The sequence below is a fragment of the Mesorhizobium amorphae genome, from assembly GCF_014843845.1.
Classification (GTDB): domain Bacteria; phylum Pseudomonadota; class Alphaproteobacteria; order Rhizobiales; family Rhizobiaceae; genus Mesorhizobium; species Mesorhizobium amorphae_A.
Map to the genome: position 1 here is coordinate 1 of NZ_JHQS01000037.1, position 47,122 is coordinate 47,122.

Genomic DNA, 47,122 nt, shown 5'->3' on the forward strand with positions numbered 1-47,122 from the left:
CTCAGTTGGTAGAGCAGCGGACTGAAAATCCGCGTGTCGGTGGTTCGAATCCGCCTCTGGGCACCATCCCCTCTTCTCCCGGCATTCCCTTTCGCCGAAGCTTCTACGCTTCAGTCTCCACAAATTGCTGAATTTGCTTATTTTTTCGCCACGAAAGATGCGCTCGGGCGAATTTCATCGCGGTTCGGCCAATTTCGTCCAGCGGGGCGAGGTGTTGGTATTTTTGTTGGTATCGGAGACCCTGTTGGTATCGAAGCGCCAAACAGGAGGTCCCACAATGGCTCTCTCCGACGTGAAATGCCGCAACACCCGGCCCGCGCCCAAGCTCCAGAAACTATCCGACGGCGGCGGGCTGCAGCTATGGGTCCAGCCATCCGGAACAAGGCTATGGCGCCTCGCCTATCGGTTTGACGGGAAGCAGAAGCTGCTGTCTCTGGGCAGCTATCCTGTAATTTCTCTCGCAGATGCCCGCCAAGCGCGCGATGAAGCCAAACGCCTCCTCAAGGCTGGTGCCGACCCAGCGCGGGAGCGCAAGCTCCACAAAGCCAATTCGCAAAAAGACACTTTTCGTTCAATCGCGGACGAATATGTTGACAAGCTGAAGAAGGAGGGACGTGCCGACCGGACGATCAACAAGGTCAAATGGCTGCTCGACTTTGCCTATCCGACAATCGGCGACAAGTGCATTTGGGAGATCGATACGGCCGCCGTCCTTACCGCCCTCCGTCGCGTGGAGGTTCGCGGCCGATACGAGTCTGCCAGGCGACTGCGCTCGACGATCGGCAGCGTGTTTCGATACGCAATCGCAACCGCACGCGCCGAGGCAGATCCGACGATTGCGCTAAGGGGCGCACTCATCAGTCCGACAGTCACGCCGCGTGCCGCGATTACCGATCCTAGGGCTTTAGGCGGCTTGCTGAGGGCGATCGATGCATTTGACGGACAGCCTACAACCCGAGCCGCCCTGAAGCTCATGGCGCTGCTGTTTCCCCGCCCCGGCGAGCTGCGCGCGGCCGAATGGGACGAGTTCGATTTCGAAAGCTCGGTGTGGATCATCCCTGAAGCACGCATGAAAATGCGACGGCCGCACCGCGTACCACTTTCAAGGCAGGCCGTCAGCGTCCTGACGTCACTTAGAGAAATATCTGGTGGGGGATCGCTGCTGTTTCCTAGTGTTCGATCGGGTTCGCGTCCGATTTCCGACAACACACTTAACGCCGCGCTGCGCCGTATGGGTTATGGCAAGGAAGAAGCTACCGCGCACGGTTTTCGAGCAACGGCATCAACTCTCTTAAACGAGTGCGGAAAGTGGCATCCGGACGCCATAGAGCGGCAGCTGGCCCACATTGAGAACAACGACGTTCGTCGCGCCTACGCCCGGGCAGCGCACTGGGAAGAGCGCGTCAAGATGATGCAATGGTGGGCCGATTATCTGGGAGAACTGGAGAGCAAAAATGCGGCCTTATGTAGCAAAAGCACCAACATTCCCACTGCCGCTACCTAGTGGGTTCCCATAAAATCCGGGGATGCCAAGAGTTGCCCCCATCGTCCGCTCCACCCGATACGAACACGCGATAAACACGCTGGTCGCGAAGCGCGCGGAGATATCCGGCGCGATCCTGTTCATTGGTGCGGACCTGGCTCACCAGCTAGAGCACATAGACGCGGTACTATTGATCCTTGGCTACAAGGGCGACCCGGCGCAGATCATTCCGTTGCGGCGGACGCCCAACCGCTTCCGCAAGGACGAGCTTTACAGGCTCATCGTCAAGTTTGAGGCGGAAGGCAGCAAGGCCAACAAAGAGACGGCCCAGCGGATCGTACAGGGCGAAGGGCTGGGAACCGTCGCTTGTCGAGCGGATCAGACAGTGCGTCAACACCGCGAAGGTCCGGCGGCGGCGGAAGGCAAGACTGCTGTAGCGTCGAGAGCCAGAAGCATTGGCAGAGACGAAAGGTTAGATATCAACCATCTCTTTCGATCGACCCCGCACGATAGCGGAAAAGTAAGCAGAGCTCATCGCTATATGAACGTAGTGCTCTGGTATCCGGTAACGCAGTGCAAGTTCGTGATGGGTGATTTCGTTGTTATCCAAAGCGTCACAATGGGTGCGGCGAAGTTCAATAGGGAACAGTGTCTCTATTGCGAACAATTCCGCCAGCTGCTCCGTCTCAAACGGGTAAAAGGTATCGTTTTCCCCGGCCAGAGCATCGAGGAGGTTTGACGTTAGTCTTTCGGCGAGTTCCAAGAGCCCTTCGGTCGACGTGACCCGATTCCGAATTTCCGCGTCGAGGATACAGTGATACATCTCTTTGCATAGAACAAATCTTGTCCAGCAATAATTCAAACCACTTGAATATTGGATGCGAGCGTAGCTACCGAGTTCTTTGTATACTCCCATTCTGGCTTTGTATGTTTTTATTTGGGCCAAAATATACGCTGTTTCAAAGTAAAATTTTTCCCATACTATATTATCGACGTAACCTCTTTGTTCAAAGAGTGGGCGAAGTCGGTTTACGCTTATTGGCACATTTTGTATGCCGTGCTGTTGATTATAGGCGACAAGCACTTCACGAACTGGTTCAAAAATTCCCATAAAAAAAGGAGGGCTGCTAGCCCTCCTCTCCCAGCGTTCGAATCAAGTCAATTAAAGGGTTCATCGAACCTACGGGTTTCTGCATTTTGGTCAATGTCTTCTACCCGTTTGAAATCTTGGGCCGCAATAGTATCCTGAATCGTATTCAGTTCCGCTAAGAAATCAAGATTGGTCATGCCCTTCGTGGGCCTGACGAAAAACTTAATATTGGTCAGCCCTTCGTTAGCGAAGAGGTTGTCGAAACGGGTCTTGATACGGTCTATTTCTACAGACATTATGCCTCTCCTTTCTGTGTCGGGTCTAAAGAATCATGCAGGCAGCAACGCTGCTCGCCCTTCATGGTTCCAATGTTTCGTCAAGGGAAATCTAATATCGCAGTGCGGCCATATCAAGGCGCGGCGCATATACGATCACCCCATCGCTGTCAAGGATTCTCCCCTCCCAGCAGTTAAGTTCACCTTAACGAAATTAAACTTTTTGGGAAGGGGTCAGACGTGCGATTTATGGGCGTTTGTCAAGAGAGTTAAGTTTGTGTGGCATCTCAGACAGAAGATCAAGCAGCGGTTCGCTGCCAGTAGCCCGCCCAAACCCGCGACACCGAATGATTGAGCGCGGCACCAAGCAGGGCATAGGCGTTGCCGCCGTTTGACCGGCGACGGTGATCTTCAAGCCATGCGGCGTGATTGGCGTACTGATAGAGGTAGCGGTGCGAAACGTGGTGGTGCTGGCCAGTGACCATGCGGCGCAGACGGCTGAAATAGCTCTCCACCATGTTGGTATGCTTGCCGTGGCCGTCGCTGTAGCTTTCCGAGTGGTTGATGCGGGTCGAAGCGTAGTCGGCCTCCAGCGCGTCCCAATGGCTCGCCTCGTCGGCAAACAGCTTGGAACCGGCCAGCATGCGAGCGCGGGCGATATCGACGCCTTCCGCTTCGCGGTGACGGATGAACGTCAAGGTGCGGCCAGTGCGCTCGCGCAGGGCAATCGCATCGCGGCGACGGTCTGACTGGTGTTCCTTCATGCGGCGGTCCTTGCGGTCCTCTACGCGGTTCTCAGGACGCACCACGCCTCCGAAAAATGCACCGTCGATTTCCACCTCACCTTCAAGGATTTCTTCCTTGGTTTCAGCCGACAGGGCTTCGCGCAGCTTGTGAGCCAGCACGAAGGCGGTCTTGTACTGAACGTCCAGATCGCGGGAGAATTGGACCGCCGACATGCCCTTCGCGCCGTTGACGAACAGGCAGATCGCGGCAAGCAGATCGACAAATGCCAGCTTGCGCGAGGCGAAGATCGTACGGGGCGTAACTGCGCACGCAAGCGGCGCACTTGAACTTGCGACGGGTCGGAATGTCGTAGTGGTCCAGGCAACCGCATTTCGGGCAAACGGGCTCGCCTTCGTCGAAGCCCAGCGAAGGCGCTTGAACGTGTCGTAAGCCTTTTCCTCGCCACCCTTGTAAATCTCTTTGAGGGAGAGGGTGCGGCTCTCGGCGGAAAGGAGGAAGTGTTGGGCCATTGTCATCATATCCGGTGATATTGTTCACTATATATGCGGGCTTGTATCACCAGATACAAGGTCTATATCATCGAATATGATGATATTTTTGAGGCGAGGCAATGGCACGTAAGGACGACCCGCAGACCGTCGAATACGAGACGAAAGCCAAGAACCTTTTGAAGTCAGAGTTGAAGCGGAAGGGCGTAACATATGCGCAGCTCGCGGAAAAGCTAGCCTCTATGGACATTCACGAAACGGAGCGGAATCTCAATAACAAGATCAGCCGTGGCGGATTCACCGCAGCCTTTTTACTGCAATGTTTGACGGCAATTGGAACGGCTAGCCTTCAGATTTCTTAGCGGCTCGCCAATCGATCATTTTCTGTACGGAGGCGTCGAGGTTACAGTCGAAGGTAGGCCAGCGCATCACTCTCGCAAGCATCGGGAAGCCCACTCAGCAGAAGACCGACGAGAACATCGCCGTTAACTTCGCGGAAAGATCCGAAATCTTCCTGGTGAACCCCGGTGTCAACGACGACACGGACTTCGCAGGCTTCGAGGTGGAAGCGGCGACCGACCTCGCAGCAACCCGTAACATCTGGTGGTTCAAGGCCAAACCTCGCCTGAAACTCGCAGGGCAGGCCATCGGCTCGGAAGTGATAGCGGATGATCAGCGCAGCCGATATCGGCAGGGCGACGAGAAAGTCATCGCCTGCCTCGCGTCTCCGAAGGTCACGAACTCCCTGCAGATCGGCCCTATACGATTGAACGGCAATCTCCGTCTTCTGGACATGGACGTCGGTTTGGCGATGAGGAACCGACGCGATCCGTCAAGGACGAGCGTACGGGCCGCGGCGATTTCCGCGACGGAAATTCTCGTGCAACGGGCTGCATTCGATCTCGATATCGCTCCCGAAGAGTTCGATGCACTGGCACCAAACATCATGACGTCTCCGGGAAGGCCGTCTCTTCCTTATATCCAGATATCAGATGCGCTCCCGAACGGTTCCGGCTTCTGCCGCCATCTCCTCGGAGATAGCAGGATCCCTGTGTCGGATCTGCTGGCAAGCGTTCTTGATGATGCTGCGCAATGGCCCCGTAACACCGTATCAGATGAACATCACATGAACGTATGCGGCAGTTCCTGCTATAAGTGCCTCCAACGCTACAACAACAGGAATTTTCACGGCCTTCTTGATTGGAGGCTGGGACTGTCCTACCTCCGCGCATTCGTTGATCCAAACTACGAGTGCGGCTTCGATGGAAAGTACGAAGACTTCGAGATCAGCGATTGGTCATCGAACGCCCATCGACTTGCAAAAGAAACTAGGACCTTTATACCCGGCAACCGGATATCATGCGTCGACGGCAGAGCGGATATCCCCACTTTCTCCCTGGATGACCGGCATAGCCGATGGGGTGCGGTAGTTCATCCGCTTTGGGATCAGAAACGGCTATTCGCGAAGCTCGGTCTCGACAATACGTTCGTTGCAGTCGACAGCTTCGAACTTTCCCGACGGCCCTTGCACGTTCTCCAGAGGGCGCGACATGCCGCCCGATGAAGCACCGGCGTCCCTGCCCTGCTTGACTGCGGAGAGAATTGCATCGGCGATATTCTCAGCAGCCTCGTGCTCCCAGTAGCGGAGCACTGTCCACCCAATGTCGATCAGATGCGCCGTCGCTCGCAAATCTCGTGCACGGTTGCGTTCGATCTTCCCGAGCCAGAAATCCGTGTTCTTCTTCACGACGGGAGGGTGCTGGTCGCACCCGTGCCAGAAGCATCCATCCAGAAAAACGGCAATCCGCAGGCTGGGAAAGGCGATATCACAGCTTGTCCGCTTCAGGCCGGGCAGCGGGAAATGGATTCGGTAACGAACCCCTTGAGCATGTAGAAGTGACCTCACCGATCTCTCGAACGGATTGTCCTTTCGAGCCGTGTGCTGCATGCGCCGACGCACGGCGGCCGTGACTTCGCTAAAGTCAGACACTGACCTTACAGACGTGGCCCGGCCGAAGATACGCGCTGGTACTTTTGTCGCCGACATCACCGCAGCCTTTTTTCGCTGTTGATGAACTGGTCGAGGCGCGATTAATCCCGCATCATCGCGTGCAAGATGGCCTGGATGTGATCTTCCAGGTCGAGCTCGCCGCGTGCCTCGACAGTCAACAGGTACCCAGCCTTGGCCCGGCAATCGCTTCGGCTAGTCGCAGGAAAGGAGCAGATGGCCAGCAATGCTTGCTCTTCAATCCGGTCTGCCCTGTGGCGGTCGTGCCAGCTGCTGCCCGGTCGATGAACAGCCCGATGAAGTGCGTCATAAGCGGTTTCATGGGTTAAGATCAGCGCCTTCAATTCGCTTGAAATACCTTCCTCTTCTGCAAACGTCGGCTCAACAACAGACGCAACGGCGGTGAGCGCAAGAAGCGTACGGCGGGTGACTCCGGGCATGTCTCACATCCTTGCCGTCTAATGAGTTCCGGCACACCATAGCATCGGCGCAGCGGTTCGCAGAGATGCACTACAACGCGATCACATTATCTGCTGACAAAGCGTACCCGCCGGCAGCTGCTCTTCGCGCCTGTGGCTGGCCGGTTGAGCTCCGCGGAGACTAAAGTCGCCGATGGTGGAACTCGCACCCCCCCGCCACCGACAAACCCCGGCCGGTCGGTGATCTGCCGTCGCGGTGGCGGCGATCTCACACACTGGCGTATTAGGTTCAAACTCTTCCAACTAGCTGCCCACCAATTGCCGAGATGGATGGATGGGAAGTTGCCGTTCGGCTCAACAGCCAGAACGAGCACTTTGCGCCAACTACGAGCCTCGCCAAGCCACTACTCGGACGTCGCGTTTTTGGTCGGGAGCGGACTGGCGGCTTTAGGCTGGCAACACTGAGAGCGGACATTCAGGTCGTCGCGAACATCGTCGTGACCCCAGACGTTAAGTCCGAGGCGCCTCGCTGGCCCGGATACGTCGAAGCTAGGAACTCGATGCAGACACGAGATTCTAACTAGGCCGTAGACTCATAAGCGCGCAGCCACAGGCGCATTGACGCGAGCTGGACCATGGCGAGGAAGTTGTCGGCGAGCTTGTCATAGCGGGTTGAGACGCGACGGAAGTGCTTCAACTTGGAGAAGAAGCGTTCGATCAGGTTGCGCTCGCGGTAGAGCCGCTTGCTGAAGCAGGGCTTCCATTTCCGGTTACTCTTGGCCGGGATGTTGGGCGTGGCACCCTGCTCCTGGATCAGTTCCCGGATGCGGTCGGCGTCGTAGGCTTTGTCGGCCAGCACGATGGTGCGTGGGCCAAGATGATCGAGAAGCCGATCAGCGATCTGACCGTCATGTGCCTGTCCTGCTGTCAGGCTGAGCCGGATTGGGAGCCCTTGCGCGTCGACGACGACGTGGATCTTGGTCGTGAGCCCACCGCGCGATCGACCGAGACAATGATCTGGACCCCCTTTTTTGCCGTCGCAGCCTGCTGGTGCGCCCGGATGGAAGTGCTGTCGATCATCTGTATGGCGCCGTCGTGGGCGGCGCTGATGGCGTCCCTCAGGCGGTCCCATACGCCTGCCTTCCGCCATCGCACAAACCGGTTGTAGCAGGTGGTCCGCGGCCCATAGCGCTCGGGCAGATCCCGCCACGGCGCGCCGGATCGCAGCACCCAGAAGATACCGTTCAGCACGCGGCGGTCGTCGACGCGCGGAACGCCTCGCGATTTGTTGGGTAGCAGCGGCTCGATCACGCGCCATTCGAAGTCGGTCAGATCATATCGGCTCATCCCGACGCTGAATCAGCTTCTCTCGGCTCAGGCAAGCCGTTCAATCGACAACGCTGATCGAAACCGGGGTGCCGTCCGGCAGGTCCTTGGTCTGCGCGTGGATCGAGGCCGTATAGCTGATCCACTCACTCCACGAGCACATCCAGATGTTCGAGCATGGTCCATCACGCAACCATGAACGGTAAGCCGACCGGCGACAAGCTGGGACGCCTCAGTCTGTATCGTTTATGAGTTTACGACCTAGGAGGTAAGCGTGACACCTAGATCGGTGGTCGCTCGCTGTCGGGCCGGCGAACTTAACCGACGTGTTTCCATAGCCCGCGTCAAATGTAAACGCTGGCTATGTTTGACCGAGCATCTGGATTTCGATCGCTATGGGCAACGGGGGATCGAATTTGGAATGTCGGCCTCCAGTCCAATGCTCTCTCTATCAGGGAATATTGAGCGAGAGATAGTCACTGCCGCAGCCACCGTGGCGCCGGCCATATCTTCGGCTTATCCTCTCTCACAGAGCTAGGAGTGGGACATGGAGAGGGTCAAAGCGATCGCGAAGCACATGGTCGTTTTTTTCGGCGTTCTGGTGGCGTTTGATCTTGCAGTTTACGCCTATATTTGGGGACAGCGCGGCACCCCCTCTCTACACACTCTCTGGCTGGCAATCGCGGCTGTTGTTATCGCAATTTTCTATGCTACCGCGAAGAACTCGTTCGCGGGCAATGAAAGAATAGGCTGGTTCGCTCGTTTGTATTTGCCACCCTGGAGCGCCTTCGAGCCTTTCTTCAAAGGATCGCGACTGCTGCTGCCGATTGTGGTACTATCGTATGTTTTATTCTATATCACCGAGGCTCTGAACCAAGGTTCTCTCTGGGCTGGCTGGGTCAACAACCACGTCCTGAATTTCTACCTATCCTGCCACAAATTCACGGCCGTCGACGTCATCCGTATCGAGATTGGTGGGTTTACGCTCTACCTCGCACTCTACGGTCTATATCTCTTCTACTGTCCGCAGATCCTGACACACGCGGTGCGCAAGGGAAGCGGCCTTGCCCGCGAAGACGCGGCTCTTGTCCTCGTCGATACGATCGAAGACCACGGGACGGCCGTCCCACCTAATGACCTCGCAGCGACAATCGAAGCTTTCGCTGGCGAGAACCGGGGCCTGTTTGATAAAGACCGCCAGACGCTGCTGAACCACAGGCTGGAATCCCTGCAACTGACCAGCCAAAGCGATCCTCCGTCTCCTCTTGCCACTGCCGCCGATGCAGCCGGAGTCGCCCGCCTTTTTCCAACAAGCCTCGCCACGGAAAGCTACTATCTCGGCCGCGACCTGTTCGATATTCTTTATCCCGCGGTCCGTAGTATTCTCTGTCTGGGGCTGGCGGTTGCCTTGCTGGCGACAAGCTTGCCCGTGGCTGCCAAGCTGCTATGGGTTGCGTTACCGAGACTGGGGGAAGAGTGCATGGTTGATATAGTGCAAGTGCCGCCAAGCTTCCGCGACTCGGAGTGGATCGAGTTCGAGGGACGGGAAGAGTCGCGCAATGCCCAAGAAGTGGTCCTGATTCCCGAGGACGACGCAGGCGAGCGATGGCATTTGGTGCCGGAAGATGTCACACAAATCGACGTCCACGGAATTAAACGCACTTTGGTCCGTAAAGGCGGAGAGATACGCGCGTTCAAACGCGTGTTCGGGAGTGTCGCCAGCCCGCTGGCTCCTGGGTTTCCTTCGCGCATGAGCCAGCAATGCTCTACTGCCGGAAGCCGTTGTTCAAACCACATCGAGATCTGTTGTGGCAGCAACTCTATTGTCGGCAATTGCTACGGCCGCTGGTCGTGTCCAGCGCCTTGACCGTCATACGACGTGGAAAAGGATGGCCGACAGATAGCGGTCTGTTCCGTCGAAAAAGCACACCATTGTCGATGCGGAGCAGGTCCGGTAGCCGGTTGGATCTCGCCATTGCAGCGGCTCGTGGACGACGCGCCAGGGCGAGTCCCGCGTAACGATCAGATTGTCCAGGTCGAAGAAATGTCAGGGACGTGCCCTCCGCCGTCATGCCTGAAAGCGCGCTGGCGGCACCATGATCCCTTGTTTCGCGGCCTGCCAGTTCTCGAATCTGCTGATGAGCCAGAGAAGCTCGCCGCGGCTCTCAGCCGATGCAGATGAGGTTGAAGATCGAATGGACTCCAAAATACGCGATGCGAAGCCCTGCTCCTGCGCCACTGTCTTCTTAAGGATGGCGAGGCACGGCCCCAAGGCGCCTGCCTCGTCAAGAATCCGCAGAGCGTCCGTGGGATCGCGCAGGCTCCGCCGAGGCGACAGCAACGAGGCGTCCACCTGAAGCCGTTTCTCCTCGACGAGTTGCGCGATCGAGGCTCGGAGCGCCTGTGCATGTCCGTCAGCAATGGCATAGCCGAGCGGCTCGATCCAATCCGGATTGCGAAGCGCGAGGAACGATCGGAAGAAGGCCCATCGCGCTTCCTGATCCGACCAGCCATGGCGAAGATCCCAGAGGGAGGTGACGACGGTCCGGATGACTGCGCTCTCTGTCCAGGCCCGCGCCGGCATCTCACTGTCGGAGGGTGACGAATTGTCGGCGGGCCAGACCTTCTCGAGCTCGTCCGCTGCTCTCGGAAGCGCCAAACGACAGGTTTCCCGAAGCAGAAGGAGCTGGCGGGTGGAAACGGCCTGCAAAAGCTTCGCTTGATAGACCACCTCGATTGCCCAATCGGACGACCGGTCGCCGAACGAGCCTATCACGATCGCGCTAGCGGCGAGATTTTCGGACTGCAGACGCAGGGCATGCAGGTCGGCGATGATGGGATCGACGCTCTCAAAAAGCTCGTCGTCTTCCCAAATCCGCGCGGCGACGAGCGCGCCGACCAGGCCTTCGCCATCCTTCCTCCGAGGGCTTCCCCGCCGACGCGGTCCAGTTGCGGCCTCGCCGGCGAGAGCGCGACCGAGTTCCAACATCTCGTCCCCGACCTTCCGGTCACCGACCGGACCGGCTCGGACCATCCAGTTCAACAGGTCGACGCGGTCTACCGACCCATCCATGATAGGCCGGCTCAATCTTGCTTGCGCCTCCTGCCAGCGCCCGGTTTTGGCCAGCAGTGCAAAGAGCCGCGGTTCGAAGTCCGGCTCGCCCGATTGAAGGCTCCGCGCAATGTCCAGAAGCTTAAGCGTCTCGGGCTTGATGCCGGTTGAGGCGGGGGTGGCAAGCGTCGGGCTCGCGTCCCATGACAGCCGCCAGCCGATCCAGTCCGGCAGCAGGTCGAGATCCTCTGCGGAAGGACGCCGGCGGGCAGCGACGAGCCTGACATAGCAAGCCTCCACGCTTTCCGGAAGAAAATCGGCCGACGCATCGACCAGACCCCGCCTGAAAGCGCGACCAGGCCGCCAGAAGCGATCGGCGGCCTCGATCCCCCGACCGGACAGAAGGGTGTAATATAACAGCGCGGCCGCTGTCTCGTCGTCCTCCGGCAAAGGCCGGAACGTCTCCAGCGCGATCATAGCGACACGTCGCAGCCAGCTGCCCGTTTCAGGATCGTCCTCTCGGATACAGCCCAAGAGCAGGGCCCGCAGGTCCGGTCGCCAGCGCAGCCCGCCTGGCCCGCGCTCCGCCCAGAGCGTGACGTCCTTGTCCAGCTTGGCGATCGCGGCCTGGATCTCTTGAGCGGTGAGTTCGGTTCCCAGCCCCCGCAGCACGGCCTCCAGGAGAGGCAAGGTGACGATACGCAGGCACAAGGCGGCCTTGAACGTCGGGGCGCCACCCGGAAGCAGAATGCGATCGGCGAACCGCGCATAGAACACTGTCGCCACTCGCGACGCTCGCCCGTGGGTCGACTTCAGGTCCCGGATAAAGTCCGCATCCGAATCCAGTCCGGCGGCGCTGACATAACCTGCGAGAGAACGGACGAACAGCGGATAGCCATCCGCGGCGTCGGCCATTGCCGCGATCAGCGCGGGCGGGAAACGACGGCCCGGGTGCTGTTCGCGCAGTATCGCGGCGGCGAGCTCCCTGGCTTGTGCATCGGTCAGTTTCGGCAGATCAATCGGCTTGGGCGTATCCTGGAACGCGCGAAGCTCCGGAACGTCCGTCCGGCTGCACCCGACCACCCGCAGGCGGTCCCAGCTGCCGTCGAACAGGCCGAGCCGCCTGAGCAGTTCCTGCGAAGACTTGATGGCGTCGGGATCCAGAGCTTGCACGCGCTCGACGGTATCGAACACAAGCAGGAGCCGAGGCTGGCCCGGCAACGAATTGACAATCGCCTTGAGCATGTCCGCGTGGCTGGCCGAGGTCAGTTGCGCGCCCTCGTAGAGATCGCCCCGGAGGCTCGCCCGAAGATCCGCGAGCTGCGCGCGGGCGGCCTCCTCTCCGGCTTTCCGCCCGTCGAGTTGCAGACCGATCTGGCGGGCGACCTCGACCAAGAGCGCGCTCGTTCCCCCCCGCGTCAGCGTCGAGCGGTCGAAATCGAGATAGGCAAAGAGAAGCTGGTCATTTCCGACATGGTCCAGCACGAACTTCGAGATCAGGGCGCTTTTTCCCATGCCGCCCATGCCGTGGACAACCAGGGCTCCCTTCGGCGCGCCCGTGACCGCCTCGACCAGCCGGCGCACGGTCCGCCTCGCCCTATCGAGTAGAGAACGGGGCGGCGTAACGCCAACGTGTTCGTACAGGCGCAGCAACGCCTCTTCGCGCCCGATGAACGAGTCCGGCCCTTGCCCCGTCCCGATGGGGCCAACCCTCCCGATCAGCACGCGCAGCGGCTCGATGACCTCCTCCAGGTCGAGGCGCCGCCGCATCTCTTCGCGAAGCGGCTTGAGTTCCGGCCAAAGCTCGACGACGAGGCTCGCGGCCTGGACCGCAGCCTCCATGTCCGGGCCTGACATCGCCTTGAGGTCTGCGCTTGCCCAGGGCAAGCCCCCATCCCCGTTCCAGCGAATAAGCAGGATGGTCAGGAAATGTGTGACGCGATCCGAGGTTATGGAGGCAGCGGCCAGGACGCCCGCGAGGTCTTCTTCTCCGCGTCGGTCACGCAGTACCGCGTGCCTGGCCGTGTCTGTAAGGATGTAGCGCGCCGGCTCGCCGCGTGGCAGACCGGCGACCGCGAGGCTTTCATCGAGAACGAGAGAGAGCTCTTCGGACGACGGCTCCGGGAGCGACCCCGCCGCCGTGTCGCGCAAATCTTTAAGCGTGAAGGAGGCACGCGTCGCGGCAGCCAGGAAAGGCAGCGTCCAACGACGCTCCGGCGCACTCTCAAGCGCTGTGGGGACCAGCATGGCTTCGAGCGCAGCGACGGTGTCCTCATGTCCTGGCCGACCACGGAACCGTTCGATGACCTTTTCGATTTCGAGCTGCGCCGCCGCGCTGTTCTGTCCCGCCATCATGGTCGCGGCTCCTTCGCGAAATGGCGGTCGATCTTTGTTTTCAGCGCTACACGCACCATGCCCCAGAATAATTCTTCGGAGCTGCCCTTCATCGCATCAATGTAGTCGAACGATTCTTCGATCTCCGCATCTTCTGGAATTCTCTTGCCCAAAGCGGTGAACATCTTTCCAAGAAAATCCTTCAGATCATCAATTTTTATATCGTCCTTCGGCGTCAATTTCTCAACCGGCACGGCAGACCCCAGAAAAACGGGAGTGTAGTTGATATATATCCAACGGAAGATGTCGAACTGATGATCGCCATCGGCGGCAGGCACCATCGATTTCAGGAAGCTTTGCATCCCGGGACCGAAGGGCGTGCCGGGCGGCACGTCGAGCACGATCCAGAGCCGGCGCTTCAAATCGGTCTTCTCGGTTTGCATAGTCTCGGCAAGCCATTTTGTCAGGGAGGTCGATGCCCAATCATTGAGCTTGCGGTCCTCGGCGTCGCCCGGGCCGAGCTCCGTGCTCCGCTTCTGAACCTCCGGCGGAGGTCGTGGAATAGTTTCGGTGGGAAGTGACAGGGCGTTGGCGATTTCGGCCAGCAGCGCATCGGGCCGCTCCGGAAGAAGCAGGGTCGACCGGTCGGCAGAGCCCTGTCCCTCCGGTGTCAGGCTTGTCGGTGCGAAGGCAAGGACGATGTCGGGCAAGGTCTCCAGTCGGGTGCGCAGGACGTCGATGGAAAAGGATTTGCCTGTCCTGGGGCCACCGGTGATCACATGTATTGGCAAGGTCGTAGGATCTGCCGCGATCTGGCCCTCGATCCAGTCGAGTAACATCTTGCGTCCCAAGAGCGGATGGCGGGTCTCGGTCGGGGTCCTGACGGCCCACAGACCCGTGACAGGCGGCGGGTCGTTCGTGGCGTCATGAAGATGATCGCGTGCCATCGCCGCGAAGGCCGAGAGCAAAATGCCTCTGTTGTGCTCGGCGGGATCCGGATCCTGCGGCCCGGCGCCCAAGCCGTCAGCCTCGTGAAGGGCAACCAGGGCGCCCTTTGCCGACAGGACTGGCGAGCCGGAGCTGCCTTTCTCGGAACTGAGAGAATAGGCGAGCCGGTTATCGCTCCCATCGTATAGCTGCAGGGCTCTACCGAAGGCGAAGACGCGGCCCATTCCTCCGGGATGCTGAGGGCACAGCAGGCCGGTATCCTTTGCCGGCGGTCCGATGAAGCCCGCTTCCGGAATCCGGATCCAGCCCCGCGGCTCGCCAAAGCGTCCGTTTCGCGCCGCCTTGCCGATCGGCGTCGCAAGCTGGATCAAGGCGAAATCGAAGGCCGTTGCGAAATCGGTTAGCGCCTTGGATTTGGGGGAGCCGCCGAGATACCAGCCCTCGGCTGGAGGCACCCGGGTGGTATCGCCCCAATTCTCATCGTGCCGCGGAATCTTCTCCTTGCGGATGTGATCGAAGAAGACGGCGAACTCCGTGTGAGACCCAGCGCGTTGCTTGCCCTGATCGTCCAAGAGAGGTTCCACGACGTGCCAGTTTGTCAGGACGACGTCCGGGGCCACCAGGAATCCCGTCCCGCCGACTTCCGTCGGGACGGGCAACCCCCCGACCACTCGCTGCGCCTTGCCGACGATGCAGCAGACGCGCGGGAAATCGGTGCGCAGTATCTCGAAGATATCGTTGGTGTTTAGAAAGGCGTCCCGTTCTTCCAAGGCGGCCTGCTTCTTGGCTGGATCGGCATTCTCCCATCGCGACAAGTCTATGGAGACGGACCCGACGTACAGCTTGATCGCCTCCCGCTCTTGCGGAGCGGGGTCCCCCCGGGTGGCTATCCAGGCGCGCACGAAGTCGCTCAGGGCACCGCTGTCCTTAAGCGCGCGAAGCTGCGCCAGCCTCTGTGCCTTGGGATCATCCGTCGTGACTTCGATCGTCTCCAGCCGCGTTGTAGTCGCGCGATCCCAGAGCTTTGCGAAGTCATACCGCGACAGACAGTAGACGCTTACATCGGCCAGATTCGATAAGATTTCGTCCGGGGTCATGGCCCGAACTCCGCAACAAACCCCACCGCCATGTCCACAGGCACCCCTCCCTTTCGTCCAGACAGGCCTCAGAACGGAACGCCGAGGGAGCCGAACTGCTCCGCTACGATCGCGGATGTCAGCGAGTAGTTGCTGACCTCGATATCCCCGGCGAAATGGAGACCGATCGCAGGCTGGCCGTCGACACCCCATGCAAAAACCGGCGAGCCCGATGCGCCCTTAAACGTTGTCGCATCGTGGCCGAACACGTTGCCGAGCGGATCCTGCTCGACGTCGCCCGGCGTCCGGATGACCCTGCCCGGCGCCAGCCTCTTCACTCCGAAGACATCGCCGAACAAGGTTTTCAGAACGAATTCCCAATTGACCCTGCCGCTGGGACCCTGCTCCATCTCGGGACGGCCGGGAAAACCGATCGTACACAGGTTGCGGCCCGAGGCCCCACGGAAATCGATCGTCTTGCCGCTGAATTTGATGGCGGCCGGCAGGACGCTCGCGGCGCCGATCGGCTCGATCTTCATAGTGACGGCGTCTAGGCGGCCGAATCCTCGGCCCGAGTTCGGATGGAGATTCGCCTCCACGATCCGGAAACGATTCGAGGCGAAGGAGGTCGCCTCGCCGAGGAAATCGATCTCGAGATCCGCCAGCACGCGGATCTGAGTAGGGCTCACACGCTGCATCGGGATCAGGAACGTCTGCATCGCATCATCGAGCACGTGATAGTTGGTGAGGATGACTCCTTTCTGCTTATCTACAAGGCTGCCCGTGCCGATGAAATGGCCGTTGTGGCCTTTGCTTGGCTGGATGCGGCCCACGGCCCCGGCGAGTATCGCAAGTTCCGGCTGCAACGGGGCAACCATACTGCCCCATGCGCCCATGAACGGATGGATTGCCGGGGGAGCACCGCCCTCGATGAGGAAACTCGGACGGGTCCCGTCGGCGATGACAATGGCTTCCAAGGAGGCCTGCTCGTCAAGGGTAAGAGGGGCGGCCGCCAGCCCGTCGAGGCCGGTCAGCTTCTTCAGCGCTTCGGCGCCATGTTCCTGCAACATGGAAAGCGCCGCCTGAACCGCCTGTCGGTCCGCTGTCTCGCGGTCCGAGCGGGCTCGCGCCTGCGCGACGACCCGCGCCGTCACCCGTTCCATCACCTCCTTTGCCATAGCCGGTGTCAGGGGCTCGTTCCCGGTGCTCTCAAGCTGTTGAACGCTTTCCGCACTGGCTCCGCTCGCGAACGCCTGCCCGGCGACGATCTGATCGCGCAGGCGTCGGATCCCGCCGCTCCGCGCGCGGCGTGCGTCCGAGCGAGCGACCGGCGGCGCTGCGATGCGTCGAGGCAGCGTCGCGGCAGCGGCCGTACCACGGATGAGCCGGAGGCTGATCTCGGCTCCACCTCCGGTCCAGTCGATCTGCGGATCGAGCGCCTCGGCGCCCAACCGGTCTGCCGCAATCGCACGGAGCGAGCTTGTTGGGTCAGCGGGAAGACGCGACCGCACGGGGCCTTCCGTCTCGCGGCCTAGATCGAAATCGGCTTTCAGGATCGCCTCGGCGTCGACGACGCCGGCTCCCATCTCCATCTCGTTCCATCCTGACGACGGCCGTTGGGCAGTCGCTCGAACGAGTCGTTTGAACATGTCCTGCAGCGTTTCGCGGCGCTGGTGGGCGGCGGCGATCAGGCTCGCCCGCCCATGATAAGCAAGCCAGCAGGCCGCAACGCCGGCGGTGAGCGCGACGGCGAAGCTAGTACCCTGTCCCTGCCCCACATCCATCGTCTTGGCGTTGGCCCGATAGACGTTCTGTCCCGGAGCCGATATGTCGACCTCAGGCCCCATCGAAGTGCCTCGCCATGGCGCGAAATGCTGGTCAACGCCAGCGACCCCCAAACAGGCATCGAACTGTGCCGGCCATACAACGACGCCGACGCAGTTTCCGGCCGCCGCCATCACGAGGAGGTCCGCCGCGACTGCCCGCTCGATCGCCCCCCAAAGGCTGTAGGACCAAATGCCGCCCAGCGACATGGTAATGACATGTGCCCCTGCCGCAACGGCATGGTCCACAGCTTCCGCTACCTTTACCATCGAAGGCTGGGTGACTCGCTCGATGGCCCGGATCGGCATCAAGCTCGCTTCGGGCGCCGATCCAATTATGTCGCGGGCACTGCGGCTGACGACCACGCTCGCCGTCGCCGTCCCGTGGCCCGGATTGCCGCCGCTCTGCATGGGATCGGTCGGGTCGTCGGGCCGATCATCCTCCAGCAGGTTCCGCGGCTGCCGCAACGGGATTTCGGCTAACTCGACGTGAGACGTGATCCCCGTATCCGGCTGGGCGATCACAATCCCGCGGCCTCCGCGCGGCAGGCCGCGGTCCTTGGCCAAGGCCCAGGCCTTGTCGGCCTTGATGGCCGAAATGGCCCAGCGCTTCTTATCTCCAAGGTCGGGCTCCTCGGGCGCCCAGCACGCGGAGGTAATGTCGTCGACGCTCTCCTCGGAACCTTGCTCGGCAGGGCGGCCCGGGTCAGTGGGCATGACCGGGACCGCCACGTCGGCCTCGCAGGCCGTAAGGCGATACGTCTCGGCAATCTCCCGCGCGACCTCGAATGCAGCGTCGAGGCTCTCCCATGCGCGGTCCAGCCTCGTCACAGTCATATCCAGCGGCCGCTCGCGCGTGACCGATAGGCCAGCGCCTTTAAGCGCCGCAAGCTCGGTGAAAAGCTCGTCGCCCCTGGCCTCAGTCGGGACGAAGAGCTTGAGGCGAGCCTCGGCACCTATCGTTGGCACCGTCCGACGGTCAATGATCTCGATGATTGTCACGGCGTCCCCCCTTAAAGTGTCTCGCAATGCGCAGCCAATCGAAGCGCTATGGCAGTGACACTGCCGTATTATTCAAGCAGTCATCATTCAGAAACATAGATCAACTATAGCCTTCATAGATACTGAGTGGAATACTGCAGTCTGTTAAAAGAGGGGGAAGAAAACATGCCGCTTCAAGATCGCACGCGCAGCGACAGGGAATTCCTGGCCGGCCTTCTGCGCCGACGCCCGCAGGATCGGGCGTTCTACGAAAACCGGCTCAAATCCGATCTCACCGAATCAGCTGCGGCGCGAAGCCGGGTCGAACTCGAGACCATCGTGAGCGAGGAGCGGCCTGTGCTCTTCGTCAAGAAAGGTAAGATCGACTTCGAAGAAGCCACCATCCGGGGCAGGGAAGCAGCCGATCTCGTGGCGAACCTAGCCAGAACGAGGGAACGTATCGAGCCCCTTATGCCGCTCATCGGTCGCATCGATGTCGTGAACTTTCCGAACGGCTTCCCCTATGTTGGCACCGGCTGGTTCCTCGAAACCGATATCGTGGTGACGAACCGACACGTGGCGGAGTTGATCGCCCGCTGGGATGGCCGGCGTTATGCGTTTACGCCGGGTACGCTCCGCCGGCCGATGCAGCCAACGCTGCACTTGGGTCACGAATACGACGATCTCAACCAACCAGAAGATCCGAAATTTCCGGTGATGGAGGTGCTGTATATCGAGCCCGAGAACGGGCCTCACGATGTCGCTTTCCTGCGGGTGGATCGGCGTACCGATGGGCAATTCCCGGGCAGGATCGAGATCGCCGACGCCGACCTCGGCCAAGACTGCGAAGTCTGCGTGATCGGATACCCTGCCGTGGCCCCGCGGCACATCATACCCGACCAGGATCTGATGAACGCGCTTTACCTAGGCCGCTATAACATCAAACGTGTCGCGCCCGGGTTCATGATGCGGGCCGAGCCGACCGGCGCACGGCATGACTGCACGACCCTGGGCGGAAATTCCGGCTCCGTGGTCATCGACACGGCGACCGGCAAGGCGGGCGGCCTGCATTTTGCAGGCCTGTACCGAGAGGCCAATTATGCCGTTCCGGCATCCATATTGCGCGACTATGTCGCCCGCCGCCGATGGCTCACGCCGCCGGCGATCGAGACACGAGCCCCCGCTTTCGGCGCGGCACCTTCCATGGGCGTCGCTGCAGCACCCGTCGAAGTCACGGTTGGTGCGTCTGGCGTCACCATCCCGCTCACCATTACCGTGAGCCTCGGCACCGGCGCGAATAGGGCTCCACAGCCCGACATATCCGGCGCAGGTGCGACCGCTCCCGAAGCCGTCGAAATGGCGGCGAAGGCATATTGGCGGTCCCGTCCCACTGGCGTGGTGGCCGTGCGCGTCGGTTACGATGAAACGGACGGTCACGTCGGTGACGTCCCGATAATCGTAGCTTCCGTTGATCCTCGCGCGCTGCCGGGCTTCACGCAGGCCCCCTCAAATATGTTCGGCGCGGCGATACACTACGAGGCTGCCTCGCTCCTTGAGCAGCTCGACGCCCGCCACACGCTCGAAGCGGCAGTCAGCTCAGTGGCCTATGACGACGATGCCCGCGTCGGCGAGCCGTTCTCCTTCGAGCCTGTCGGGGAGGATATGGAAGTGATCGCTCATGTCGGGCCTGAATATTCGTGGGCGACGTTGCAGCGCTTCCTTGGCGAGGCCACCGGCCAGCTCGTGTCCGGGATCTATGAGTTCAGGGGTCCACATATCCGCGACGCCTTGAAGGAGCGATTAGATGCTGGCGGTTCCTTGACCCTGGTAATGGACAATTCGACCTTCGCCAAAATCCGGGAGGAAGATGCCAGTGTGGAGTTTCCGGCGCGCGAGACATTCGCCGAATGGGCGGAACAATACGGCAGCCGCTTCGAACGCGTTGTCGCTCCCGAGGGCGCCACAGGTCTCATTGCCAACGCTTACCACATCAAAGTAACGGTTCGGGACGACGACACGTTCTGGCTATCGTCCGGCAATTGGAAGCTTACCTCGAGCCAGCCCGCCATTACGCAGGATCAACTCGACAACGCCATGTCGGTCGACCTTCCCGGCAATCGGGAATGGCATGTCGTCGTGAAGAGCCCGACACTCTCGCGTCGCCTGCGGGCACATCTCCTGCAGGACTTTACCCATTCCGGAGCGCTGGGCGCCGGACCGCTTCCGCGTTCTATGACCGAGGAGATGGTGGCCGTCACCGCCGAAACCGAGGCGCTGATGCTGGAGCGTCCAGCTCCACGAAAAATACTCGAGCCTTTGCCGACCCAGCGGCGGCAGATGTCAGTGCAATACCTGCTGACGCCCGACAAGCAGGGCGAGGTTTATGGCGATGCGGTGCTCCGCCTGATCCGCTCGGCGAGATCCACCCTGTACTTCCAGATCCCGTATATCGGCATGCCGGCCTCGCCCGACGCCGACCGCGGCTACATTGACGATCTCATCCAGGCCCTCACCAAGAAGCTGAAAACTCTACCCGATGCGCGCCTTCTGCTGCGCCAAGGCGGCAAGGATCTTTCCGATCCGCGGCATGCCGCTTGGTATTTCAAGTCCAAAGGCGTCGACATCGCCTCGCGCGTGCGCGTCATCGCCGACCACCACACGAAGGGAATGATCGTTGACGGTCAGAGGGTGTTGATCGGCAGCCACAACTGGAGCTCGGCGGGTGTGACGCTGAACCGTGATGCATCACTGATTTTCGATGACCGGGAAATCTCGGGATACTTCGCCGAAGCGTTCCTGATCGATTGGGATCGCTCCAGCCCGGTTCAGCCGAGGAAATCGGCCAAGGCGGAGACGATCCTGTTGGATCGCCTGGACGAGAGCGTATCGAGTGGACAGCGCCTGGTTCCGCTATCAGCGTTTCTAGACGATTGAAGGCTCCCAGCAGAGCCGGCCGAAAAGCAAGGAACAAATTGCATGCAACGTTTGCGTTGAAGCGCATGACAAAGTCGGCGCCAGAACGAGGCGCATTGCCGCCATTCGCAACGAGGACAATGAAGGTCTTCGTTGGGGTGTCGAACTCTGTCGTTCAGAGTGATTTGGGTTTGGGGCGAGAGCAGCCGGCCGCGAGGAGTCCCGAGTTTGTGAACGAGGTGTCGGTCGGGCGCGTCTGATAGGGGCCCCACAAATCCAACACCGCCCCGCCACCGACAAACCCCGGGGGACTACCTGCTGCGAGGTGCTGCTGCTGGGAGCCGGCGGCGCCGGCGCCGCGGTGGCCTACGCTTTGTTGGAAAGTGGCGTCGAGACGCTGCTTTTAACCGACGTGCAGACTGATCGGGCCGAAGCGCTGGCGTGCCGGCTTGGGTCGGCCGGCGGCACGCAAAAGGTGGAGGTGGTAATGGACCTCGCTGCGGCCTCCGCTCGCGCAGACGGCATCGTCAACGCGACGCCGGTCGGGATGGCAAAGTTGCCCGGCATGCCGATCGCCGCAGATCTGTTGCGACCGGAGTGCTGGGTCGCCGACATCGTGTACCTGCCGCTCGAAACGGAACTGCTCAGGGAGGCACGGCAACGAGGCTGCCGCACGCTCAGCGGCGAGGGAATGGCCGTGTTCCAGGCCGTGCGGGCTTTTGAACTTTTCACCGGGCTTGCGCCCGACGTTGAACGGATGAAGGCGGCGTTTGCCGCCTTTGGGAGCGCCCGTGACCCAGCAGACACAGGACTTGGACAATAGCCAATAGGGAGGAAGGAACATGAATTTCAAAGCCACACGCCGGGAACTCCTGATCGGGGCGGGCGTGCTCGCCACGACGGCAGCCTTTCCGGCACTCGCCCAGGACAAGCCGAAGCTGCGCTTCTCGGCCGTGTTTTCCGAACAGGACATCCGCGCCGACATGATGAAAATGTTTGCCGACGCAATCAAGGACGACTTCGTCTTTGAGGGCTACTACGGCGGCAATCTGTTCAAGCAGGGTACCGAGCTCGTCGCCCTGCAGCGCGGCAATCTTGAGATGGGCAACATCGCACCGCAGGATATCTCCAAGCAGATCCCGGCATGGTCGATTGTCACCGCTGCCTATTTGTTCCGCGACGCCGCGCATCTGAAAACCTTCTTCGCCGGCGATCTCGGCGCAGAGATGAAGAAGATGACCGAGGACCAGCTTGGCGTGCGCGTGCTCGGGCCGACTTATTTCGGCGCCCGGCAGATAGGCCTAAAGCCGGACAAGAAGATCACCACGCCGGCCGACATGGCAGGCATCAAGCTGCGCATGCCAGGTGGCGACGCATGGCAGTTCCTCGGCGCCGCGCTCGGGGCCAATCCCGTCGCGATGGCTTACGCCGAGGTCTACACTGGTCTGCAGACCGGTGCGATCGACGGCCAGGACAATCCGCTGCCGAACGTCGAGAACATGAAGTTCTATGAGGTCATGTCGCAGATCGTGCTGACCGCGCACCTGGTCGGCTTCGATCTGCTGACCGTGTCGAAGAAGGTGTGGGATGACATGGGCCCCGACAGGCAGGCGAAGTTCCAGGCCGCCGCCGACGCCGCCATCGAATTCAGCACGCAAAAGCATCTTGCGCGCGAGAAAGAGCTGGTCGAGTTGTTCAAGGGCAAGGGCCTCAAGCTCTACGAGCCCGACATCGCTGCGTTCCGCAAATACGCTCAGGAGAAATACCTGTCGTCGGACCTCGCCAAGGACTGGCCGGCCGGCATGGTCGACAAGATCAACGCGCTCTAAGCCGGAGGGGCGGCGGGCATTCGCCGCGCCTCCTCCATCCCACTGATGGCTTTCACAGGCGGAGAATCGCGCGTGAACCCTTCGCTCCGAAACCTCGGCCGCTGGCTGTACCGGCGCGCCGAAAACGTCCTCGCTGTCATGCTGGCCGCAATGTTCGCGGCATTCCTGCTGCAGATCGTCTTTCGCTACCTGCTCAACATGCCGATCGGCTGGACCAACGAAATCAGCGTGATCCTGTGGATCTGGCTGGTGCTGTGGGGTGCAGCCTTCGTCGTCCGCGAGGAGGAGGAGATCCGCTTCGATCTCTTTTACGCATCGGCCCCACCGCGTGTTCGCCGCACCATGTTCCTCATCGCGGCCACATCGCTGATTGCGTTTTACGCGATTTCGTTTCCAGCCGTGCTCGACTACGTGACGTTCATGAAGGTCGAAAAGACCGCCTATCTGAAGATCCGCTTCGACTGGCTGTTCTCGATCTACATCATATTCGTCGTGGCGATCATTCTCCGCTACCTCTGGCTGTCCTGGCAGGCCGTGTTCGGCAAGGCGCCAAAGGAGTTCGATCCCACCAAGGCGGGGTCGGGTGTATGAATTTCGCCAGTCCGTTCTCGATCTCGGTCGTCGCGATCACCGTGCTTGCCTTTCTCGGGCTGCCGATCGGGCACTCCATGATCGCCGGCTCGATCCTCTATCTGCTGCTGGCAGGGCTCGATATGGGGACGGCGGCCGAGCAGTTGCTGAACGGGATGTACAACAACTACATCATCCTCGCCGTGCCGTTGTTCATCCTGGCTGCTGAGCTGATGAACATCGGCTCGATGACGGAACGCCTGCTGCGCTTCTGCGATGCCGTGGTCGGCCGGTTCCGGGGCGGGCTTGCCTACGTCAACGTCGTCCAGAGCATCATTTTTGCGGGCATGTCGGGATCGGCCATCGCCGATGCTGCCGGCACCGGCAAGATGATGCAGATGATGATGACCAAGGACGGCAAGTACACGCCGAGCTACGCAGCGGCGCTGACGGCTGTGACCTCGGTCATCGGGCCGATCATCCCGCCGTCGATCCCAATGGTCATCTACGCGCTCGTGTCCGATGCCTCGATCGGCTACCTGTTCCTCGGGGGCGTCATCCCCGGCCTGCTGATGGCGGCGGCGCAGATGGGGATCGTGGCATACCAGGCGCAGCGCAACAACTTTCCGGTCGAAGCGCCGACACCGCTGCGCGAACTGCCGGGCATTACCTGGCGTGCCTTCCCCTCGCTTATGATGCCGGTCGTCCTGCTCGGCGGCATTTACACCGGCGCCACCACGCCGACCGAAGCGGCGGCCGTGGCCGCGGCCTATGCTCTGGTCATCTCTGTCGTGCTCTACCGCAGTGTCAGCTTCGCCGACTTCTACCAGTCCGTGCTGGCCAGCGCGCGCACCTCGGCCTCGATCGGCATGCTGATCGCCGGCGCTCTGGTCTTCAATTATGTGGTCACCGTCGAGAACATCCCGGAATCGATCAAGGCCATTCTCATAAGCTGGGATCTTTCGCCGATCGGCTTCTTGATCCTGGTCAATAGCCTGCTCCTGCTGCTCGGCTGCGTGCTTGAAGGCACCACGATTCTGCTCGTGATCGTGCCCGTCCTGATCCCGACGGCGCGCGCGCTCGGCATCGACATGGTGCATTTCGGCGTGATGGTGGTGGTCAACATCATGCTCGGCCTGGTGACGCCGCCATATGGTTTGCTGCTGTTCATCATGACCAGGATCGCCGAAGTACCGCTGAGAGACATCGTCCGCGACGTGCTTCCGTTCCTGTGGGCGATGATCGCTTCGCTGGCTCTCATCACTTTTCTCCCGGGGCTCGTGCTCTGGCTGCCCCGGCTGCTGGGTTACCAGGGTTGATCGAAGACAAAGGAGCCGTCATGGCGAAGCCCATCTATGTGATCAACGGCCCGAACCTGAACCGACTCGGCAAGCGCGAGCCGGAAATCTACGGCACGACGACGCTGGCCGAGATCGAGGCCTTCTGCCGCGATGCGGCTGGCGACACACCCATCCGCTTCCATCAGTCGAACAGCGAAGGTCAGATCATCGACTGGATCCACGAAGCGATCGACGAGGGAGCCGGGATCGTCATCAACCCGGCGGGTCTCTCCTTCACGTCGATTGCGATCCTCGACGCTTTAAAGATGTTTTCCGGCCCGATCGTCGAGCTCCACATCTCGAACATTCACAAGCGCGAGGCCCACTATCACCATTCCTACGTGTCGAAGGTCGCGACGGCGGTCATCGCAGGGCTAGGCCCGCGCGGCTATCCTGTCGCGGTTCGTGCGGTCTTGGATCTGCAAGCGGCGGCATCGAAGGTGTCATGACCTTGAAGACCTCCATCGCCACCGTGTCGATCAGCGGCGATTTACGCGAGAAGCTCGCGGCCATCGCTGCGGCCGGCTTCGACGGCGTGGAAATATTCGAGAATGACTTTCTTGCCTTCGACGGCAGCCCTGCCGAAGTCGGCCGTATGATCAGTCCGCCAGGCCGTCGTCGAGCCTATTCTGGCCGTCAAAACCACAGACCCTGAAGACTGCCACCCCCTTGAGGCCAACAACGCCTATGTCCTCCACTGCCACGATATTCTACTAAGAATTGCCAACCGTTGGCTTCCCTTGGCGAGAGATCGGGCGAGACGCAGAATCGGCGGTGCATAGCCCTTGCGGTAGCGAATCCGTAGGTGGTCGCCAGAAGCCGTCCATGCCGGGTCGATCGCACCAGGTCGCAATTTGGGCCGACAGCGGACTGGCAGCTTCTGGTTTCTTCGGTTGCGATACACCCTTCGTTGGGTTGACGGCATTGATCGGGGATCTGGTGGAGTCCAAGCCTTCATCCGATACGCGATAGTAGCTGCATACCATCAGTCCTGCTTGAACTGACGGGGTGGGGGCTCCCTCCGCCGGACATCGTATGGTGCCATCCGCGCCGGTGTGGCGAGTTCGAGTCGGTCATTCCCCACGGCCCTCCCATCTCAAGCGGTCGCCAGCCTTCTGGACCACGGTACAGTCGAGGTGCCAGACACAGTCAGCGAGATCGCGCAGCTCTATCTCGATCGACCTTTTCATGGGAAGATCGAAGAGTTGAACAGGCTGTAGGACGAAACACAGGAGGCTGCCGAGATGCGGTTCAGTGGGTTGGACCATTTCGGTTCCTGCTCACAAAGAACACCGCCAATACCACCTGAGCGGCGAAGTAGAGCGCCAAGGCGGTCAGGGCGTAAACCGCGACCGGCTGGAGGATCGGAAAGAAGGTGACGGAGGCCCGGTCGTTGTCGCTGCTTAGCAGGTTGCCGTAGTGGTAGTTGTTATCGAAAAGCGGCCCCCAACTTCCGTCCGGATCGGTGGCGAGCCGCATTCTGCCTCCTTTGTGAAGACAGACAGGCATCGTGCGGTTTCGCGTGGTCGTGCATTCAACCGGCGTCGACTGGATGTGGGGGAAATCGGACTTGTAGAAATAGACCTCGCCCTCGTTGCCGAATTTCTTCAGGAAGTGGCCTTGGGCCAGGATCGGCAGAAGCACCAGCATCGCAAGCGTCAGAGTAGCCGTGCGGCGGGTGGAAGAGCCAACTGGCAACCGACCCATAGCGCCGAACGAGGGAACGCGCTGCCACCATGGGTGCAGGTTGCGCGACCGGGCGAAGGTGAGAAGCATGTAGAACAGTATCGGTGCCAACACCGCGAAGATTTGCATCCCAAAAAAGGAACTGAGGAGCTTGTTGGCGCCGACGGACAGCGCCCGGAAGAGATCGGTTCCTCTGTCAGCCTGCCAATGGATGAGAATGAGCGCGAAGAACACGGCCGAGAGAACCGTAAAGCCGCGCATGAACGAGGACGAAAGCGGCCTGCGCTCGATAGGCAGATCGGGCCAAAACGCCGCGATGTCGGCAGCCGGAATCATATAGGCGAAGCTGTCGGTGTCGTCCTTCGCGCGACGCACCAGCATTCCGATGGAAACCGCATGCTGGTTGTCCCACACCGCGCCGCCACTGAAGCCGCGCGGCGCGAACACATCGTCTCCTCGGTCGCCTTCCACCTGTATCCAGGCGTCGGTATTGAAGCCGCGAAACCGAGCGCTGGCATGGTTTCCCATGACATCGCCGTCCTCGATGCCAAAGACGCTCAGACTGTCGTCATCCATTCCGATACCGGTGACATCCGCCAACCGCGCAAGGCCAGCTTCCGCAGGGGCCGAGTCGGTCAGCTCAACCACCGCAATGTCGTCCTGCGGCGATACGCCCATTGGCCGCCACTCAATGACATGGCCATCAGCGATCACACCGTCGGGAAGCAGCGGGAATGCAACAACCAGACCGGCATCCGCCAACGGTTGTTCCTTCGAATCACGATCGCGTTCAAGCGCAACATTCACAACGTGAGCGGCCGTCACGAGGTGTTTCGGCGTGACAAGGACGGCCATGCCAACATGGCTGCCATCCTTGGCGCGAATCTCCACGATACCAGCGGCCTTGTCAGCCCTGATCCTGCCCGATCCACCCCTCAGCATGATCGGACCGACTACTGCGGCGCCTGGACCCGGCCCTCGCCGACTTCCAAGCGGGTCAGCGGGGGAACGACTTTCGCATGTTCCAGAATATCGCCGATGATGCGGCGAGCCGACACGCTGCCCCCTTGATCCTTCAAATTCTGCGCCCACAGCGCGGCGACCCCCGCAACATGCGGCGCGGCCATGCTGGTGCCGTTGAAGGCGACGAGCCCGCCGCCCAGCTTGGCCGATATGACAGAGACGCCGGGTGCGGCAATGGCAGGTTGTTCGTTGGAGAAAGACGCGATGCCGTATACGGCTCCCTTTTTTTCTAGCGCGGCAACCGACAAAAAGCGCTGGCCCGAGGCGGGTGGTGCTACGACAACCGTATAATCTGGCCGGCTACTTTCATTGCCCGCGGCCGCGACCAACACACTTCCCCCTACAATGCCGTCGTCGGTGGGTACGAGTGCATCGGAGAGCTGGTCGAATACCCGTGTGTTCTGCTGGTAGCCGCTCAACGCGATCGAGATGGCTTTCGGGCGCTTGTAACCCTGCCCGATCAGGTACTCGCAATAGCCGACGAAGTCCATGCCAAGCGACATAGAGATGACATGGGCGCCCTCCGACTTGGCCCAGAGGATCGCGTTGAAGATCTGTTCGGACGAGCCGCCCCCCTCGCCAAGTACCTTGCCGATCAATGCGCGATCGACTCCGCGCGCTACGCCGATGCGGGTGCCATCGACATCGCGCCCGAAGATAGTTCCCGCGCAATGCGTTCCGTGGCCGTTCGTGTCCTCAGCGCTCTCCGCCGTGAAATTCCTGAGCATCAGATTCACGCCCGCGAACGCCAGATGGGTCTTGTCGATGCCCGTGTCCAGAACTGCGACCGTAATTCCGCGGCCATCGAATGGGCTCGTAGTAGCGCCGACGTCCTCAACCCCCCAGGCTATGGTCCCGGCCTTGGCCTTGCTGACGACCTTTTTGCCCATCGGCTTGACCAGAACGAACGGCATCTTCGGCACGGCCACCGCCACGGTCGGGTCGGTCGCAATCTTTCTCGCTTTCTCGATCGTCAACTCGTCGACTTCGGTTTTCGCGTTGGCCAGCGTCTCCGCGTTGAGCCCGCGTCCGGGTCCGCGCGGCGCCGCGCGCATGCCCGCCAACGGCCCCGCTTTCGGTCCTGCCGCGATCGGCGCGGTATCGTCGCCCTTGGACTTCGGCACGCGCAGCACCACCCATTCGATCTTTCCGCTCATCACGCTTCTCCCTTTCTCATGCGCCTACAGGCCAAGCAGCGACGCGGCCGCCGTAGGCAGCGTCCCGGTTGCAGTTAAAGCTGGCTGGCCCTCGACGATCCCAAAGGTCGCACCTTCCAGAGTCACTCCGAGTGCCTGGGCCAGAGGTGGTAGGGCGAACTTCATCTTCGGTGCCGACAGCGCTTTGGAAAGCACCTCATTGAGCTTGCCTTTGAGCTTGTCGTCGAGATTGAGCGCCTTGGCTACGTTGCGTGTAACATCGTTGGAGATATTCAGCTCGGTTACCATACCTGTCGCTCCAACCTCATTGTTCGCGACGCTAAGACTGAAGTAAGCGACGACGCTTCCATTCGAACTTGGCACGCCACCTGGGCGCACGCGGAAGTGGACTTTTGCTCGCATACGATCGCCTTCGATCGATAACAGTGTACCGTTGTGGCGGAGCCTTCCGCCCAGATCGTCCCAAACGGCGTTGATCAAGGTATCGATTTTCGAGATCAGGTCCGAAAGTGCGATTGTGGTGACGACATTGATGGGACCCGCGGCCGATCGCTCCACTGCGGTGCGTATGGCGAAGACCAACGGGACATCCTCGATGGATACCGAAAACGGGAAATCTGGCAGACGCTTGGCTTGTGCCGGCGCGCGGCCGGGGAAAAGCGCCGAAAGCGCGCAGGCTGAGCCCACTACCAGTATATGCCTGCGGCCAATTCGCAGGAAACTCGATATGGGTGTCGATTCCGGCATCGTATCGCACCAGCGCTATACGATTTTGGACTTGATCGAGGCCGGCTGAGCATCGATCAGGTTATTTTGCCGCATTCTGATTTGTTCGACTTGTTCCGCAAGTTCTATAAATGGCCTGTTGCCCGGGGCTGGCGGCTCTGCTGGATAGCCGATACCGGTCGTTGGATCTTTACGTCGACCGTCCAGAAACCAAGTGATGCTGAATTCACCGCCTGACCCCCGGACCATGATCACCAATGCGATGAAATAGGCGAAAAAGCCGAGGAACAGACCTATGCCATACGCCCCGAACATCGCCTGTTTCTGTGATGCAACGTCGGAGCCAAACAGTGAAGTCACGCCGGCGCCGCCGACAATTCCAATAATTGTCGTCACATCACTGAACTGGACGTCCGCCTTACGATAGCGGTTGATGTAGTAGACAAGCCAGCCGATGACGGCGCCGAAAGCCAGCGCGCCTGCATTCGGCAACGTAGGTAGAAAATCCGCCATTTCTTTCTCCCCACCATTTTCTTGCTTAGCTTAAACGCGTTTCGCCACCGCCCACCGAAACAGCATTGCAGTGTAAACTCCGCCCAGGGCCCCACCCGTCAACTCGAGCGCGGCGTCCGGCATCAAAAGGCATAGGCAGCCCGTCAACACAAATAGGAAGTTCGCTGGTCGCACCCAATGCACAGCGCTGTGTGCCAGCAGACTGGTTAACCAGCCGCAGGCCACTCCCAGCGAAATCGCACCGGTGACGATCATGAAAACCTCTCCGCCCACAACAACTATGCACCAAACGGCAAAATATGCAACGAAAATGGCAAGAACAACCAGCTTCTATTCGGAGTTGTAAGAGTCGCCCGTCAGACCAAAAGCACTAGCATGCGACTGATATGCTGCGCAAAGCGGCCGACCAAACAAGGTGTGCGGCGCAAATTTTCTTCTGGTCGTGAATGTCCATAGCGATTTGTATTTGTTGGGTTAAACCTCGAACGGAGCTGTCACAAATAGCCAGATCTAACCTCTATGTTTTGAGAACATCTGTCACCAATTCAGGGGCAGATGCAGTTATACTGTCATGTGACGCCCGCCAATCAGAGCAAAGTGTCGCCTCGCGTGGGCGAGAGGAAACCGTCGTCATCCGGATGCGCCAATATAGGATTGTTGATGCAATGATTGTCCACGACCCGCACGGGAAGCAGTGAGCCGAGTTCGGGCGATCGTGGCCCGACATTGCCGAGCGCTAACTCACTCAGTCGAACTAGCATCTGGAACGAAATGCATCTCCGATATTTTTCGACAAGGAGCGACATTGAGCCTGGCAAGGCTTTGATGTGTTTCGAATAGGCATTTTTTGCTGTCGGTGGCGACTAAGGCTAGACATCGATCTCTAAGAAGTTCCGCGATGTCAGAAGACATTTCTTATTCTAGATGGATTGCAATGTGCAACGGGTGGCGTCATGATGAATCCACGGCTATCTATGTGGCGCTGCAACAAAGGGCTTTAAGTTTAAACCTGACAGATGCCGATGCATAGCTATTGAACATGGTTCGGAACCCTCGCAGCACATGCGAGACCGTTGAAGATCGCCACATGGAATCTCGGCTAGCACTTGTCTGCCGCTGAAGCGCTGACCTGGACCGCAAAATGCTGCGGTCCGTTTGCTCAGGCTTCTGAGCGGCAAGATAGTGTTTCTTGGCTCATGAATGACATGTCGGCGGACCGCGTCGGTGACAATTGGGGGGTTCGAATGAATTGGCTAGAACGGGCTTTCCTGGTCCTACTCACATCCTCGCTTGCTGGATGTGGTACCGTTGTCCCACAGTTGCGAGACTGGCCCTATGCCACGGACGTTCAGGGCGAACTGATGGTGCAAGCGATCGTGCGCAGCATCCGATGCGAACTGCGTCACGCCGTCACCACGGCAGTAAACGATGACATCGCGTCCGCCCACGCCAACAAAGGAAAGACTTACTCGGATTTCTTGGACAATTGGGGAGCGCAGTTGTTGTTGACATTGACTGTCGTCGAGAAATCGACGCTGAGCCCTAGTGTCAACTTAATGCCACCATCGCCCGCTTCCTCAGTCCTCAACGTCGCTGCAGGAGGTTCATTGTCATCTCAGGCCACCAGGACCGAGAAGATGAACTTCTTCTACACTGTGAAGGAACTGTATCTGCGAAAGGGGGAGGAGTGTGACGCGAGTGGTGAAGAGCGCCAAGGCTCGCTGCTTGTCAAGAACGATCTCAAGATCGCTAGCATCCTCACGTCGAGAATAAACACGGTCGCACTTGGTCAAGCGAGGGCACCCGCTGCCGGCAAGCCCAACGTGCTCTCTCACCAGATTACGTTCCAAATCGTCTCAAGCGGCAACATTACCCCGAGCTGGCGGTTGGTGCGGGCTACAATCAATCCGTCAGGCTCTTTGTTCAACACGAGCAGAGACCGTACTCAAGACCTCGTGATCACCTTCGGTCCGTTGGACAAGGCTCAAGGCGGGAAATCACTCATCGCAATCGCCGAGCAGGCTCATTTTGCATCGCAGCTCGCGAGTGGCGTCTCAAGTGGATTTAAGGCTGCGCTTCCACAGTAACAGGGCGAAACGAACAATTGGGGAGGGTTTTTTGACCAAGAAACCGCCGGGCAGTGAAGCAAGGCCTCGCAAACGAACAACACCGCAGAAGGCGGCATTGAGCAAGAAGAAAGGCGCCCCACCGGAGGCGGGGGTCAAGAGTCAAGCTGCATCCAGACTTGGCGGGATGGCCAAAACGTCCAAGGCGGCGTCGAAAATGGTCACACCATCTGGAGACGCTATGGACCCTGTGGTGGCGGCAAAGGCAGAAATTCTGGCCTTCAACGATGTGTTCCAAATGTTGGCGGCAAGAGCAAATGGATGTGGTCTCCCACCTACTACATTACGCAGGATAGGCGACCACTGGATGATTTGTTTTCTTCAATCGGATTGCAGCTATGGCCAATGTCAGGTGTACACAGGACCTGTGCCGTAAGCGATACTGCCACCTATCGCCGGCGATTGATCCACCTCTGACCGTGTCAACTGTCTGATCGGACAGGCCATGTAGGGAGGCTTATCGGCCTCGGTTTGAGCGTTCTGCGCGGCCAATGGTCTATCGCGAGACCTGTCACGGATTGAGAAGGTGAACGTGAAGGGTGGGCCTTTAAATGCGCCCAAGGTATCGCCCGGTCTTCTTCGAATGGGTGTTGCCGCAGGTTTTAGACAGCGACCGTTTTGCTCTTCAACCCGAGGAAGGCAAGTTCTCCCCTGCAGACTGGGAGCCATTCCTGCTCCACGGAAGCCATCAAGAGTGGTGGAGTCGACATAGGGCTAGCCCGTGGGGCGACATTAAGGACCGCTAGCGGCTATGGGAGTAGCCGTTTATCATGGGGGTATACCTCAGCGTGACGTAGCGAAGTCGGCATCAGCCGCAACATATGGGCTGTCGATAGCTGTTTGTGACAAGGCAGGCGTCGAGCCTAAATCCTGAAGTTGCAGGCCATGACTGACTGGCGGACCTAACGAATGTCGGCTTTATGCCAGAGCCAATCCCTTCCGCGTCCGCGCGCAATGTCCTACTTGGGGCCGAAAGCCGACTGGCAGCTTCGAGCCATCGATCGTCAGGTAGCGGTCATCGGCAAACCGCATCAAGCGATAGGCGCAGCTTAGATCTGGGCTAACGCAGTTCAGCCACAGTGAAAATGTCCTGTGCCCGAAAGAACTCTTTGGCCTTCTCCGCCGCTGCTGCAACCTCGTCCTCCGGGACATAGAAGACGACTGTTAGGTCTTTGACGGCTCGGGAGCAACATACGTAGAACAGACGCGTCGTGCGATCGAGAACGGAGTCCTTGCCTTCGGCGATATTGGCCTTGTCAGTGTCAGACAGCGGCGTGATGCCGAAGAATTTCCCGTAAGAGAATAGACTGTATTTAGCTTCCTCATCGTCGAGCACCACGAGGACCCGATCGAACTCGGCGCCCTTGACGCCTTGGTGGGTATCGAAGGGCGACTGCCTTAGCACGTAGTTCTCGTAGTTCCACATCTGGCTCGCCTGACAGGCGAAGAAGGCGATCACTGCTGCGTCGTCGTCCGCTCCCTCGTCGGCGGGTGCGGCTGGAGGCAGGCCTTCTAGGCGAGACTTGAGGCGTTCGTCGATCTGATAGAGGTTTCGATTGAGGAGCAGCGTCAGAACATCGCGGGTCGTTGTGTTTGGATCGTCAAACAGCGCAACAAGATCGTCGAGATCGGCTTTCAGCTTGTCGAGAATCTGACGGGTGGCGTCGGGCTTGAGTTTGTCCGCCTGCAGCGCTGGTGCCGTGGTGCGTAGCAATCTCATGGCGGCGAAATCCCCGCCGGTCTTTATCGCTCTCACGATCGGCATGACATACTGCATGAAGGGGCGCAGCACCCATGCGGATCCATCCAGCAAACCGTCCTTCAGGCTGCTTGAGCCATGATCATTAAGTGCGGCATAGATGTCGGGGAAACCCATGTTCTGTGCTGCCATGCGGTGAACGAGAACCATGACCTTGACTCCCTCAATGGAGTGGTCGAGCCATTTCTGGTCGCCATTTTGCCTACTGAGCCATTGGCGGACACGGTTCAGGTTGTCGCTGCGGGCATTGTCGGCCGGTAGGATGAAGATCCTCGCTGTCCCTGGCACTGAGACGAGTTCGCCGTCCGCTTCAACCATCTTGCCGCGAGTCTGCTCAAGGCCGTCTCCTTTGGCCCTGATCCTGTTGACGACGTCCAGGACGAGGCGCGGACAACGGAAGTTCTCGGGCTTGGTGATAGGCTCCCAACCGTCCTCCTTTTCAATTTCGCCGACGCCCACAAGGTAAATCTTCTGCATGGGGTCGCCAAAGAAGCCGAGGCAGAACCGGCCGGCATGCTCGACGGCGATGTTTCGAAAAGCCTCGACAACCTTCGGATCAGTGTCCTGACTCTCGTCGACGAACAGGTACGGGAAGCGGTCTGCGACGAGCCGACGCATCAGGCCACTCGCGTTTATCAGTGCTGGGCCGATCCTAAGTACGTCGTCATGTCCGAGTACGCCATCTGAATAGTTGCTGCCGATGCCGTAGGTGAACTGTTTGATGGTCTTTATGGTCTCGAGCTGTTGGTCGTAGCGGACCAGGTCCGCCTCGAGCCTTAGCTTTGTCGCCGCCTGAGTTCTGGGCTTCACCAGCCTCTCCTTGGCATCATCGATCTTCTCGTTGATACGGCCGCGGATCCATTCGCGAATGTCGTTGGTGAAGGGCCGGATGATGTTCCATAGGAAACTGTGGATGGTCGAGACATGAAAGAGCGGCGCATTGCCGACATCACCCCAGATCTCTCCCACCGCAACTTCCGTGTAGGTGATGCAGGCGATCTGCTGACCCTTCTGACGAAGACGAGGGCCGCGAAGCCTCGCCAGGCGCGCGAGCGCCTTAACCAGGGACGTCGTCTTTCCGGATCCGGCGCCCGCCTTCATGATGAAGCTGTTCGTCGGTACCTTATCGAGGCACTGGCGCAGTTGTTCGTCGGCTGGGGTGTCTGGCTGATTGACGCGGATTGTCAATTTGCTTTGCCCTCTTCTAGTGCTGCCTGTGCTCCTTCGCCGACCACTTCAACATCAGCGCCGAACTGAACGACCAACACCGGGTCGGGTCCAGGTGCTGGCGGAAGCGGAGTTGCCACCTCCTCGAGCCATTCGAGCCCCTCCCGAATGTAGCGCGGCACCGTCCATCCGTCCTGTTCCTGCTGCAGCAGCCCCAAAGCGAAGCTGGTCTTCTTGAAGTTCGAGGAAGTGACGCGTTTGTGGACCCGCTCGACGATCTGGTCGACCGTCTGGCCGGCGTGTGCCTTAAATCGCAGATTCAAGGCTTTCCGTTCTACAGCTTGGCACCAAGCGAGATTCTCAAGGGCAAATGCCTCCTCAAGGGTCCGTCCCACAACGGCCTTGGTCTCGCCATTCGACGTGAGTTCGACCGAGTTTTGATATACGATCCGGACATTCGCATCGTTCTGCGTTCGCTGTTCGGATGTGGCTTCCAGCAAGTCCGCGATGTTGCGCTTGGCCGGGAGCCACTCGATGAGCGTCTGGTTCGAGGTGACGGCGCCGGGCGTGGCGACGACGCAGGCTTGGCCAGGTTTGGGTCCAGCCGCCTCGTCTTCGTCGTCATCCCCTGGCACCGCGACCGTCTCATCAGATGGACCAGCGCCGGCCTCCGCATTTTCCACCGGGCCGAAAACGCTGTCGATGTCGGTGATCACCAGTACAGTGATGCCAATGAACTCGATTAGCCGGCGGAAGATATGGGCGTAAGCGCCACCGACTTCGAGGACGCTCAGATAAGTGGATTTAAGGCGAGGCGCCGCGATGGCGATCATTTCCGGCAGTAGGAGCCGCTCAACGTTACCCTCTACCAGGACAGCAGCGTCGGCGAAAAACAGGTCGCAATGAGTTAGCTTCATGTAGCGAACCAAGAACTCGTCCAGGGGCGGTTCGAGCTGTTGATAATACTGAGAGAGGTTCAGTACCTCCGATTGTTGCCCGACCCCATCGCCGGAGCGCCGGAAGTAGCGAACGGGGATAAAGCCGCGTTCGTAAACGATGTGCGAGGAGTGCGTCGTCACAACCACCTGACTCGTCGCGAATTCCGCATCTTCTCCTTCTACTGTCACAATCTCGAGGACCTTGCGAATGAAGACCTGCTGCAACTGGATGTGGAGATGGGCCTCCGGCTCCTCAATGAAGACGAGGTGCAGCAACGGTCTCCTGTCCTCGATCTTGAGCCATTTCGAGTGGAGGTCAAAGAGCTCGATCACCATGTAGATGAGGTTCTTGTAGCCCAAGCCATTGTAGCGGTCCGGGAGGGTCACCTGCACGTCGCCAGCCGCCTCGGTGATTGCATAATGCACCTGGGCGCCGTCCGCGGCCTGCAGGACCGCCGCCGGATTGAGGGACGACTTGATCAACAGGCGGGGGTTGGCGACTCCCGGGTAGCCCATCTGTCCGACCTGTTCCAGAAAGGGATCGAAGATGTCCTTGAGGTGCTTATTGAAGGCCCGTTCGGCATCCATCAGCGCCAACAGGGCCTCGGGATGATTTCCGCGCTCGCTCGCTCCGGTTGCGTAGATGCGGCTGATCCGTTTGGTCAGGTCTTCTGCACGAGCTCCACCAGCCGTGTCCGACAGGTGCCGTTGAGCATAGAGCATGTCGACCTTGATGAGGGAGGCCAGCACATCCTTGCCCTGCCGACCCTGCTCTCGCTCGAATGGTTGCGGTACGACCTCGCCGATAGGCTCAAAGTTGTCATCGAACCGGCTTCGGTCGAGCACGAAGTAGCGCAGCCCGAATTCGCGTTTGATGTTCGTCGACAGGAACTCGTGCATATTTCTCGGAGATGGATCGAATGCAGCCTCCCCGGCGGCCTGGCCAAGCTGCACGGCCTCGAGCGCGGCCTTTCGCCGTTCCTTAAATCGTTCTAGCAGGCCTGCCGGATCATTGGCGGCGTATTCAATTCGGACGCCAACCACCGATCCTTGCCAGTTGACGCTTGGAAGCAGTTGCAGGACTCTATAGAGATCGTTCTGGCCGACTGTAAACCACACGTCCATGGAGATCGTGGGCATCTCAGCGTCGGGCTGTTCGTCGCCGAAGGCATCCATTTGCACCCACGTGTCCACACTGAAATCGTTCACAGTCAGACCATCAGTATCGTCGCCAAGGAACAGGCCGATCGCGTGAGCCGCCGACGTCTTGCCGCTGTTGTTCGCGCCAACGAAAATTGAAATGCCTTGTTCAAGGTCGATGCGAGCGTTCTTGAGTCGGCGAAAATTCCGAATTCGAAGTGCCTGGATGTGCATAGCAAACTCCCCCGAAGACGAGATTATCGCAATCACTGCGGAGTAACCAAGCTCATTTCCACAAGCGATTTTTGTCGCAATCCTGCTCTATCAGGGGTTATTCGCGTGTGGAAGGGTTCAGTCGGCCAGTTAACTAAGTAACTGGCGTTCGCATTATAACTGTTGGCAAGACGCAGGCGTTGAAGCTACCATCGGTGTTTTATTGTCGCGCAGCTGAAATCGGGGGGCCGATTCGCGCATGCCAGAGCATTTCCTGTCGTCGACGGGGGCCGATTTGTTTAGGCCCTTCACGGGTCGGCACCGTGCCATCTTCTTTGAGGTGGTCACCGAACTCTATGAGAGAACACTTGGGGTTAACGCCGACTATGACATAGTGCTGGACCGTCACCGGCTCAACGATATCATCGTCGGCACGCTGAGCACCAACAAGGAACTCATCTTCCGAGATGGAGATAGGGATGCTGACCTCGATGATCTGGACAATGACCGGGAATATGCGGACCGGGTGCGCAAGCGTCTTCGCGATCACGGAGTTCTAGAGGATTACAATGATGCCGCGCACCTCAAGGTGCTTTGGCGCTTCACCCCGCACGGCAAACGCGTTGCCAAGATGTTCTCAGAGACTAGGCGCAAGACGTCCTTGGCTCGCCAGCGCGGTGTTCGGTCCTGCAAGGCGGCACTGGAGTCGTTTGTCGCCAACGGCAACCAAGCATTCCTTGTCGACGCCTATGAGTATGCAGCCAGTATCTTTGACGATGTCACCCAGATAGCGGACCTATTTGCCGATCATCAGCGGCGGATCATGGCGCACCAGTTCGCGAGTTCACGAGAAGCCGTCGAAGGGTATCTGCAGGGTGTGCGGGACTTCGAAAAACGAGCTGCACGATACTTCGACAGTGACAACATCTATAACCACGCCTCCGATATCATCGATTTCGCCAATCAGATCGAGAACCTGGACCCCAAGCAGCTAGCGGCGACCGATCGGCTCATTGCCGACGAGAACCCGGCGCTCGAAGACGAGGCCAAGGGTGAGCCGCTACACAGATGGATGTTGCAGCGTATCCGCCGCATCGTGGAGTCGACCCGCGATATCAAGCACGAGGAACTGCATCGCTCGGTTGGTGAGTTCTCGACCAAGTATGCCGTCCTGATTGGAAGGCTCATCAAGCTGAGCGCCTCGCGGTCCGACGACCCCATTGTTCGGTTCGCTGGAATTTCCGGATCTGCCGGCGATGCCGAGCGAGATAGGCTCGCTAGAGAACTTGCCTGGCATCTTTTGCCCCTGCGCGCGGACGTGACGGACCCGAACGACATCAAACTGGCCGAGTCGGCGCCACGTCACCGCACACCGACAACCATTGTCATGCACGAGCCGAGCCCCCAGGACCGATTGCAGGCCCTCCTCAACCAAGCTCTGACAGAAGCCTTTGCGATCTCTTCGGGTGAAGTGCTCGACCGGATCGCGCGAGCCGTTGACCTAGCCGGCGGCTCTACTTCACTGCTGTCATTGCCGGTTGCCGATGCACGACAACTCCTTGCGGCGCTCTCGGCTGTGGAGGCGATCCGAAGTGGCGGCGGCGAATCCTCTCTAAGCATTAGCCGATCCCGCGAACTACGATCGAACGGGGTGTTCCTGGCCGCGGACCACAAGATTTCGGAGCGAGCATAGTGGAGGGTATCAAGGCAAGGCTCGAGCAGAAGAACGTGCGACTGGACGACTTCCAGGCGATCAATGCCTTGCTGATAAGCCGGGGGTTCCTGTCGCGCGACGACGGCGTGCGGCACCGTACGCTTTATCACATCGCTCAGCGGGCACAGGCAGAGCTCGAGGACGTGCTGTTCTTCATGTACGGCGCCACGCTACATCATGACAAATCCACCAACCACTACCGGCTGCTGCCATTCGGCAACCGGGAGGACGGGATCCCCGATCCATCTGAAGAGATGGAGATCCGACGTGAGCTCAAGGGGTCGATTGTCAAGGACTTCGTCGCGGCACTGCTGACGCTGCGCCTCCTGCATGATGAGAAGGTCGGTGAGCGCCGGGTCGAGGCTGGCGGCCGAGTCGTCGTACGCGTCACGGAGTTCGTGGCCGCGATGAAGGTTCATTTCAGGTGCGACCTTCCCGCCACCGAGTCCAACCGCCGCTCAGTTTTCCTTAAGCTGAGAAAGCTCGGTGTCGCCGATTTCGACATCGACAACCTCAAGGATGAGGACGCCATCATCAGCATTCGCCCCGAGATCGTCACGCTCGTTTACGAGTCAGCAGTCGGTCGCGCATTGGAGACCATGCGGGAGGCTGACGAAGGCATACTCGATCCAGAGCAAATGGCCGACCTTGCCGATCTCGAACCCCTCCAGGAGGTCGGATAATGAGGATGGTGCAGGTATCGACTGTCCACTGGGGCCTCCTCCCCATCGGGGACGTTAGGATTGGAAGCGTGACATTGCTTGGCGGCGAGTCGGGCTCAGGGAAGTCATCGATCATCGACGCGATGATCGCGGTGATGACAGGCAACGAGACGCGGTTCGCCCGATACAACTCGGCCCAGACGGAATCCCAGTCGCACAGAAGACCAAGCGCAGCCTAGGCAGCTACATCCTCGGCTTTGACGACAGCGGCCCGCCGCATCGGCAGTTCGGCGCCCATGGTTATGCCGCGATCTCTTGGGAGCCGGACGACAGCGACGAGGGACCTGCCCGGCCATTCACCGCCATCATCGGCGCCGAAGTGCGGCCTGACAGAATTGGCGACCAGGTGGTTGCCCGGGTGCACGAGGAGGTTCGTCTTCTCGTCTTCGGTTGCAAGGTCTCCGCTCAGGATCTTTTGGAAACCGTTGGCAGCGAACCGCGAATAGTCCCCGTCCAGGACCTCTTGCTTGCATTGCGCCGGGCCTATGGCAAGGACAGCGTGCGTGACTTCAACACAAAAGGAGAATTCGTCGCAAGGCTGTACGCGTTGCTCAAGGGTTTGACCTCGCCCGTCGATCGGCGAGAAGCTGAGAGCTGTATGAGGGCCTTCGTCAACTCGATCGCCTACCGACCGCCAGAGGATCTGGACGGCCTGATTAGGGAGGAGATCCTCGAGGCCGACGACAACTCCGCAATGATTGAGACGCTTAAGACCACGATCATGGACATAGCCAACCTGAGGCAGGACGCCGACCGGCTAGCCAAGAATGTCGAGCGACTCGAAGAGCTTCGAAACGAAGTCAGCAGTACGGTCAAGGACCTCGTGGAGGAATGGATGTTCGCCCATCTGGCGGCCGCCTGGCAGCATAGGGATGCCGTTACCAAGCGAAATGCCGAACTCGTAAAGATCGATGAGGCCAAACGCGAGGTCGAGGCATTTCAGGGCGGCATATCGGATATCGAGAGGCAGATTGTCACGAGGAAAGAAGTCCTTCGTCGGCTTCAGGAGAAATTGAGGGAGAGTGGCGTCTATAAGGTTCGGGTGGAGCTCGAGACAAAGATCTCGTTGGGCGAGCACGAAATCGAGCAGTTCGGCGATCGATTGAAAAGCGCAGGCCTGAAACTCGTTGCCATGCGAAATGCGGTCATCGAAGTGTCAAGGAACATGAGTGGCATCGAGGCGCTTACGGACGTCGTCACCAAGCTCGAGGAAGCAAAAGAGAGGCTAGCGGCGGTCGATATTCCTGCGCTTAATGGACACTTCCTTGCCGCTCGTGACGGTCTGGGCGGCGAGAACCCAGGACAGGGACTGCGCGAGGCCATACCCGTCCTCGACCGCGCCATAGGTGCAGGCTGGCTATCCGAATTCGGGGAGAACTCGGCAATATGGCCCACGATCACTGACGCCAGGGACCAGCTCAGGGTCACCCGTAGGGAGACCCACGACGCTCAGGAGGTCAAGCGCGCTCGCCTGGGGCAATTGCGTCTGGGGCGGGTGCCTTACCCGCCAGCGACGACAAGCTTCCTTTCCTACCTTCTCGACGTTCTGCCGGAGTGCAATCCGCGAATCCTCTGTGACGTTATCGAGATGAGAGATCCGGCCTGGCAGGGCGCCATCGAGGGTTTCATCGGCGGCGACCGCTACTCGATCATCTACGACCCCTACTTCGAGAGCCGGGTGATCTCGATGCTGAGGCGGTACATCCCAGGTGGACGAACCAGACCCGTTGCGCAACTTGGCGAGGCCTTAAAGGAAGCCGCTAACGTCCAGAGAGGGTCGCTCGTCGAGAAGCTAAAGAGCGACGACGACGTCGCATTGGGCTTTCTGAAAGCTCGATACGGTCGCTCGATCTGCGTCGCGACAGAACTGGAACTGATGGGGTTGCGAAGTGGACTCTTGCGAGATGGCGTCTCTGTCCACGCATTTCAGTACCGCAACAGGAGCCTGAACGAGGACGAACTGGTATTCGGGGCAGAGGTGCGCCGACGGCAGGCCCAGCTGCTCGAAGAGCTGATCAGGGCGGCTGACAGGGAGATCGCGGAGCTCGATGAGCGTGCGAGCCGCGTGCGTGAAGCCGACAGTGTGCTTCAACGCGTTAGGCACGAGGAAGACTTACAGACCCTGGATGTCGAGCGTCTGGTTGAAGCAGGCACGACGATGAGGTCCCTACGCATCGAACTCCAACAGCTCGATGACTCGGACATCCGGGAACTTGAACTCAAAATCGCCAGCGAGGAGACGGCGATATCAGAGGCCGATCGCGAGAAGATGGATCTGTATGGAAAGCAGGTCACGGCCAGCAACAATGCCGATGCGGCCGCGAGAAAGGCGGAAGAACTGGATGCCGAAATCGACAGGTTCGAACCCGAAATGTTGCGTACCGAACGAAATTGGCGCGAAGTGCTCGAGACCGTGGCGGAACTGAAACGGCCACTTTACGAAGCGAGCTTCCGGGAGGAGATCGAATCCGGCCGCCCGCTGAAGTCGTTTGTTGATCGCAGCGCGGATCGGCGGGGCGACGTCCTGGGCGGCAAATCCGAGATTGACCGCATGATCCGCGATTACAACCGCGACGCCCGCCCGTTTCAGCAGGTGACACTCCATCTGATGAACTATGAAGGTGCCAGCCGAAACGGTCGAGCCATGAGCGAATGGCTGCACTTAATGGAGGGTCAAGTCCACCGCCAGCTTCAGCTGCAACGCGACACTGGCCTGGTGGAGAAGCACAGTCAGCTACAGCTGGCCGAGCAACGGTTCACCACAGCGTTCACAACCAACTTCTGTGCCAGGATCCTCAATAAGGTTGATGGACGCGACGACACCTATGAACAAATCAACCAGGCCCTGTCGTCGATAAGTTTCTCAGGCGACAGGGTGACGATGGTTCAGTCCGTTAAGGATGAGTATTCGAGCTATCTCGACCTCTTGCGGGCCATAAAGGCTTCGTCAAATACGGGCGCGCCGGATCTGTTTTCCGAGGGGGAGCGGTTTACCGACGAGCAAAAGGCGACCCTGGAGGAACTGCGAACGCTGCTTCTTTCCGATGATACGGAATACTCGATGAAGGAGCTCGGCCGCATCGCCGATCACCGCAACTACAAGCGCTACGACTTCAATCGCTCCGCCAAGGGAGGTGAGCACAAGTCGATGTCGACCTGGGGCACAGGTTCCGGCGGTGAGGCAGAGACCCCGTACTACATCATCCGCGCTGCCGTGTTCGCCGCGGCGTTCAAGCTGTTCGGGCAGCAGAAGACCGCCCATTTCCGGACCATGATCCTCGACGAGGTGTTCCAGAAAATGGACGAAACTCGGACTCGACGAGTGCTGAGGTTCTTGACTGAGGACATGAGACTTCAGGTCATCTGCGCTGCCCCAACTAAGTCCATGGCCGCACTGCTCGACAGCTTCGACAAGCGTGTGAGTTTCGCCAAATCACCCGAGCCCCGGAGTCTTAGCTGGATCGACGAAGTCGACATCGATCAAGAAAGGGTTCGCGAGATCTATGAGGCTCACCGTCGGAATACGGTCGAACGGGTGACCGCTGAGTTCGAGATCTCGCAAGTCGCGGCGAGCGCTGCAGAGGCGGCGGCAGCGGAATGACGCCCGAGCTTGCATTGGCTGAGCCGATCGCGCGCCGCATCTTCGAAAAGGCGTTGGACAGACTCGATCGCGCGTCCGCGGGAGACCGAACTAACGCCGTCCGTATCCCGATTGATGTCGACACCGCGCCGGAGATATGCAGTGCAGAGACAAATACTGATCGCGAGCTTGCTTGGCATGTCCTTAAAACCCTGGAGGAGGACAATTTGGGCCAGATTGAGTTCGGAAAGACAGTCCGTCACGGTCCCCCGCACGAGCGAAAGCCGGTCTTCGTCATCTCCATGCTTGCCGAGGACCGTATAAGAAGCGCCTATGCCCGCCCGAGGCGGGGGCCAAGCTACGGTGTTGTCTGGCAGCGGCTGACAGATGGCAGCGCGTTGAGCGGGCAAGCCAAAGACGTCATCCGCAAGTCGCCAATCGTCATCGCCGACCGGACGGCCGAGGAAGTTTTCGAGCGGCTGATGACGATTCGGGAAGAGCATGACCCGGTCGCCGGCGCTCTACTCCGCGAGATTTCCGCAAGGGCCTTTTGGGGACTCTCGAAGGTGCTAGACGCTCGCCACGAACTTGTGGCGGCGTTGCTGGATTTGGAAGAATGTCCCTATCCGGACCAGCCGATCCATCTTAGTGTCTATTTTGCCGGAGCCTACGACGGCCGCCTGCTGTTCATCGAAAACAAAACTTCGTTCGAGCGGACAATCCGCGACATCGACCACTCGGACGCGGGCGAGTCTGCGTATGCCGGCATGGCTATAATCTTTTGCAGCGGCTTCGTCGGCTCGTCCAAGAATTTAAGGAAGCCGCAAAGTGTGCGGCTGTTTTACGCGAACGATGAAATTTCGCTGTGGGCCTCGATCGCACCGTTCAAACGCGACCTATTTTCCTACGTCGACGTGCCAACGTTCTTCTGGGGCGATCTCGACTACGCGGGGATGGCAATCCTCAGTCACCTGCGGGGCACGTTCCGTTGCGCGACGGCATGGCAACCGGGCTATACGCTCATGCTAAGCCATTTGATCGGTGGAATGGGGCATACTCCCGAAGAGGCTCGCAAGGGTGGGCAGCGCCCAATCGAATTGACCGGCTGTCGATACGCGGATGAGGTACTTCTCCCGGTGATAGGGACATACGGTCGCTTCGTCGATCAAGAGGGTTTCCGCGTCGCCAGCATGATTGACCGACCAAAGTAGCCTCGTACACTGTACGCACTCGGGCGAGGACAATTCCGCATATAGGGCAGCGTGCGATCGGCGGCCACTCAGGGCCATTCGCTTGCGAATCGCGACCACAAGCATCCGTGTGACGCGAACGCGAGCTTCGTCATGCCCGTTCTCGCGCACCTATGATATCGAGAATGGTCGACGACAATGTCTGCTTTCAGGCAGGAGCAACGGGCACCTCTGTGGCCAAGATTCGGCGCGAACCTGACAGGCGGCTTCGACGGGCCGGATATCGAACCTTGGGCGTGGTCATTCTGGCGTTTACCGCGAGAGCTCACGTAACTCACTGGCAGTTAGAATTGGCAATCGATATCGCGAATATACCCTGTTGACTTCCAAAGCCTTAGTCTAGCGTCCTATGTGAATTGACGCTAGTTCTTCAACGAAGAACTGGCAATTAGAGCGAAACAATCGATGGCCAAGAACATTCTGATCTTTGCTGACGGAACGGGCCAAATTGGCGGTCTTCGCCCCGACCAGCGGCTTTCGAACGTCTACAAGATGTATCAGGCCATGAGGCCCGGTCCATCATCGCCGATCTCCTACCACGATCAAGTTGCCTACTATGATCCTGGCTTGGGGGCCGGCGAGATCGAAGGCGTTACTCCATCGAAGATCAAGAGCGGTCTGGAGACTGCCGTTGGCGCGGGCATCGAAGACAACATGATCGATTGCTATGCGAAGATCATTTCTTACTATGAACCAGGCGATCGCATCGTCCTGATTGGTTTTTCTCGTGGTGCCTACACCGTTCGCGCCTTGGCAAATATGATGAACCTTTGCGGTGTGCCGACCCAGCTCCGGGATGGCTCGCCAATGCCAAGGCATGGTCTGAAGCTGCGCCAAGTTGCGACAGAAGCCGTCAAATCGGTCTACAGCCATGGAACCGGTAAGCCGCGGGTTGAGCAACCCTATTTTGCCCAACGGGAGGAAAAGGGGCGTAGGTTCCGAGTCAGTTATGGCTGCACTACGTCTGACGGTTCAGATAACTTGCGTGGAAACGTCGAACCTAGCTTTGTTGGTGTATTCGATACGGTTGCTGCTCTCCAGAATTCGGCAGTGACAGGATTGGTCCGCGGAACATTTTGGGGCGCAGCCTTGCTGTTTCTCGCAAGCATGTTCTTTGGCTGGCACTGGGCTTTGTTGCTGATTTTTGGCCTGTTGACCGGCGCCGCTTTGGTTGGCTACGTCCTAACAGTTAGAGGACAAATTCGATATTTCGAGGAGGATCCCGATCATCCGCTCAAACTTTGGAACCCTCTGAATTGGCAGAAAGCTCTCCGAAATGTCCATCGCGCCTATTGGCGCAAGGAACACTATGACATGTGGCTATCACCGAAGGTGGGTTTTGCGCGCCACGCTTTATCCATTGATGAGAATCGGGCCGATTTCCCGAGGGTGGGGTGGGCGACGCAAACTGCAGTTCAGGCGAATAAAGACAAAAAGCCAAAATGGCTTGATCAGATTTGGTTTGCTGGATGCCACAGTGATGTCGGTGGCAGTTATCAAGAAGATGAATCTAGGCTGAGCGATATATCGCTGGACTGGATGGTGACTGAGCTCAAAGATTGCATACCATCGATAATCATTAGGGACGAGCTTCTGGTCACCACGCCAAACGCATTTGGCCTACAGCACGATGAAATTTGGATGGTCGATAAATGGTACTTCAAAAGGAAATGGAAGCGTAAGCCGCGACTCGTAGAATCTGAGTTTCGTTTACACTCCACGGTTCTTGAACGACTAGCGGCTGAGGCGGTGCCCAATCCTGAAGCTTCTGAACCATATCGTCCTGAGCAGCTGGCTAATCATCCTCAAGCTTCCAGTTTTTTTCGTTAGCCACTGCCGTCATTTATCCAGCGTGGCACGTGTGTTGGATGTTCACTGTCGATTGGCAAAGCCGAGCCGAGCCAGTGTGCCGAAACTGCCTTTCCGGGACGAAGATACCGACAAGCGGCCATTCCGCTGACGACCCAAAGTCGGTCATACGCATGTCGTGGACGCTGGATTAAAACCAGCCGTAGGTTCAACTTCTGATGGGCGCGGATGACGGTGGCATCCACGCATAGCCATTCGAAATCCCGTCATGGCTCAGCGTCTGGAAGAGATCATGCAAGACGCCCGCTCTACCCAGTCATAGTAGCGACGCTTCACCGTGCGGTGGTCGCCGAACCACTCCGGCAGGTCGCGCCAGCGCTCCGGAGCGCGCCATCCAGAAAATCGCATCCATGAACAGCCGGTTGTTGGTGCGCGGGCCGAGCTTGCCCTTGCAGCCGCCGGGCATCAATAGTGCTAACCGCGCCCATTGCGCGTCACTCAAACGGTCAGGATCCTATCCTTCAACCAAGACTGACTTATCGCAATAATCAGTCTCGAATCTGATTTGCGCGACCTGGGAAATCCTAAACCGTTAAATCCCCACCACGACCTAGGGCACGTGCGCCGAAATTCAGAAGTGGGATAGCCAATGTCGTCAGCGCTGTTGCGTGGATGCGCAGGCCCGGTCGGCAGGCACGATCGCTTGTCGCAAAGGCTCAACGGTAACTCCGCTGCCCTAGGCTAGCACTCGGGCTCGCTTTAGTTCCAATATGATGCCGCTTTCTGGTCGTAGCGTCGGGCTTGTGTTGCTGTGTAACAAACTGAGTAACAGGGAACTAAAAAACACAAATATTTTCAATGCGTTGGCTAGGGATTCGAAAGACGCTCTCTCCGCCA

The 47,122-nt window shown here is 59.3% G+C and carries 34 protein-coding genes and 2 pseudogenes; 20 read left to right on the forward strand and 16 right to left on the reverse strand.

Going from position 1 to position 47,122, the window contains the following annotated elements:
• The first annotated feature begins 277 nt into the window (after positions 1–277).
• Together DH08_RS16405 and DH08_RS16410 are read left to right on the forward strand one after the other, a co-directional pair.
• Positions 278–1,504 (forward strand): tyrosine-type recombinase/integrase, encoded by a 1,227-nt coding sequence (locus tag DH08_RS16405; RefSeq protein WP_192180296.1) that lies wholly within the window; start codon positions 278–280, stop codon positions 1,502–1,504.
• 22 nt (positions 1,505–1,526) lie between these two features.
• Complete coding sequence (locus DH08_RS16410; protein WP_192180297.1) at positions 1,527–2,222, forward strand: hypothetical protein; 696 nt, start codon at positions 1,527–1,529, stop codon at positions 2,220–2,222.
• Positions 2,223–2,641: 419 nt separating this feature from the next.
• Here the strand turns inward: DH08_RS16410 and DH08_RS16415 are convergent, their stop codons facing one another.
• Together DH08_RS16415 and DH08_RS16420 are read right to left on the reverse strand one after the other, a co-directional pair.
• Positions 2,642–2,869 carry a hypothetical protein gene (locus DH08_RS16415; protein WP_192180298.1) on the reverse strand — a complete coding sequence of 76 codons (228 nt, stop codon included), beginning with the start codon at positions 2,867–2,869 and terminating at the stop codon, positions 2,642–2,644.
• Between the two features lie 278 nt (positions 2,870–3,147).
• Positions 3,148–4,104, reverse strand: a pseudogene (locus DH08_RS16420) (IS1595 family transposase).
• A 101-nt stretch (positions 4,105–4,205) separates the two neighbouring features.
• Between DH08_RS16420 and DH08_RS16425 the strand changes: the two are divergent.
• Entirely contained in the window at positions 4,206–4,445 is a 240-nt protein-coding gene (locus DH08_RS16425) for a DUF6471 domain-containing protein (protein WP_192180299.1), read from the forward strand.
• A gap of 155 nt (positions 4,446–4,600) precedes the next feature.
• A complete protein-coding gene (locus DH08_RS16430) occupies positions 4,601–5,647 on the forward strand; it encodes a hypothetical protein (RefSeq protein WP_192180327.1) in 1,047 nt (348 codons plus the stop codon).
• Here DH08_RS16430 and DH08_RS16435 read toward each other — a convergent pair.
• The 3 genes from DH08_RS16435 to DH08_RS16445 all read right to left on the reverse strand — a co-directional run bounded on the left by DH08_RS16435 (position 5,540) and on the right by DH08_RS16445 (position 7,857).
• Complete coding sequence (locus DH08_RS16435) at positions 5,540–6,130, reverse strand: very short patch repair endonuclease (RefSeq protein WP_282595041.1); 591 nt, start codon at positions 6,128–6,130, stop codon at positions 5,540–5,542. The genes DH08_RS16430 and DH08_RS16435 overlap by 108 nt on opposite strands.
• 44 nt (positions 6,131–6,174) lie before the next feature.
• The gene (locus DH08_RS16440; RefSeq protein WP_192180300.1) at positions 6,175–6,531 is read right to left on the reverse strand and encodes a hypothetical protein; all 357 of its coding nucleotides are present in this window, start codon (positions 6,529–6,531) and stop codon (positions 6,175–6,177) included.
• A 559-nt stretch (positions 6,532–7,090) separates the two neighbouring features.
• Positions 7,091–7,857 (reverse strand): IS5 family transposase gene (locus DH08_RS16445; RefSeq protein WP_192180301.1). Its coding sequence is split into 2 segments (ribosomal slippage): positions 7,091–7,533 and positions 7,533–7,857, totalling 768 coding nucleotides; the frame shifts between segments, so codons are not numbered across the junction.
• A 526-nt stretch (positions 7,858–8,383) separates the two neighbouring features.
• Here DH08_RS16445 and DH08_RS16450 point away from each other — a divergent pair.
• Entirely contained in the window at positions 8,384–9,703 is a 1,320-nt protein-coding gene (locus DH08_RS16450; protein ID WP_192180302.1) for a hypothetical protein, read from the forward strand.
• A gap of 201 nt (positions 9,704–9,904) precedes the next feature.
• Here DH08_RS16450 and DH08_RS16455 read toward each other — a convergent pair whose 3' ends face one another.
• The 3 genes from DH08_RS16455 to DH08_RS16465 all read right to left on the reverse strand — a co-directional run bounded on the left by DH08_RS16455 (position 9,905) and on the right by DH08_RS16465 (position 18,071).
• Entirely contained in the window at positions 9,905–13,243 is a 3,339-nt protein-coding gene (locus DH08_RS16455) for an ATP-binding protein (protein WP_192180303.1), read from the reverse strand.
• On the reverse strand, positions 13,240–15,267 hold the full coding sequence (locus DH08_RS16460; protein WP_192180304.1) for a trypsin-like serine peptidase: 2,028 nt from the start codon (positions 15,265–15,267) through the stop codon (positions 13,240–13,242). The genes DH08_RS16455 and DH08_RS16460 overlap by 4 nt, the downstream gene beginning before the upstream one ends.
• Positions 15,268–15,335: 68 nt before the next feature.
• Complete coding sequence (locus DH08_RS16465) at positions 15,336–18,071, reverse strand: S8 family serine peptidase (RefSeq protein WP_192180305.1); 2,736 nt, start codon at positions 18,069–18,071, stop codon at positions 15,336–15,338.
• Between the two features lie 165 nt (positions 18,072–18,236).
• Between DH08_RS16465 and DH08_RS16470 the strand changes: the two genes are divergently transcribed.
• The 7 genes from DH08_RS16470 (at position 18,237) to DH08_RS16500 (ending at position 25,357) form a co-directional block, all read left to right on the forward strand.
• Complete coding sequence (locus tag DH08_RS16470; RefSeq protein ID WP_192180306.1) at positions 18,237–20,984, forward strand: phospholipase D-like domain-containing protein; 2,748 nt, start codon at positions 18,237–18,239, stop codon at positions 20,982–20,984.
• A gap of 304 nt (positions 20,985–21,288) precedes the next feature.
• Positions 21,289–21,786, forward strand: a complete 498-nt coding sequence (locus tag DH08_RS16475) for a hypothetical protein (protein WP_345892402.1) — start codon at positions 21,289–21,291, stop codon at positions 21,784–21,786.
• Positions 21,787–21,805: 19 nt separating this feature from the next.
• Positions 21,806–22,792 (forward strand): TRAP transporter substrate-binding protein DctP, encoded by a 987-nt coding sequence (gene dctP / locus DH08_RS16480; protein WP_192180307.1) that lies wholly within the window; start codon positions 21,806–21,808, stop codon positions 22,790–22,792.
• A gap of 72 nt (positions 22,793–22,864) precedes the next feature.
• On the forward strand, positions 22,865–23,383 hold the full coding sequence (locus DH08_RS16485) for a TRAP transporter small permease (RefSeq protein WP_345892403.1): 519 nt from the start codon (positions 22,865–22,867) through the stop codon (positions 23,381–23,383).
• Positions 23,380–24,681 carry a TRAP transporter large permease gene (locus DH08_RS16490; RefSeq protein ID WP_192180309.1) on the forward strand — a complete coding sequence of 434 codons (1,302 nt, stop codon included), beginning with the start codon at positions 23,380–23,382 and terminating at the stop codon, positions 24,679–24,681. The genes DH08_RS16485 and DH08_RS16490 overlap by 4 nt, the downstream gene beginning before the upstream one ends.
• Before the next feature lie 20 nt (positions 24,682–24,701).
• Entirely contained in the window at positions 24,702–25,151 is a 450-nt protein-coding gene (locus tag DH08_RS16495; RefSeq protein ID WP_120013839.1) for a type II 3-dehydroquinate dehydratase, read from the forward strand.
• Entirely contained in the window at positions 25,148–25,357 is a 210-nt protein-coding gene (locus DH08_RS16500; protein ID WP_192180328.1) for a hypothetical protein, read from the forward strand. Before DH08_RS16495 ends, DH08_RS16500 begins: the two co-directional genes overlap by 4 nt.
• Positions 25,358–25,953: 596 nt before the next feature.
• Here DH08_RS16500 and DH08_RS16505 read toward each other — a convergent pair.
• From DH08_RS16505 to DH08_RS16525, 5 genes are all read right to left on the reverse strand, one after another.
• Entirely contained in the window at positions 25,954–27,279 is a 1,326-nt protein-coding gene (locus tag DH08_RS16505) for a S1 family serine peptidase (protein WP_192180310.1), read from the reverse strand.
• Between the two features lie 62 nt (positions 27,280–27,341).
• Positions 27,342–28,568, reverse strand: a complete 1,227-nt coding sequence (locus DH08_RS16510; protein WP_210328765.1) for a S8 family peptidase — start codon at positions 28,566–28,568, stop codon at positions 27,342–27,344.
• Between the two features lie 24 nt (positions 28,569–28,592).
• Complete coding sequence (locus DH08_RS16515; RefSeq protein WP_192180311.1) at positions 28,593–29,315, reverse strand: hypothetical protein; 723 nt, start codon at positions 29,313–29,315, stop codon at positions 28,593–28,595.
• Between the two features lie 15 nt (positions 29,316–29,330).
• Positions 29,331–29,807: a hypothetical protein gene (locus DH08_RS16520; protein WP_192180312.1), complete on the reverse strand. Its 477-nt coding sequence runs from the start codon at positions 29,805–29,807 to the stop codon at positions 29,331–29,333.
• Between the two features lie 30 nt (positions 29,808–29,837).
• A complete protein-coding gene (locus DH08_RS16525) occupies positions 29,838–30,062 on the reverse strand; it encodes a hypothetical protein (RefSeq protein ID WP_192180313.1) in 225 nt (74 codons plus the stop codon).
• Positions 30,063–31,168: 1,106 nt separating this feature from the next.
• Here DH08_RS16525 and DH08_RS16530 point away from each other — a divergent pair.
• Both DH08_RS16530 and DH08_RS16535 read left to right on the forward strand, forming a co-directional pair.
• On the forward strand, positions 31,169–31,894 hold the full coding sequence (locus DH08_RS16530; protein ID WP_246800882.1) for a hypothetical protein: 726 nt from the start codon (positions 31,169–31,171) through the stop codon (positions 31,892–31,894).
• Positions 31,895–31,925: 31 nt separating this feature from the next.
• The gene (locus DH08_RS16535) at positions 31,926–32,309 is read left to right on the forward strand and encodes a hypothetical protein (RefSeq protein ID WP_192180314.1); all 384 of its coding nucleotides are present in this window, start codon (positions 31,926–31,928) and stop codon (positions 32,307–32,309) included.
• A gap of 684 nt (positions 32,310–32,993) precedes the next feature.
• Here the strand turns inward: DH08_RS16535 and DH08_RS16540 are convergent.
• Together DH08_RS16540 and DH08_RS16545 are read right to left on the reverse strand one after the other, a co-directional pair.
• Positions 32,994–34,880, reverse strand: a complete 1,887-nt coding sequence (locus tag DH08_RS16540) for a UvrD-helicase domain-containing protein (protein ID WP_192180315.1) — start codon at positions 34,878–34,880, stop codon at positions 32,994–32,996.
• Positions 34,877–37,171: an ATP-dependent nuclease gene (locus DH08_RS16545; RefSeq protein ID WP_192180316.1), complete on the reverse strand. Its 2,295-nt coding sequence runs from the start codon at positions 37,169–37,171 to the stop codon at positions 34,877–34,879. The genes DH08_RS16540 and DH08_RS16545 overlap by 4 nt, the downstream gene beginning before the upstream one ends.
• 238 nt (positions 37,172–37,409) lie before the next feature.
• Here DH08_RS16545 and DH08_RS16550 point away from each other — a divergent pair, with 238 nt between their 5' ends.
• The 6 genes from DH08_RS16550 (at position 37,410) to DH08_RS16575 (ending at position 46,246) form a co-directional block, all read left to right on the forward strand.
• Entirely contained in the window at positions 37,410–38,843 is a 1,434-nt protein-coding gene (locus DH08_RS16550; protein WP_192180317.1) for a Wadjet anti-phage system protein JetA family protein, read from the forward strand.
• Positions 38,843–39,547 carry a DUF4194 domain-containing protein gene (locus tag DH08_RS16555; RefSeq protein ID WP_192180318.1) on the forward strand — a complete coding sequence of 235 codons (705 nt, stop codon included), beginning with the start codon at positions 38,843–38,845 and terminating at the stop codon, positions 39,545–39,547. Before DH08_RS16550 ends, DH08_RS16555 begins: the two co-directional genes overlap by 1 nt.
• A gap of 5 nt (positions 39,548–39,552) precedes the next feature.
• Positions 39,553–39,765, forward strand: coding sequence for an ATP-binding protein (locus DH08_RS37420; RefSeq protein ID WP_428338470.1), 213 nt, complete (start codon positions 39,553–39,555; stop codon positions 39,763–39,765).
• A gap of 179 nt (positions 39,766–39,944) precedes the next feature.
• Positions 39,945–43,187 (forward strand): SbcC/MukB-like Walker B domain-containing protein, encoded by a 3,243-nt coding sequence (locus DH08_RS37135; RefSeq protein ID WP_192180320.1) that lies wholly within the window; start codon positions 39,945–39,947, stop codon positions 43,185–43,187.
• Positions 43,184–44,377 carry a Wadjet anti-phage system protein JetD domain-containing protein gene (locus tag DH08_RS35835; protein WP_210328766.1) on the forward strand — a complete coding sequence of 398 codons (1,194 nt, stop codon included), beginning with the start codon at positions 43,184–43,186 and terminating at the stop codon, positions 44,375–44,377. Before DH08_RS37135 ends, DH08_RS35835 begins: the two co-directional genes overlap by 4 nt.
• A 444-nt stretch (positions 44,378–44,821) precedes the next feature.
• Positions 44,822–46,246 carry a phospholipase effector Tle1 domain-containing protein gene (locus DH08_RS16575; protein ID WP_192180321.1) on the forward strand — a complete coding sequence of 475 codons (1,425 nt, stop codon included), beginning with the start codon at positions 44,822–44,824 and terminating at the stop codon, positions 46,244–46,246.
• 194 nt (positions 46,247–46,440) lie between these two features.
• Here the strand turns inward: DH08_RS16575 and DH08_RS36335 are convergent.
• Positions 46,441–46,691 (reverse strand): annotated as a pseudogene (locus DH08_RS36335) (transposase); the annotation flags it as partial.
• Positions 46,692–47,122: the final 431 nt, after the last annotated feature.

Coding starts and splice junctions, on each gene's coding strand:
- DH08_RS16405 (WP_192180296.1), top strand. CDS start 278: ATGGCTCTCTCCGACGTGAAATGCCGCAACACCCGGCCCGCGCCCAAG.
- DH08_RS16410 (WP_192180297.1), top strand. CDS start 1,527: ATGCCAAGAGTTGCCCCCATCGTCCGCTCCACCCGATACGAACACGCG.
- DH08_RS16415 (WP_192180298.1), bottom strand. CDS start 2,869: ATGTCTGTAGAAATAGACCGTATCAAGACCCGTTTCGACAACCTCTTC.
- DH08_RS16425 (WP_192180299.1), top strand. CDS start 4,206: ATGGCACGTAAGGACGACCCGCAGACCGTCGAATACGAGACGAAAGCC.
- DH08_RS16435 (WP_282595041.1), bottom strand. CDS start 6,130: ATGTCGGCGACAAAAGTACCAGCGCGTATCTTCGGCCGGGCCACGTCT.
- DH08_RS16440 (WP_192180300.1), bottom strand. CDS start 6,531: ATGCCCGGAGTCACCCGCCGTACGCTTCTTGCGCTCACCGCCGTTGCG.
- DH08_RS16450 (WP_192180302.1), top strand. CDS start 8,384: ATGGAGAGGGTCAAAGCGATCGCGAAGCACATGGTCGTTTTTTTCGGC.
- DH08_RS16455 (WP_192180303.1), bottom strand. CDS start 13,243: ATGATGGCGGGACAGAACAGCGCGGCGGCGCAGCTCGAAATCGAAAAG.
- DH08_RS16460 (WP_192180304.1), bottom strand. CDS start 15,267: ATGACCCCGGACGAAATCTTATCGAATCTGGCCGATGTAAGCGTCTAC.
- DH08_RS16470 (WP_192180306.1), top strand. CDS start 18,237: ATGCCGCTTCAAGATCGCACGCGCAGCGACAGGGAATTCCTGGCCGGC.
- dctP (WP_192180307.1), top strand. CDS start 21,806: ATGAATTTCAAAGCCACACGCCGGGAACTCCTGATCGGGGCGGGCGTG.
- DH08_RS16490 (WP_192180309.1), top strand. CDS start 23,380: ATGAATTTCGCCAGTCCGTTCTCGATCTCGGTCGTCGCGATCACCGTG.
- DH08_RS16495 (WP_120013839.1), top strand. CDS start 24,702: ATGGCGAAGCCCATCTATGTGATCAACGGCCCGAACCTGAACCGACTC.
- DH08_RS16500 (WP_192180328.1), top strand. CDS start 25,148: ATGACCTTGAAGACCTCCATCGCCACCGTGTCGATCAGCGGCGATTTA.
- DH08_RS16510 (WP_210328765.1), bottom strand. CDS start 28,568: ATGAGCGGAAAGATCGAATGGGTGGTGCTGCGCGTGCCGAAGTCCAAG.
- DH08_RS16515 (WP_192180311.1), bottom strand. CDS start 29,315: ATGCCGGAATCGACACCCATATCGAGTTTCCTGCGAATTGGCCGCAGG.
- DH08_RS16520 (WP_192180312.1), bottom strand. CDS start 29,807: ATGGCGGATTTTCTACCTACGTTGCCGAATGCAGGCGCGCTGGCTTTC.
- DH08_RS16525 (WP_192180313.1), bottom strand. CDS start 30,062: ATGATCGTCACCGGTGCGATTTCGCTGGGAGTGGCCTGCGGCTGGTTA.
- DH08_RS16530 (WP_246800882.1), top strand. CDS start 31,169: ATGGTGCAAGCGATCGTGCGCAGCATCCGATGCGAACTGCGTCACGCC.
- DH08_RS16545 (WP_192180316.1), bottom strand. CDS start 37,171: ATGCACATCCAGGCACTTCGAATTCGGAATTTTCGCCGACTCAAGAAC.
- DH08_RS16550 (WP_192180317.1), top strand. CDS start 37,410: ATGCCAGAGCATTTCCTGTCGTCGACGGGGGCCGATTTGTTTAGGCCC.
- DH08_RS37420 (WP_428338470.1), top strand. CDS start 39,553: ATGGTGCAGGTATCGACTGTCCACTGGGGCCTCCTCCCCATCGGGGAC.
- DH08_RS35835 (WP_210328766.1), top strand. CDS start 43,184: ATGACGCCCGAGCTTGCATTGGCTGAGCCGATCGCGCGCCGCATCTTC.
- DH08_RS16575 (WP_192180321.1), top strand. CDS start 44,822: ATGGCCAAGAACATTCTGATCTTTGCTGACGGAACGGGCCAAATTGGC.